Origin of the sequence: Aeromonas sp. QDB17, assembly GCF_027705305.1 — a bacterium.
Lineage (GTDB): Bacteria > Pseudomonadota > Gammaproteobacteria > Enterobacterales > Aeromonadaceae > Aeromonas > Aeromonas caviae.
In genome coordinates this window covers 115343-160228 of the sequence record NZ_JAPDBP010000010.1, presented here as the reverse complement: position 1 = coordinate 160228, position 44886 = coordinate 115343, and the positions used below count along the sequence as shown (strand labels likewise).

The 44886-nt window shown below is 61.0% G+C and carries 39 protein-coding genes and 2 other RNA genes (1 of these 41 running past the window's edge); 14 read left to right on the top strand and 27 right to left on the bottom strand.

The genetic code is table 11. The features are described 5' to 3' along the window. Positions 1 to 435, top strand: a 435-nt coding sequence (locus OKC41_RS10755; protein WP_270672015.1) for an IS3 family transposase, incomplete at its 5' end; no start/stop codon positions are given. A gap of 193 nt (positions 436 to 628) precedes the next feature. Here OKC41_RS10755 and ffs (OKC41_RS10750) read toward each other — a convergent pair. Next, an RNA gene (ffs, locus tag OKC41_RS10750) (signal recognition particle sRNA small type) lies at positions 629 to 722 on the bottom strand. A 262-nt stretch (positions 723 to 984) separates the two neighbouring features. Here ffs (OKC41_RS10750) and OKC41_RS10745 point away from each other — a divergent pair. Further along, positions 985 to 1185: a hypothetical protein gene (locus OKC41_RS10745; RefSeq protein ID WP_144406139.1), complete on the top strand. Its 201-nt coding sequence runs from the start codon at positions 985 to 987 to the stop codon at positions 1183 to 1185. Positions 1186 to 1237: 52 nt separating this feature from the next. Here OKC41_RS10745 and OKC41_RS10740 read toward each other — a convergent pair whose 3' ends face one another. The 6 genes from OKC41_RS10740 to radC all read right to left on the bottom strand — a co-directional run bounded on the left by OKC41_RS10740 (position 1238) and on the right by radC (position 4731). After that, the gene (locus OKC41_RS10740) at positions 1238 to 2683 is read right to left on the bottom strand and encodes a hypothetical protein (RefSeq protein WP_005345170.1); all 1446 of its coding nucleotides are present in this window, start codon (positions 2681 to 2683) and stop codon (positions 1238 to 1240) included. A 143-nt stretch (positions 2684 to 2826) separates the two neighbouring features. Next, positions 2827 to 3372 carry a recombinase family protein gene (locus tag OKC41_RS10735; protein ID WP_236766823.1) on the bottom strand — a complete coding sequence of 182 codons (546 nt, stop codon included), beginning with the start codon at positions 3370 to 3372 and terminating at the stop codon, positions 2827 to 2829. 240 nt (positions 3373 to 3612) lie between these two features. Next, entirely contained in the window at positions 3613 to 3756 is a 144-nt protein-coding gene (locus OKC41_RS10730) for a hypothetical protein (protein ID WP_167332170.1), read from the bottom strand. Beyond that, positions 3753 to 3893, bottom strand: coding sequence for a hypothetical protein (locus OKC41_RS10725; RefSeq protein ID WP_005324906.1), 141 nt, complete (start codon positions 3891 to 3893; stop codon positions 3753 to 3755). The genes OKC41_RS10730 and OKC41_RS10725 overlap by 4 nt, the downstream gene beginning before the upstream one ends. A gap of 5 nt (positions 3894 to 3898) precedes the next feature. Then, positions 3899 to 4267: a DUF2787 family protein gene (locus OKC41_RS10720; protein ID WP_024943928.1), complete on the bottom strand. Its 369-nt coding sequence runs from the start codon at positions 4265 to 4267 to the stop codon at positions 3899 to 3901. Next, positions 4264 to 4731: a DNA repair protein RadC gene (gene radC, locus OKC41_RS10715; RefSeq protein WP_005324908.1), complete on the bottom strand. Its 468-nt coding sequence runs from the start codon at positions 4729 to 4731 to the stop codon at positions 4264 to 4266. Before radC ends, OKC41_RS10720 begins: the two co-directional genes overlap by 4 nt. A gap of 261 nt (positions 4732 to 4992) precedes the next feature. Between radC and OKC41_RS10710 the strand changes: the two genes are divergently transcribed. Next, positions 4993 to 5370, top strand: a complete 378-nt coding sequence (locus OKC41_RS10710) for a hypothetical protein (protein ID WP_024943929.1) — start codon at positions 4993 to 4995, stop codon at positions 5368 to 5370. Between the two features lie 268 nt (positions 5371 to 5638). Here the strand turns inward: OKC41_RS10710 and OKC41_RS10705 are convergent, their stop codons facing one another. The 7 genes from OKC41_RS10705 to OKC41_RS10675 form a co-directional block, all read right to left on the bottom strand. After that, positions 5639 to 8821, bottom strand: a complete 3183-nt coding sequence (locus tag OKC41_RS10705; protein WP_270672010.1) for a type I restriction endonuclease subunit R — start codon at positions 8819 to 8821, stop codon at positions 5639 to 5641. Further along, positions 8818 to 9207 carry an HI0074 family nucleotidyltransferase substrate-binding subunit gene (locus OKC41_RS10700; RefSeq protein ID WP_201957520.1) on the bottom strand — a complete coding sequence of 130 codons (390 nt, stop codon included), beginning with the start codon at positions 9205 to 9207 and terminating at the stop codon, positions 8818 to 8820. The genes OKC41_RS10705 and OKC41_RS10700 overlap by 4 nt, the downstream gene beginning before the upstream one ends. Positions 9208 to 9216: 9 nt before the next feature. Continuing rightward, on the bottom strand, positions 9217 to 9516 hold the full coding sequence (locus tag OKC41_RS10695; RefSeq protein ID WP_201957523.1) for a nucleotidyltransferase family protein: 300 nt from the start codon (positions 9514 to 9516) through the stop codon (positions 9217 to 9219). An 8-nt stretch (positions 9517 to 9524) separates the two neighbouring features. After that, positions 9525 to 9932, bottom strand: coding sequence for a nucleotidyltransferase domain-containing protein (locus OKC41_RS10690; RefSeq protein ID WP_024943932.1), 408 nt, complete (start codon positions 9930 to 9932; stop codon positions 9525 to 9527). Between the two features lie 73 nt (positions 9933 to 10005). After that, a complete protein-coding gene (locus OKC41_RS10685) occupies positions 10006 to 10395 on the bottom strand; it encodes a PD-(D/E)XK nuclease family protein (RefSeq protein WP_270672007.1) in 390 nt (129 codons plus the stop codon). Further along, the gene (locus OKC41_RS10680) at positions 10392 to 11696 is read right to left on the bottom strand and encodes a restriction endonuclease subunit S (protein ID WP_270672006.1); all 1305 of its coding nucleotides are present in this window, start codon (positions 11694 to 11696) and stop codon (positions 10392 to 10394) included. The genes OKC41_RS10685 and OKC41_RS10680 overlap by 4 nt, the downstream gene beginning before the upstream one ends. Then, on the bottom strand, positions 11693 to 13654 hold the full coding sequence (locus OKC41_RS10675) for a class I SAM-dependent DNA methyltransferase (RefSeq protein WP_270672005.1): 1962 nt from the start codon (positions 13652 to 13654) through the stop codon (positions 11693 to 11695). The genes OKC41_RS10680 and OKC41_RS10675 overlap by 4 nt, the downstream gene beginning before the upstream one ends. Positions 13655 to 14247: 593 nt before the next feature. Between OKC41_RS10675 and OKC41_RS10670 the strand changes: the two genes are divergently transcribed. Then, on the top strand, positions 14248 to 16929 hold the full coding sequence (locus OKC41_RS10670) for a phage/plasmid primase, P4 family (protein ID WP_270672004.1): 2682 nt from the start codon (positions 14248 to 14250) through the stop codon (positions 16927 to 16929). 196 nt (positions 16930 to 17125) lie between these two features. On the opposite strand, the gene OKC41_RS10665 is transcribed toward OKC41_RS10670, so the two are convergent. From OKC41_RS10665 to OKC41_RS10620, 10 genes are all read right to left on the bottom strand, one after another. Continuing rightward, complete coding sequence (locus OKC41_RS10665; RefSeq protein WP_270672003.1) at positions 17126 to 18265, bottom strand: site-specific integrase; 1140 nt, start codon at positions 18263 to 18265, stop codon at positions 17126 to 17128. Positions 18266 to 18349: 84 nt separating this feature from the next. Beyond that, positions 18350 to 18446, bottom strand: an RNA gene (ffs, locus tag OKC41_RS10660) — signal recognition particle sRNA small type. Positions 18447 to 18548: 102 nt separating this feature from the next. Further along, positions 18549 to 19337 (bottom strand): sulfite exporter TauE/SafE family protein, encoded by a 789-nt coding sequence (locus OKC41_RS10655; RefSeq protein WP_042878545.1) that lies wholly within the window; start codon positions 19335 to 19337, stop codon positions 18549 to 18551. A 91-nt stretch (positions 19338 to 19428) separates the two neighbouring features. Continuing rightward, a complete protein-coding gene (gene arcD, locus OKC41_RS10650) occupies positions 19429 to 20865 on the bottom strand; it encodes an arginine-ornithine antiporter (RefSeq protein WP_010674600.1) in 1437 nt (478 codons plus the stop codon). A 365-nt stretch (positions 20866 to 21230) separates the two neighbouring features. After that, positions 21231 to 21992, bottom strand: coding sequence for an SDR family oxidoreductase (locus OKC41_RS10645; RefSeq protein ID WP_201894100.1), 762 nt, complete (start codon positions 21990 to 21992; stop codon positions 21231 to 21233). A 71-nt stretch (positions 21993 to 22063) separates the two neighbouring features. Continuing rightward, a complete protein-coding gene (gene mmsB, locus OKC41_RS10640; protein ID WP_270672000.1) occupies positions 22064 to 22984 on the bottom strand; it encodes a 3-hydroxyisobutyrate dehydrogenase in 921 nt (306 codons plus the stop codon). Between the two features lie 27 nt (positions 22985 to 23011). Next, the gene (locus tag OKC41_RS10635) at positions 23012 to 24112 is read right to left on the bottom strand and encodes an enoyl-CoA hydratase/isomerase family protein (protein ID WP_160837751.1); all 1101 of its coding nucleotides are present in this window, start codon (positions 24110 to 24112) and stop codon (positions 23012 to 23014) included. A 78-nt stretch (positions 24113 to 24190) separates the two neighbouring features. Beyond that, positions 24191 to 24982 carry an enoyl-CoA hydratase gene (locus tag OKC41_RS10630; protein WP_201894108.1) on the bottom strand — a complete coding sequence of 264 codons (792 nt, stop codon included), beginning with the start codon at positions 24980 to 24982 and terminating at the stop codon, positions 24191 to 24193. Positions 24983 to 25100: 118 nt separating this feature from the next. Next, positions 25101 to 26258: an acyl-CoA dehydrogenase family protein gene (locus OKC41_RS10625; RefSeq protein WP_201894110.1), complete on the bottom strand. Its 1158-nt coding sequence runs from the start codon at positions 26256 to 26258 to the stop codon at positions 25101 to 25103. A 79-nt stretch (positions 26259 to 26337) separates the two neighbouring features. Beyond that, the gene (locus OKC41_RS10620) at positions 26338 to 27849 is read right to left on the bottom strand and encodes a CoA-acylating methylmalonate-semialdehyde dehydrogenase (RefSeq protein ID WP_201894112.1); all 1512 of its coding nucleotides are present in this window, start codon (positions 27847 to 27849) and stop codon (positions 26338 to 26340) included. A 257-nt stretch (positions 27850 to 28106) separates the two neighbouring features. On the opposite strand from OKC41_RS10620, the gene OKC41_RS10615 reads away from it, so the two are divergent. The 8 genes from OKC41_RS10615 (at position 28107) to OKC41_RS10580 (ending at position 40109) form a co-directional block, all read left to right on the top strand. Beyond that, a complete protein-coding gene (locus OKC41_RS10615) occupies positions 28107 to 29255 on the top strand; it encodes an isovaleryl-CoA dehydrogenase (RefSeq protein ID WP_201894118.1) in 1149 nt (382 codons plus the stop codon). After that, positions 29252 to 30868 carry a carboxyl transferase domain-containing protein gene (locus OKC41_RS10610; RefSeq protein ID WP_201894119.1) on the top strand — a complete coding sequence of 539 codons (1617 nt, stop codon included), beginning with the start codon at positions 29252 to 29254 and terminating at the stop codon, positions 30866 to 30868. The genes OKC41_RS10615 and OKC41_RS10610 overlap by 4 nt, the downstream gene beginning before the upstream one ends. A 9-nt stretch (positions 30869 to 30877) precedes the next feature. Continuing rightward, entirely contained in the window at positions 30878 to 31726 is an 849-nt protein-coding gene (locus OKC41_RS10605; RefSeq protein WP_201894120.1) for an enoyl-CoA hydratase-related protein, read from the top strand. A 109-nt stretch (positions 31727 to 31835) separates the two neighbouring features. After that, positions 31836 to 33800, top strand: a complete 1965-nt coding sequence (locus OKC41_RS10600) for a biotin carboxylase N-terminal domain-containing protein (RefSeq protein WP_201894121.1) — start codon at positions 31836 to 31838, stop codon at positions 33798 to 33800. Next, positions 33797 to 34762, top strand: a complete 966-nt coding sequence (locus OKC41_RS10595) for a hydroxymethylglutaryl-CoA lyase (RefSeq protein ID WP_201894122.1) — start codon at positions 33797 to 33799, stop codon at positions 34760 to 34762. Before OKC41_RS10600 ends, OKC41_RS10595 begins: the two co-directional genes overlap by 4 nt. 54 nt (positions 34763 to 34816) lie before the next feature. Further along, complete coding sequence (locus OKC41_RS10590; protein ID WP_010674587.1) at positions 34817 to 35230, top strand: MerR family DNA-binding transcriptional regulator; 414 nt, start codon at positions 34817 to 34819, stop codon at positions 35228 to 35230. Positions 35231 to 35514: 284 nt separating this feature from the next. Beyond that, complete coding sequence (locus OKC41_RS10585) at positions 35515 to 38409, top strand: DUF748 domain-containing protein (protein ID WP_234922224.1); 2895 nt, start codon at positions 35515 to 35517, stop codon at positions 38407 to 38409. Positions 38410 to 39512: 1103 nt separating this feature from the next. Beyond that, positions 39513 to 40109, top strand: coding sequence for a GPR1/FUN34/YaaH family transporter (locus tag OKC41_RS10580; protein WP_029314465.1), 597 nt, complete (start codon positions 39513 to 39515; stop codon positions 40107 to 40109). 78 nt (positions 40110 to 40187) lie between these two features. On the opposite strand, the gene OKC41_RS10575 is transcribed toward OKC41_RS10580, so the two are convergent. Together OKC41_RS10575 and OKC41_RS10570 are read right to left on the bottom strand one after the other, a co-directional pair. Further along, positions 40188 to 40997 carry a zinc-dependent peptidase gene (locus OKC41_RS10575; RefSeq protein ID WP_201894126.1) on the bottom strand — a complete coding sequence of 270 codons (810 nt, stop codon included), beginning with the start codon at positions 40995 to 40997 and terminating at the stop codon, positions 40188 to 40190. A gap of 18 nt (positions 40998 to 41015) precedes the next feature. Continuing rightward, positions 41016 to 41384, bottom strand: a complete 369-nt coding sequence (locus OKC41_RS10570; RefSeq protein ID WP_010674583.1) for a GNAT family N-acetyltransferase — start codon at positions 41382 to 41384, stop codon at positions 41016 to 41018. A gap of 375 nt (positions 41385 to 41759) precedes the next feature. Here OKC41_RS10570 and OKC41_RS10565 point away from each other — a divergent pair, with 375 nt between their 5' ends. After that, positions 41760 to 43253, top strand: a complete 1494-nt coding sequence (locus tag OKC41_RS10565; RefSeq protein WP_201894128.1) for a sodium:alanine symporter family protein — start codon at positions 41760 to 41762, stop codon at positions 43251 to 43253. 81 nt (positions 43254 to 43334) lie between these two features. On the opposite strand, the gene OKC41_RS10560 is transcribed toward OKC41_RS10565, so the two are convergent. Beyond that, positions 43335 to 44141, bottom strand: a complete 807-nt coding sequence (locus OKC41_RS10560; RefSeq protein ID WP_042016074.1) for a crotonase/enoyl-CoA hydratase family protein — start codon at positions 44139 to 44141, stop codon at positions 43335 to 43337. Between the two features lie 157 nt (positions 44142 to 44298). Between OKC41_RS10560 and OKC41_RS10555 the strand changes: the two genes are divergently transcribed. Continuing rightward, positions 44299 to 44886 carry the start of a putative nucleotidyltransferase substrate binding domain-containing protein gene (locus OKC41_RS10555; protein WP_201894129.1) on the top strand. 1200 nt of this gene lie beyond the right edge of the window, so 588 of the gene's 1788 nt are visible here — the first part of the coding sequence; its start codon is at positions 44299 to 44301; its stop codon lies off the right edge, out of view.

The following is a 44886-nucleotide window of genomic DNA, read 5'->3' as shown; positions in this document are numbered from 1 at the left end:
GCGGTGCTCGACCTCCACACCCGACGGGTCGTGGGCTGGGCGATGTCCGGCAGGCCTGATGCTGAGTTGGCCGTGAACGCGCTCGACATGGCGTATCAGCAACGGGGCTGCCCGTCTGGCGTGCTGTTTCACTCCGACCAGGGCAGCCAATACGGCAGCCGGGTATTTCGGCAACGGCTGTGGCGCTATCGCATGACCCAGAGCATGAGTCGGCGTGGCAACTGCTGGGATAACGCGCCGATGGAGCGGCTGTTCAGGAGCCTCAAGACGGAATGGCTTCCGACCACGGGGTACATGAGCCTGCGGGAAGCCAAGCGGGATATCAGCTATTACCTAATGGATTACTACAACTGGCGGCGCCCGCATCAACACAATGATGGGATACCGCCAGCAGAGGCCGAAAATCGGCTTAACTGTGTGTCCGGATTTAGTTGACCACTACAGCTGAAGATCAAGAGAACATTTGCGCTGGACTCCAGAGCTACCTTGCGGTCGCACCTGATAGCTTGCGACAGAGAATCGGAAATATGGGATGAAGACGCCAGACTCATCCACATCAAGTGGATGACCAAGAGGTCTGAAGGGGGTTGTTAGCTGTAACTTGTTGAATGGCAGAAACAAGTGGTGGCCCTACCAGCCACATCCCGGCACTCGAGTCCCCCGCCTTGGCTGCTACCTTCCGGTCCTGACCAGGTCGACGGGTTATCAATGCGAGCCCAAATAAATCAGGCACTTAGGGATGGAACTGATTTCCATCACAGTGTTCTGAAACCTCAACAAGCGAGAACCCGCCGGAAGTACGGTCATCCACATCAAGTGGACATGCTTAAATTGGTAACAAACGGGGGTAATCCTACCCGCCCGCCCCTAGATAAATCAATTCGGAAAGAGCATTTAATCATCTTCTCATACCCCAAATTGGACTTAGCCAAAACCCTGCTAGACTAACCATCGGTCAAACATCAAGCATTTAGGGAGTGCAATATGGCCAAAAGATCATCTGACCATGCTAATGTTGGGAAGTTTGCCGGGGCTGGAGCAGGTTTGTTTGCTGTACTAGGTAGCGTACTTGCGGGACTTCCGGGCGCTGTAATTGGAGGAAGTATTGGCGGTGGTGTCGGTGGTGCCTTGGGCCATCACCTAGATGAGGATAAAGATAAAGGTAGCGATGAAAGTAAAAAATAATCGTGTCAGATGTCAGTAAAAAGGAGCCCGGTCGCAGGCTCCTTTTGGATCATTAGTTGCCACATGATCCCCACGCAATACCATCAGTGCCGCACTCTTCTTTGTGCGTCCCATCAGCAAAGACGGTGAACTTGCGGTAACGCCCTTGGTTGTCATAGCTGATAGTGGTGGTGACCTTGTTGCTGTCAGTCACGGTCTGCTTCTTGAACCAAGCACCAGCATCCGGCTCCGGCGTCTTGTCATCATAGCGGTACGGTAGTTTCTCAAAGGCAGCGACCAGTTCGCTCATGTTGCGGGTTGCATGATCATCCGCCATCCCTACCCAATCGTTCAGGAAGGGGAAGCTGTTAGAGCCACCGAGGAAATAGACAAACTGGCTGCCATAGTCAGCTTCGGCATCCTTGTAACCGACCGTCGCATAGCGGCCAGTAATCGCTCCAGCCAAACTCTCAGGGATGCAGTCGGCAAAGATGCCTGCCTCACCTCCGGCCAAGTTCACCAGCTCATACTCCTTCCCATCTGCCGTCGTGGAAATGGTTTCCTTAATGTCACAGGAGTAGGGGGCATCATCACCACCACGAGATTCAAACTCGTAGCTATTGCTGTAGCTGTATCCCTTGCCTGCAACATTGGTCTTTTCGCCATAGATGATGGTTCTGACGTCTTCACTGAAATCATCGCTGACCTTGACCAGCTCAGTCCGGCTCTTGTTGGCCCAATAGATCCCCTGATCACGATACCAAGCCTGCGGATAGGCATTATTGTGGTCTCTATAGTCCCCTTGGTGGTAATCCACATAGGCATAGAACGCATCAGGATGAGCACGTTTTAACTCTTCGCTGGCACTGAACGATTTCTGCAAACCACGGACGATCTCTTGAGCCTTGGTGGCTGTCGCACTATCACCGGTAGCGATGAAGTCATCAAACAGCTTCTGCTCAGGAATGTTGTAGTGGGACACAACCCGATCAACCGATTGTTTCAACGAGTTCATCAGCTGCTCACGCTTTAGCTGATCGGCCATCACACTCTGGCAAGTCAGAGATCCCCCCGCAGCCAGCTCTTTCTCGACAGCACTCCACAAAACCGTGGTCAGTGGAGTTACATGATAGAAATCGTCTTGCGTGATAGGCGTGAACTTCGGCGGCAATACCATCTGGTAAGCCTGCTCGACCGGCCCCAGATCCAAATCAACCGCTCCCACCGGAACATCGACCACTAAGGGTACGTATTGGGCACACTCCTCCTGAGCTTCGGTGAGTTCTAGCCGATAATCGCCGGTGTTAGAAGTCACCGCGTTGGGTTCCCCCTCATCCAACTGGCGGTTGAAGTTCAAATCCAGATAGGCGGTTGCCCCTTGCACATAGCCGTCGATGGCCTTGCCCTGAATAGCCGTCTTGGTGACGGGTTGGGTATCAGACCCACCATCACCTCCACCGCCGCCACAAGCTACCAGAGCCAGACTTACCCCTACACTAATTAACGAACGAACTGTCATCAGTTTCTCCTTGTTCTCTATTGACTCAACGCGACTCAATAGCCTATACAAAAGCGGGATACTAAAGAGTCTGGGAATTGATTTTTGTGATTGATACCGATTTCATGATATTTTTTCTTTCTATAATCATGATTTCATTGAATTTATCCCCCACCACGTAAGATACGCTGCACGCTGGAGAGACTGATCCCCGTCCTGCGTGCGATTTCTGCCTTGGCGAGCCCCCTTGCTGCCAATGCTTGCACCTCGTCTCCCTTCGCCATGGCTGTCGGTTTGCGGCCCTTATAGACCCCACGCTGCCTAGCCAGCTCAATCCCTTCTGCCTGTCGCTCCAGCATCAGCTCCCGCTCAAACGTGGCGATGGCACCGATCATGGTTAGCATCAGTTTTCCGGTCGGTGTCGAGGTATCGATACCCAGATTCAAAATCCTCAGAGCAACCCGTTTAGCGTGCAGGTACTCCGAGATCTCCAACAGGTGGCGAGTGTTGCGAGCCAAGCGATCCAGCTTGGTCACCATCACCACGTCTCCCTCACGAACAAAATCCAGCATCAACGAGAGCTGCGGGCGATCATCCTTGGCCCCGCTCACCTTCTCCTGAAATATCTTGCTGCACTCGGCCAGTGCCTGAAGCTGGGCATCCAGGCTCTGCCCCACAGTGCTGACACGTGCATATCCCACCAGTGCCATGGTCTCCTCCTGGTCAATAGGGCAAGGTACACTGACGCGACCGGTCAGAAGGTCGAAAGGAACCCATATGACCGGCAAAAAGTGGCACTTTCGCTCGCGTCACACGGGCTTGGTCTATTGACCTGAGCCAGTGATACAAATGAAAACGGGCCGCTCCGTGATGGAGGGCCCGCAGGGGTAGTCAACCAGATGCTCTGGCTGCTCTATCTATTGGTCATGCAGGGTGCCGACCAGGGGATCTCAATGACGCGTCGACCCGCCAGGCATCCGCAATACCTTGGCCAGCTCCTCAGCGTGAGCCTTGTCACGGGCGATTAGGCGGATCATCAGGGTTCCCCCTGCAATGGCAACCAGAGTCACCGAGGTCAGGATCATTTTGTTCATGGGTAGTCCTCTTCGTTCATGTTGTAGAAGTGTGGCGGCATGTAGCGGGCCATCATCGCGTTGACGATGACAGACGCAAACGCCGTCAGGGCTGCCTTCAAGGCATCCAGCAGCAGGGCTTTCGTGAAGTCGTTCATGGCGATTACTCAGGGGTTATCTTTAGGCGGTAGACCTCCATCCGGTGATAGTCGAGAAAGTTCCTCTCCCAGAGCCGGTAGAGGTCCATGGTGGTGGCCAACGGCCGATCTCCACACCAGAGCTGTGAGGCCAGCCCGGCGTTGAAGTCAAAATCGAGATCCTTGACCAGCTCGCCACCGAGGTAAGTGAACTCGGTGACGTAGGCCATCCCCCAGCTCTCAGCCCGTTTTTCCAGACGGATTTCGACCGGACGGTAACCGCCAGTGTCGGCGGAATAATCGGGACTACGGAAGTTGAGGGTCAGGGCGGTGGCATCGGGGTAGCTACCGATGATCTTGGCGAACAGAGTCTGTAGCGGTTTGGATGGAGTCATAGCAGCCCCCGCTCGGCAAACGAGAAGATGTCGTGCTGTCCCACCACAAAGTGGTCGAGCACTCGCACGTCTACCATCTCAAGCAGATCCTTGAGACGAGCGGTAACAGCCTTGTCGGCATCCGAGGGGTCGACCATACCGGAGGGGTGGTTGTGGGCCAGAATGACCGCAGCGGCGTTTCTGTTAAGGGCCGCCTTGACCACCTCACGGGGGTGAACGGTGCCTGCATTGATGGTGCCGAAGAACAGCTCCTGGTAATCGAGCAGTCGGTGTTGATTGTCGAGCAGCATGACGGCGAACACTTCCCGCTCGTACTCCCCCATCTTGAGCCGAAGGAAGTCTGCTGCCGCTTTGGGTTGAGTGAAGGCATTGCCAAGATGCCGCTGTCGGCTCTCCAGAATGGCCAATGCCTGATTGATGATGTGATCGCCCTGTCCGGGGTGATCATCATAGTGTTGTGACATAACAGTAACCTCGCGTCGTTTGGGTACACGAGTTACTTATGCCAGGGGATTTGGTTGTTATTGAATCCGAACGGAACTGGTATAAGGGGTGCAGGGGCCCACATTCACCTATGAGCCCTCTTAGAAATTTTTAGACGGATTTCACGGTTTTCCCCTTCATGACGCGATATGTTTCCACTTGTGGTCAAAAAAGAGGGATTAAAACCCACTTGAGACCAATTGTTAGCAATATCGTCTCGTTTTGTGTGAAGGAGAACACCAGTGGCAACTACTCATTTTATCCCCGCTCAGCCCAGTGAGTACGGTTACATCATTGTCGAACCAAATGACAACGGAGAAACGACCCTAGAGCGTTACCCATTGCTCGGGTACGCCGTCAAGATTACAGAAGGTGGGCCAGAAGATCTCAAGATACAGACGCTGCCGGTCTGCACAACAGGTGAGAGCTTCACCCCGAACTTCATCCAGCGCTATGACGGCACCTTCAGTCAAGCGGAAGGCGATCAACTCTGCTACTCCCTGTCAGAGATGATGAACCATTTCGGTTTCGAAGCAGATGATCTGCATACTCTGCCCCCGGCAAATGCCAAAGAGCTATCAGGATACGTCTGGCGTCCACTGCGGAACCCGCAAGGCTAATATCTGCTGATTTTGGATCGGGCCCTTTTGCCCGCCATCAAAGGCAAAGGGGTCATTTTGGATGTTCAATCTGCTGAAATTTCAGCATTTTATAGAACTTTTTCTGTATGAAATCTCGTAGAAAAAGTTCTTAAATCTGCCAAAATTTCAGCAGATCGGCAGACCTCCTCGACCTACCTAGCCTAGGATGGTGTTCCCACTTCCTTTGCTCGGTCTCGTTGCCCGCTGAAGGAGCACGTCAGCCCTGACATGCTTCTCCAGCAAACGCCTACTGACTCTGTGCCCGTAATGACTGATGGCCAGCCAACCCCTCGAGCAGCAAGTCCAGCAGCATATTCTGCAATGCCCTGGCCTTATCGGGGTGAGAGAGGTACGTCAGCGACATGCCCTGCTGGGTTTCCATTCGCCCGATGACGGCTTCATCCACCGCATTCGGGAAATCGCCATGCAGAATCGATTCCCGTGGGTTATTGCGGACCTGCTCCATCAGGGGGCCGTTCTCGCTTAGCTTGCTGACCATCCCCTGCACCCAGTCGAGCTTGTCCCCATCAGTCACTTCCAGGCCAAACAGATCGTTCATCCGAGCCAGCAGTTCGGAGAGGAAATCCTTCTTCTCCTCTTTCGGCTTGGCGCTGCCGAGGGAGGCGATCCCCTCCAGCCCATAACCGGCCGCATTCTCTTTGAGTTGCAGATCCTGTGTCCGCTTGGCCTTAAGGTGGTAGTGGCTCAGCATCACCGATGAAAGGTCTACTTGCTCTTCATCCAACACCTCTTCCCGCAGCAGGGGCAGCAGGTGGCGTGCAAAGACACACAGCCGCTCCATGTCGTAATCGTCGAAGGGGGTGATCTGGGAGACAAACTCGTAGAACCGCACATAGCCGTTGAGGTTCTTCTTGAACAGCTCCAGCACCGAACGGGCTTCCCCGGCCTCTTTCAACCGCCGCTCGGCGTTGGCCTGATCACTCCCTGAGCCGCCCTGTTCGATCAGCCACTTGAGCTGGGTCCGGCACTCCCGAATAGCATCGATGGCCAGCCGGTAACGCTTGGCGAAGCGATCTCTGGCCGGAACGGCGTGCCGCAAGAAGGCATCGGCCCCCCGTTTGGGGTCGAAGTAGGCATCGGTAAACGCTACCACCTCGGGCCAGGTGAAGATCCCTTCGCCCTTGAGCTTGTGGAACAGGTCATAGATAAGGTTCGGGTCCGACACTGAATCCAGCGTGGCGGTTTCGTAATACTTTTGGAACTCTTCCAGCACATCCTGCGGGTCGTTCACGAAGTCGAGCACATAGGTACTCTCCTTGCCCGGATAGGTGCGGTTGAGCCGCGAGAGGGTCTGGATGCAGTCCACCCCGGTCAGCTTCTTGTCTACATACATGGCACACAGCTTGGGCTGATCGAACCCGGTCTGGAACTTGTTGGCAACCAGCATCACCTGATAGTCAGCCGTATCGAACGCCTTACGCATGTCCCGGCCCTTCAGCTCCGGGTTCATGTTCCGCTCGTTCCACGTCTGCCCCTCGTCCTCGATGTCGCCCGAGAAGGCCACCATGGCCCGAATGGCTTGATAGCCTTGGTCCTTAACGTATTTGTCGAACGCCAGCTTGTAGCGGACCGCCTCCATCCGGCTGCTGGTCACCACCATCGCCTTGGCTTGACCGGCCAGCAGCGGTGCAACGTGCTGGCGGAAGTGCTCGACTATCACCTGCACTTTCTGGCCAATGTTGTGCGGGTGCAGCCGGACCCACTGGGATAGCTTGCGCTTGGCCTTCTTGCTGTCCACTTCTGCATCAGCCGCTTCGCTCTCCATCGCCAGCTTATAGGCCAGTTGGTAGCTGGTGTAGTTCCGCAACACGTCAAGGATGAACCCCTCCTCGATCGCTTGGCGCATGGTGTAAACGTGAAACGGCTGGGGTTTGTTCTCATCAGAAATGGGCAGATGGGGCTTGGGCGGGCGACCGAACAGCTCCAGCGTCTTGGCCTTCGGGGTAGCAGTGAAGGCGAAGTAGCTGATGTTCTGGCTGCCGCCACGGGCAGCCAAGGTCAGGTTCATCACATCCTCGGCCGAGAGCTCTTCTTCATCATTCAACTGCTCGGCCATCAACACCTCACGCAGCTGACGGGCAGTCTTGCCGGTCTGGCTGGAGTGAGCCTCGTCGGCCACCACCGCAAAGCGGCTGGCCTTCAGGCTGGAGCTCTCCTGAATCGCCTTGAGCACATGGGGGAAGGTCTGAATGGTGACGATAATGATGGGAGTGCCGCTGGTCAGTGCCTCGGCCAACTGAGCAGATTTGCTGCCATCCCCCTCTTCCCGATTAATGCGGGAGATCACCCCGGATGCGTGATCGAACTGAGCGATGGTCTCCTGCAACTGGCTATCGAGCACGGTCCGGTCGGTGACGACGATGACCGAATTGAATAGCTTATCCCCGTCACGCGGCAGCGATGCGAGCTGATGGGTCAACCAGGCAATAGAGTTCGACTTGCCCGAGCCCGCCGAGTGCTGGATCAGGTACTTCTGGCCGCTGCCTTCCTGCCGGAGGGTCGCCAACAGCGTCTCCACCACCTTCCACTGGTGATAGCGGGGGAAGATCATCGTCTCTTTCTTCTTGAGACGGCCCAGTGCGTCCTCATCCAATTTCACCTGCAGATGCAGATAGCGGCCCAGAATATTGAGGAAGGTCTCAGGCGCGAAAATCTCCTGCCATAGGTACTCGCTGGCATAGCCTGTCTCAGGCTGATCGTTCCCTGCCCCACCCTTGGCGGTGCCCCGGTTGAACGGCAGGAAGAAGGTATCTGCTCCGGCCAGCTTGGTGGTCATCGCCACCTCAAACTGATTGACGGCAAAGTGCACCAGTGCTCCGCGACGAAAAGCCAGCAAGGGCTCACGCTTGCCCGCCGTCACCAGTGGGCGGTCGAAGCGGTACTGCTGCTTGGCGTTCTCCAGGCTCTGTTTGAAGCACGATTTGAGTTCCAGCGTTGCCACCGGAATGCCGTTGAGAAACAGAGTGAGATCGAGCCGCCCCTCATAGCCATGGGGGCTGTAGACCAGCTCCGGCACCACCCGCAGTCGGTTCTTGGCATACCGCTCGACCAGTTCTGGGTTAAGGTCATGGTCGGGCTTGAAGGTGGCCACCGCCAGCCGGTGCCCTCGATCCTCTACCTGATGACGGAGTAACCACAAGGTGCCCCGCTCATCGCTGTCAAGGGATCGAGCCACGGCGTTGAGCAGATGACGCTCTGGCTCCTCACCGTAGGTCTTGCAGTATTTCTGCCACCCCTCTGGCTGGCTCTCCTGCACATAGGCGATCACATCTTCCGGGTAGAGTGCTCGCTCTTTGTCGTAGCGAGACGACTCACCGACCAGCCAACCTGATGCAGCCAGTTGCTCGATGATATGATCCTGAAAGGCCTTCTCCCGAGCCCTATTTTCCAAACTGAGGTCCTGACTCATGACTGACCCCCTCGGGCCAGCAGTACCTGATACAGCGCCTGCATCGCCGCCAGATGTCCCGGCAGCCGGCGATAGATCTCGACCGCAAGATCTTCCTTGTAGGTATGCGAGGTCAGGTTGCGATCTTTGAGCATCGACAACCAGACCGTCTCATCGGCCAGCCAGTGGGCCGCATAGGCTTGGCTCATGCACTCACGGGGGGTATTGGCTTCGATACCTTCCGCCGCCAGCGCCTTTTTCAGGGTCTTCCAGGTCAGTTCGATACAGAACTCGAAGCGTTGGATGCTGGCATCGACCACCAGCGGTTGGCTCGCGTCATAGCTCAGGGATTCGGCGAGACGTTGCAGGGCGTTGCCAAGGGCAACCAGATTCAGATCCAGACTCATTGCACTTCCTTAAGGCGTCATTCGTCGGTAGAGAGGCACCCTGTCACGCAGGATGGCCTGATACAGCGGGCTCTGGGGCGACTCCTCATCGAGTCGCACACAATCGATAGGGAGCAGGGTATCGGCCTCATCGATGATCGCCAACACCTGCTGCCATTGCGCCTCGCAGGCACCGGGGCACTCGATGGCGAGATCGATATCGGAGCGTTCACGCTGCTCACCCCGGGCTCGCGAGCCAAATAGCCAGATCGCCTCGACAAACGGTAATCTCGCCAGTGCCTGTAGAAATTGGTAATCGGCAAGCTGCATACCAGACCTCAGTATTTCTTATGCTCATTGGCTTGGCTGTAGAGAAGGAATTCCATCTGCGACATGATACGGGCTTCTTCACGCAGACGGCGACCCTGATCGCGGCAAAACAGTACCCGGTTGGCATCGACAATCGCAAAGGCAAGCGGAATGGGCGCCTGATTGATATCGACCACCGATAACTGCCCCTCGGCCAGCCCCAAGGCTCGCTGCCAGTCGAGGGCCAGCAACTCGGGCCGCAACCGGTTATCCAGAGAGTCAACCAATTTGACGGGGTCGAAGGCTACCGCCAGATCCCAGTCGCTGTGGGGCCCAGCGTTCCCCTTGGCGTGGGAACCATAGAGCCACAGCACCATCACCTCGGGGTGAGCGGCGGCGAGTGCGGCTAACTGTGCGGTGAGGGTAGGCAGAGTCATACCATTCACTCCTGTGCGAGAAAACGAGAAGGTCTGATAACGCGATCGTCCGATTACGCTTCGCTAATCGAACCTACGGGCTCACCAGCAGCAGATCGATACGATCTTGCTCGCGAAACACCTGCAGGTCGTCGTAATCACAGAGATCGATATCGAGCAAAGAGACGTCGCCACTACGCCGATCTGGCAAGTCATAGAGCAACCTTGAAAGCAGCGACTCAAAGAAGCGGGAGCCCAAGCCATGGGGCTCACGGGGATTGAAGAGGGTGCCGAAAAAATGGGAGTGGCGGATCTCCTGACGCACCATCCCCATCTCTTCAAACAGGTTGAACTCGGAGACCATGCCCCCCAGCTTATCGAGCTCCTTGCTATCGAAAATCAGCTCGGTCAGCCAGCGGTACTGTTCGTCATTGCTGGTTGAAGCAATCGCATCAGTCGCCTCGGTTTTCGGCATTGCACTCATGCAGCAACCTCGTCGGCGGGTGGCGTCCAGCCCCGTAGGTCGATCTTGCCGGTGACTGCGGCGGAGATCAGGGCGGTACGGCGTTCTTTAAGTAGCAACACACCAGCCTCAGCCTTCACTACTAACCTTTCAATCTGCAGGTCAACCTGCGATATTCTTTGCCCAATAAGAGACTGCTCTTCTATTGGTGGAACTGCTATCGAGAGCATACTTATTCGTTCAACAGATATACCTGGCTGGGCGGCAGAAACAGAATACTGACCTAAGTCCATAAATCTCAAAAACTCAGACAAGAACCTAACATCAAATTGAATTCGAGGATAAACAACCACAGCGTGCTCGGAAGCAAAGAATTTTCCATCGGCTACATTAACATTGCCACATAGTGCCCCCTGACGTCCAATAAGAGCATAGGTCCCATTACAGTTGAACTGTTCACAGTAGCCCCGAAGTCCATTCCCGCCATAAACCGGATAAGTGCCCTCTGGCTCAATTTCATTCGACGTAATTCCGTCCCCACTTTTAAGTGACAAAACATAACTCAATTTGACTACAGCCCAATGCTCCGGCACTTGGCCGAGCCACTCGATGCCGGCATCTTTCATGGGGGCGTTGGGGTAGAGGCCCTTGGTGACGGCGTGGGAGATCACTGCCTGCCGCTTCTCTTTGAGCAGTTCGATCAGCCGCTGCTGCTGGGCAATCAGCCGATCGATACGAGCGGTTTCGTAGTCGAGGAAAGCTGCGATAGTATGTTGTTCTGGCAGTGAAGGGAATGGAATATATTGCCCCTTGATATCGTCCCAGCCTATAGCTGCTCGATGCTCAAGTATTCCATTTCCAAGAATGGCTAAATGTTTCTGAAAAGGCTTATTTTCGAACAACCGAAGAGCATACCGCTGTTCAACAACATCTGTATTTGCATCAAGAATAATGTAAACAGGGCTACAAATTCCATCGTAAGGCGACATGCCATAAGAACCAATGGCATAGTTCATACTGTTAATAACAAGGTTTCCCTTGCGGACTATTTTACACTTTGTTAAATCGTCCGGTTTTTTATTTCCTACATCACCTTTATCTTCATACAGCACGATTCCGATGTTAGCCATCAATGAAAGGTAATTGTCTTCCTTTCCATCGGTATTTTTTGCAACCAAATGGGTAACTCCCGCACGACACGGAAGAACACCCCAATGACTTGGTACTTCGCCCAACCACTCCACTCCCGAATCCTTATATTCCGGATAGGGGTGATATTTACCTGTCAGCCCTTGCTGAGCAGTAGCAACGACTTCGCTCATGAATGCACCTCCGCCAGCAGCTGCATAATCTCCTTGGCGACCGCATCGAGATCAGCATCAATCGCTGCCAGCTCCCGGGGCGGCTGGTACTGGTAGAAGTGGCGGTTAAAGGGGATCTCGTAGCCCACGATGCCCACTTGACCATCGAGCGGGTCGGTTTTACTGGTGTCGATCCAGGCATCCGGCACAAGGGGCAACACCTCACGCTTCAGATATTCATGAATGTCTTCCCCCAACGGCACATTTTCGTTATCCCGCAGATCCGCATTAGCCTCCTGCTCGCCCTTGGTTTTACACACTTCGGCGGCGTCGTCCTGCTCAGCCAGATGGTTCACCAGCAGCTTGAAGGCCGGGGCGGGTAGCTTGACCTCACCTAGCAGCTTGATCAGTTGCTTTTTGAATTTGTCGCGAGAGAGCAACTTGGCCTCAGCGAACTGGCCCAAGGCAGTGAGAATGGCAGACTGCAGGGTGCCATCGAGCTTGGCCCAGCCCTTGTCGGCGGTGAGGCTGGCAAGGCGATCGGCATCCTGCGGATAGAACGCCAGTTTCAGCGGCCGCTCCACCGTGATACGGCGATAACCGAAGGCGGTGGTGGGGAAGATCTTGGCGATGGACCCTTCTTCATAACGGCTGGCGAGGCGGACGATTTGCTCAATGGCCTCGTCGCTCAATTGCTTACGCTTGGAGCCCAAGGATTTTCGCATTGGGCTGTGCATGTCGCTGGCGTTGATCAGCAGCACCTTGCCCTTACGCTCGGCCGGTTTGTGGTTCGACAGCACCCAGATATAGGTGGCGATGCCGGTGTTGTAGAACATGTCGGTGGGCAAGGCCACCAGGGTATCGAGCAGGTCGTGCTCCAGGATGTAGCGGCGGATCTCGCTCTCGCCGCTGCCTGCCCCACCGGTAAAAAGCGGGGAGCCGTTGAGGATGATGCCGATGCGGGAACCTTCCGGCTTCATCTTGGCGATAAGATGTTGCAGGAACAACAGCGATCCATCGGAGACACGGGGCAGACCCGCCCCGAAGCGGCCGCTGTGGCCCTTTAGCAGGTGTTCGTCCCTTACTTGCTTCTCGACCTTCTTCCAGTCCACCCCGAATGGTGGGTTGGAGAGGCAGTAGTCGAACTTCTCCTGCGGTAACTGATCATCGGAGAGGGTGTTGCCGAGCTTGATGTTGCTGATGTCCTGCCCCTTGATCAGCATGTCGGCCTTACAGATGGCGAATGACTCGGGGTTGAGCTCCTGCCCGAAGGTGGCCAGACGGGCAGCGGGGTTCAGCTCGTGCAGATACTCCATGCCGCAGGAGAGGAAGCCGCCGGTGCCAGCGGTGGGATCATAGATGGTTCGCACCACGCCCGCAGTGGTCAGAGCCTCGTCATCAGCCGCAAACACCAGCGAGGTGGTGAGCCTCACGATATCGCGGGGGGTGAAGTGCTCCCCGGCAGTCTCGTTGGAGCTCTCGGCAAACTTGCGGATCAGCTCCTCGAACACCAGACCCATGTGGTAGTTGTCTACGGTCTCGGGGGAGAGATCGACGTTGGCGAAGTTGCGAACCACCTTGTAAAGCAGGTCGGCATCTTCCAGCAGATCGATGCTGGCGGCAAAGTTGAAGTGCTCGAACACCTCGAATGCCTCACGGGAAAAGCCCCGCACATAGGCATCCAGGTTATCGCCAATCTGCTTCTCGCCAAGGTTATCCAAGGTGAGCTTGGCGGTGTTGTAGAAGCTCTGCCCGGCGGCATTGAGCAGCAGCTTATGGCGGGCCAGCTCGGGCATGGCCTTGGTGCTCTCGGCGGTGGCCAGCACCTTGTCACGGGTCGGGGCCAGTACGCACTCAAGACGACGTAACACGGTGAAGGGCAGGATGATGCGGCCATACTGGGACTGTTTGAAATCACCTCGCAGGAGGTCAGCCACCGACCAGATGAGATTGGCAAGGGATGAGATATTGGTTGTCATGGAAACCCCGTGGGACGCTCGAAATAGCGTGATCCTATCACAGCATCTGGCCTCCAGTCGTGGCCTCGGAGCAGGCTGCGTAAATCTGCCGTTTTTGATTTTCCCGTTTGGCCCACCAACAAGGGCAAAGGGGCCAATTAGGGTGCTCAATCTGCGGAAATTTCAGCATTTTATAGAACTTTTTCTGTGTGAGACTTCGTAGAAAAAGTTCTTAAATCTGCCAAAATTTCAGCAGATCGGCAGACCTCATATCCCACCTATTTGGCGGGGGCGGAGGCCAGCTATCAACTTAGCAAGGAATGTCACTACATCACCTGTTGTCAATCATTAGAATATTTCATGAATAGCCGTTTTTGCGTTGTTCACAACGAAAACTCGAAATGGGACCTTGGGGAGGAAAAAAGAGGGGTTGTATTGCTTCTGCCGATCCGTATAGTCGGGGTTGTCGGCGGGCAGACGCCCCCGCACATCGCACCTTGGCTCACGCCATAGGCCCACGGGGGGCGCTGTTACCCGATCTGATTACCGCCGCTTGGAACACACACAACCTAATTTTAGTTCCACAGCAGCGGTCATCTAAGAGGAGAGACATCATGTCTCAATCCACCAAGTTTGACCTTGAATTTGCCCTGGCCGATGCAGGCCACTCCCTGACTATCGACTTTGCTGCCATCAAAGAGCAGTTCCCCATCATGGATGTCGCCTCAGCCCTGACCGGGCAAGACGTCAAAAAAGTCGGCTCCAACACCTACCGACTGGATGATGCCAGTTGCCCACTGTGCGGCCATAATGATTGCTTCACCCTCTACCCTGACGGCGATAGCTTCCACTGCTTCAGTTGCGAGGAAAGAGGCGACGTGTTCGATCTGATCGTCAAGTGCGGTCAAGCCGACAAGGCATCTGATGCTGCTCGTCTGCTCCTGCTGGGAGAACTGGCAGTCACCCCAACCGTTCGCAAAGTGGTGAAGCTGGAGCAGCCGATCTACACGGCCCCACCTGCTCGCCTGCAAGAACTCTTCAATCTCGCAGCTAGTCACTATCAGTCCCGTCTGGATGTAGACGAACTGATGGAGCGGCGTGGCCACTCTGAGGAGGTGTTGGTGGGGTTGGATATCGGCTTCTCCGGTGGCCTGAACAAGGCACTGAAGGATGCAGGGTTCAGCCAAGAGGAGCGGCTGGCCTCCGGTCTGGTCAAGCCTCGCAAGGATGCACCTGACCAGCTTCGCGACTTCTTCCCGAGTGGCGTCTATGTGTTCCCGCACTTCGACCGCAACGGACAAGTCAGCCGCTTCACCTTCAAGGACCCGAACAAGCAGCACCAGTACCAACTGCCGAGCGCCTGTTGGCTTAACGGGGTGCAGTTCTACGGGGAAGAGTGTCTGAATGCCCCTGGCCCTGTCGCCCTGGTAGAAGGGGAGAATGACCGCCTGTCGCTGGTGGATGCAGGTTGGTCAGGCCCCGTGCTGGCTACCATTGGGACTCTGTCACAGACCCAGTTGGAGTGGCTGGGGCGTGAGCTGGCTGACTGTGATGTCGTCACCTTCTTCGATACCGATGAGGCGGGCGACAAGTACCGCTCCAAGGTGGCTCGGCTCGGCCTCAAGCTGACTCAGGTCAAGCTGCCAGATTGCGTGAAGGACATCGACGAATACCTGCATGGCGACAACCCCTTGCCTCTGACCGAACTGGTGGCGGCATTCACCCTAGCTGAGCCTGTGGCCGAAGCCGAAGCCGAAGCCGAAGCCGAAGCCGAAGCCGAAGCCGAAGCCGAAGCCGAAGCCGAAGCCGAAGCCGTTCAGGACGATGATCAGCATCTGGAAGTCGTCAAGGTCCTGCCACGTACAGCCATCTTTGAAAACGAGCTCAACGATTCGGCCAACGCCGAACGGTTCGTGCAGATGCACGGGCATAACCTGAAGTTCGTCCCTGAGTTAGGTGGCTTCATCCACTTCGATGGTACGCACTGGACCCAGAATGACTTGACGCCCATGATCCTTGCTCAAACCGTGGGCAAAGAGATCCAGGAAATCGGGCAGATGTTGATCAAGCAGGCGTGCAAGAAAGAGGAGCTGTCTTGGGCTTATGCAGTGCTCAGACACGGTTCTAGCAGCCTTAACCGGGCTGGCATTCAGAACATGTTGGAACTGGCCAAGCCGATGATGACGGCAAGACTGCACGAGCTGAACGCCAATCCGATGCTGTTGGGCACGGCGAACGGTGTCATCGACCTGAAGTCGGGTCGCCTGTTGGCACCGAGACGGGCATTCATGATGACCCACCATAGCCCGGTGGTCTACGACCCAGCTGCTGTCTGCCCGCGATGGGAGCAGTTCATCGACGAGATCTGCTGTGGTAATGCCGAGTACGCTGCCTTCCTGCAACGTTGTGTGGGCTACTGGATCACCGGCCGCACCGACGAACAGCTCCTGTTCTTCCTCCACGGGGGCGGCTGCAACGGCAAGAGTACCTTCATGTCGGTCATTCAGCAGTTGCTGGGAGAGTTCAGTCGGCAGATCAACAGTAACGTCTTGCTGTTCAACCGCAACGGCAATACTGGGCCGAACCCGTCCCTGACCAAGCTGGTGGATGCACGTCTCGTGGTCGCCAACGAGCTGCCTGAGGGGGCCCGTATGGATGAGAACTTGGTGAAGGCCATGACGGGGGATGACGTGATTGTCGCTCGTGCTCCCTACGCCAAGAAGGAGATGGAGTTCCGCCCATCCTTCTCTCTGGTGATGGTGGGCAACCACAAGCCCGAGATCCGCGATACCAGCAATGGCATGTGGCGTCGGATGCTGATGCTGCCCTTCAATGCCTCCTTCACGAAGGAACAGCTGGACCCAATGCTGATGGAGAAGCTGCGGGCCGAGATGCCCGGCATTCTGAACTGGGCCATCCAGGGCTGCCAGATGTGGCAAGACCAGAGGCTCAAGGCATCGATTCCTGCTCGCCTCAAGCAGGATGTCGAGACCTACCGTGCCGAGTCGGATATGGTTGGCTGCTTCCTTGAAGAGTGCACCCAGGCCAGAGCAGGGGCCAAAGTGCCCATGAGCGAGGTCTACGCAGTCTACAGCCGCTGGGCACAGCAGAACGGTGAATGGGCCATGAAGAAGCTGGCCCTCAAGAAGAAGCTGCTAGAAAAGGGCTATCTGATCCCCCGCTATAACAGCAAGGACACCATCATCGGGTTGACCCTGCTCGATAGCGAGATGGCGGACATGACGGTCTCAACCCACCGAGAGCAGCCGGAAACAGGAGCGAACTACACAGTATGACGAATGGGGGGCCTGCGGGCCCCTCTGCCGTTTTTGACTTTCCCATTTTGCCCGCCAACAAAGGAAAATGGACCAAACCAAGCAGTCAATCTGCCGAAATTTCAGCATTTTATAGAACTTTTTCTGTATGAGACTTCGTAGAAAAAGTTCTTAAATCTGCCAAAATTTCAGCAGATCGGCAGACCCATCCTTCCTGTTATCCGGCATCAGCAAAGGATGAGAGGGCTGCGTCCATCACCTCTTTGAGCTTCTCCAGCGAGACATCCCCACCGTATCGGTCATAGCTGATCGCCCCGTTGGTGTGACCCAAGATCGCCGCCGCATACTGCAATGGCACACCGTGATCTTTGAGGGCTGTCCCCACGGTATGGCGCAGGCTGTGGAAGTCCTTATCTACAGGGCGATGGCGGCTAAACCACTGCCCCCACAAGTGGCTGTATCCATCCTGGCGATGGGGCAGTTCAGGGAAGAGGCGTCCCCCTGCCCTCCCCTTCACAAACTCGATGAAACCGTTCTGGAGGAGGTGTCGATGGAGAGGAACGAGACGAGCACTGTTGGCCGTCTTGAGTTTCTGGTCTGGCCGTCCACTGCGAATATTCAGGCACCATATACCGTCAACCTGTTGCACATCATCGGCATAGAGCTGACAGATTTCGTTGGCACGAGCTCCGGTGAACAGACCCAGCAGAGCAATCCACCTACGGTGGGGCTCTTGCTGCTTAGCCCACCCGATAAACTTGCGACGTTCTTCCGCTGTGTACCCACTTCGTGAGTTCACCTCCTTGGCTCGCTGTAGCTTCAATCCGGCGAAGTGGTTGATGACCCCATCCTGATGGTTAGCCAGCCAGTTAAACAGCAGGGAGAGCTTCTGGAGATACTTGTTGATCGTCGTTGGGCTCTTACCGGAGTTCAGCAGGTCCTCCTTGAACTTGACCACATCCGCTTTCGCATAGTCAGCAGCCGGTCTATCCCCCAGCGCCTTGATGAAGCAGCCGATGTAGTTCTTCTGGTTGCTGAGCTCTTTCGGTGCCCAGGAGAGGGCCTTCTCTTTCAGATAGCGGTCACTCAAGACCGACAGGAGCGGAGCAAGCGGTTTGGCCGCCGGAACAGCAGGCTTGATGTGCGGCTGAGGTTGAGGGTTCTCTGGCTCACTTGTGGGTTGCACAACTGGTTTAGCTTTGGAACGCACACAGGCAAGCAGCTTCGCAACAGCTGCACGGGCCGTCAGCTTGTCTCGGGTATGCAGGGATTTTTTGATCTCTTTACGACGACCACAGGGGAGCGTGGTGACTTTCCGGTAATACCAGATGCCGTGGGGACTGAGCCAGAGATTCATCGATGAGCTCCTCGTCGTCCACACAAAGTGGATGACCAAGGGCTTTAGGAAGCTAACTTATTGAATTGCAGAAACAAGTGGTGGCCCTACCAGCCACATCCCGGCACTCGAGTCCCCCGCCTTGGCTGCTACCTTCCGGTCCTGACCAGGTCGACGGGTTATCAATGCGAGAGGACCAATAGGACCACCGGCGAGGAGAATAGGCAAACTGGCCCCTCAATGCAACGGCTTTCTACCGCTGCGCGAGCCGTTCGCCTTATTTTTCAACAATCTGGCCAAGGGTTCAGCTAAAGAGCATGAATTTGGCCCCCACCAGCAACATGAGCAGGGCAAAGGCCTGCTTGAGCCGCCGGGGTGGCATTCTGTGTGCCAGTCTGGCGCCCAGACGGGCAAACTGGGTGCTGGTGAGCACGATGCCAAGCAGAGCCGGCAGATAGATGAATCCGACGCTCCACTCGGGCAGATCGGCGTCTCCCCAACCCGCATAGAGGTAGCTGAGGCTGCCTGCCAGGGCGATGGGCATGCTGCAGGCAGCGGAGGCGGCCACGGCGTTGCGCATGGGCACCGAATTCCAGGTGAGGTAAGGCACGGTCAGCGAGCCGCCACCGATGCCAAACAAGGCCGACATCCAGCCGATGACGGTGCCCGCGATCCCGGTACCAAGGGGGCCCGGCATGTGTCGCTCCGCTTTTGGCCTCAAATTGAGCCCCATCTGCAGGGCCATGGTCCAGGCGAAGCAGCCGATGATGATGTTGAGGGTGCTGGCGCTGAGCAGGTTGGCGGTCATGCCGCCGAGCCAGGCACCGACCAGCATGCCGGCGCCCAGGCGCCGTATCATTCCCCAGTCCACCGCCCCGGCCTCCTGGTGCGCACGCAGGGAGCTGAAACCGGTGAAGATCATGGTAGGCAGCGAGGTGCCGAGGGCCAGATGGGTGATGATCTCCGGCGCCACGCCCTGTGCGTGAAAACTCAGGACCAGCACGGGGACGATGATGAGGCCGCCGCCGATACCGAACAGCCCGGCCAGCATGCCCGCGAAGGCGCCCAACACCAGATAGCCCACAAACAGCATAAACATTCCTTCAATAACGAAACAGCGGTCAACTTGACCGCCATTATCCATAAAAAAGAGATGGCATCTTGCCATCTCTTTATTGTGCCGATTAATGCAGGGGAATGGTACCGTCCATCACCTTGTAGAACGCCAGCACGGCGCAACCGAGCAGGGCTGCCGTCATCCCCTGCTCCAGCCGGTTGAGGCTGCGCAGGCCGTGGTGCTGGCGCGCCTTCCAGTAGATGAAGATCCCCGGGCTGTAGAGCAGCGCCACCAGCAAGAGGTACTCCACTCCGGCGGCATAGACCAGCCAGCAGCCATAGACGGTGGCCACCAGGGCCAGCAGCAGGTCGCGCTTGCGCTGATGGGGCTGGCCCGCGTAGGTCTCCCCTTTCAACGCCAGCTTGAGGCCGTAAGCACCGGAGAAGACATAGGGCACCAGGGCAGCCGAGGTGGCGATGTTCACCAACGCCAGATAGGTGCTGTTCTGGAAGTAGATGATGATGAGGAAGATCTGCACCAGGCAGGTGGAGCACCAGAGCGACACCTTGGGGGAGCCGTTCTTGTTCTCCTTGGCGAACCAAGCCGGGAAGACACCGGTCTTGCCCGCGATGTAGGGCACTTCCGCCGCCAGCACGGTCCAGCTCAGCAGGGCCCCCATCACCGAGATCACCAGGCCGATGTTGATGAGCCAGGCGCCCCAGGGGCCGACCACGGCTTCCAGGATCATGGCGGTGGAGGGGTTCTTGAGGGCCGCCAGTTGCGGCTGGTTCATGACCCCCAGGGAGAACAGGGTCACCATGACGTAGAGCGCCAGGGCGCCGAGCAGCGCCAGCACGGTGGCGCGGCCCACGTCCTTGCGATGGCGGGCACGGGCGGAGACCACCACGGCCCCCTCGATGCCGATGAAGACCCACAGGGTCACCTTCATGGTGGACTTCACTTGATCCATCACGGAGCCGAGCTCGGGACTCCCCTGCCCCCAGAGATCCAGGGTGAAGGTCTCCATGTTGAAAGCGAGCAGGATGGCCACGCAGAAGACGATGAGGGGCACCATCTTGGCGATGGTGGTGACGATGTTCACCAGCGCCGCCACCTGGATGCCGCGCAGCACCAGGGCATGCACCGACCAGATGAGCAGGGAAGCGAGCGTGATGGCGACCGGGGTATTGCCGTCACCGAAGATGACATTGTCCGGCGTGTCGAAGAAGTAGCTCAGCGCACTGAACACCACAATGGCGTAGGAGACGTTGGCCAGCAGCTGGCACAGCCAGTAACCCCAGGCGGCGTTGAAGCCAACGAAATCCCCGAACCCGGCCTTGGCGTAGCTGAAGATGCCGCCATCGAGATCCGGTCGACGCATGGAGAGATTCTGGTAGACCAGGGCGAGGCAGATCATGCCGATCCCCGTGATGGCCCATCCCAGGGCGACGGCCCCGGCACTGGCGTGCGCTGCGATGTTTTGCGGCAGACTGAAAACCCCGGCACCGACCATGGAGCCGATCACCAGCGAAATGAGGGCACCCAGCCCCAGTTTCTTGTCCATCTCAAACCTGTTTTATTAGGCGGCGGCTGAGCATCCGTATTCATACAGCGCGCGACATGGGAGGGGCTAAAAATCCGTACCCCGTGAAAAAGGCGGCAACTATATTGCATGACTATTCCGGCCGCAATCCCTCTTGCCGTCAATCATGAGCCGCCTTGACCGCGCGCAATTTTACAGCACTGACCCGGGGTGCCTGTGAGCTGGTTCAAATTAAGAAAGACCCGTTGATATTTCACGACTTTTCATGATGCCGCCCCGCTTTTCAAAAGCCGGACCTGCATGGCTATGCACCCTTGCACTGGTGCCTTTCCCCTGCAAAAACGCCCCTGCAGGAGGGGCGTCAGAGAGGGTATATGCAGGGGGGACTAGAGCCTCAAGCCGCCGTCCAGCTCGATCATCCGCCCCGACAGATAGTCGTTGGCAAGGATGAACTGCACCGTCTGGGCCAGCTGCGCCGCCTGCCCCAGGGTGCCCACCGGGATGGCCTGTTGCATGCGGGCCATGGCTTCGGGCTTCATCGCCGCCGTCATGTCGGTGGCAAAGACGCCGGGGGCGATGCCCATCACCCGGATGCCGTGACGGGCCAGCTCCTTCCCCCAGGTGACCACCAGAGAGGCCACCCCCGCCTTGCTGGCGGCATAGTTGCTCTGGCCCATGTTGCCGGCCCGGGCGATGGAGGAGATGTTGATGATGACGCCCCCCTCCCCGCCGGTGGCCATCAGCGCCGCCCCCTCGCGCCCGCACAGGAAGGTGCCGGTGAGGTTGACGTCGATGACGCTCTGCCACTGGGCAAGGCTCATCTTCTCCGTCAGAGCCCCCTCCTTCACCTTGATCAGCATGCCGTCGCGCAGGATGCCGGCGCAGTTGATGAGGCCGTGCAGGGCACCGAACTGATCCTTGATGGCGGCGAAGGTCGCCTCGACCTCCGGCTCGCTTGCCACGTTGCAGACGAACAGGGCGCAGCGGCCGTCACGGCTGCGCACTTCCGCCTCGGTCACCTCCAGATCGGTGCGGTTGACGTCGATGAGGGCAAGCACGGCCCCCTGCTCCGCCAGACTCAGAGCGATGGCGCGGCCCAGCCCCCTGCCCGCCCCCGTGATGGCGATGACTTTCCGTGTGATATCCATAAATGCTCCTGGTGAGATGGCCGGTGACTGTCGAGTCAAATACTATCGGGTAAATAGGTAGATAGCGGCCCTTAACCCGGCGCTGTCTTGTCCCGATAGAGCTCGAGGATGCTGGAAAAATCCTTGTTCTCCTGGCCCTGGCTCCCGTGCAGGTTGAAGAGGTTGCGGGCCAGGGCCCCCATGGGCACGGCGCTGTGGGCATGTTCCGCCAACGCCATGGCGAGCCCCAAATCCTTGACCATCAGCCGGGTCATAAAGCCCCCTGTATACCCACGGGATGCCGGCACGTTCTCCATCACACCGGGCCAGGGGTTGTAGCGCTCCAGGCTCCAGTTGTTGCCTGAACTCTTGCCCATGATGGTGGAGAGCACGGCGGGATCCAGCCCCTCCTTGACCCCGAGCGCCAGCGCCTCGGCGGTGCCCGCCATGTGGATGGCGAGCAGCATGTTGTTGCACATCTTGGCGATCTGGCCAGCGCCAAGCGCCCCGGCGTGAAACAGGTTCTGCCCCATGCAGGCGGGCACGGGTCTGGCCGCTTCAAAATCCGCTTGTTCGCCGCCGACGATGAAAGTGAGCGTGCCCGCCGCCGCGCCGGCCACGCCCCCCGAGACGGGGGCATCGAGAAAACGGATGCCGCTCGCCTTCGCCGCCGCCCCCACCTGACGGGCCGAGGCCACGTCTATGGTAGAGCAGTCGATGACCAAGGTGCCGGGCGACAGGGCCGCCAGCAGATCCTGGCCACCCCGCTCACCGACACTCTCCCCCAGCCAGAGGCTGCGCACGTGCTCGCCCGCTGGCAGCATGCTGATGACCAGCTCGCAGCCGCTCACCGCTTCCCGGGCATTCCCGGCGGCAATACAGCCAGCCTCGATGGCCCGGCTCAGGCTCTCGGGCACCAGATCAAACACCTGCATCCTGTGCCCCGCCCTGGCCAGGTTGGCGGCCATGGGGCCCCCCATGTTGCCAAGCCCGATAAACCCAATCCTTGTCATGGTGTGCTCCTTGTGTGTGATCCCGCGTCAGCGGAGGCGCAAGGGGTTGTCCCCCTCGGGCCAGCGATAGAAGGCATCCAGCCAGGCCTCACCCGTCTGCGGGGCCTGCCAGCGGGGGGATTTGTCCTTGTCGATGAGCAGAGCCCGCACCCCTTCCACGAAGTCCCCTCTGAGCACGCAATTGACCGAGAGGGTCAGCTCGTCGGCAAACACCTCGGCCAGGGACTGGCGCCGTGCCTGCCAGAACTGGCGCCAGAGAATGGCGCGGCTGATGGGGCTGCCGCGAAGGCAGGTCTCCCGCCCCTGAGCCAGCGCCGGTTCATCCAGCTCGGCGTCCTCGAGACGTGCCAGCACCCCTTGCAGGGAACGGCCAGCCAACAGCGCATCGATGCGGGCCTGGTGGGGCAGCAGTACGGGAGGGGGCAATGCCTGACCAGGGGCCTCCTGCAAATCGGTGAGCAGCGCCTCGATCTGCTCGCAGGGGTCGCCTGCGGACCAGTCGAGGGCGGCGAGGCGCGCCGGCAGCTCCGCCCGCTCGCGGCTCTCCATGGCATGATCCGCGAGCCCCAGGCCGATGGCGTCCGCCCCGTTGAAGCGGGCACCGGTGAGGCCGAGCCAGAGTCCGAGCCGCCCCGGCATCCGGCTCAAAAACCAGCTGGCCCCCACGTCCGGATAGAGGCCTATGGTTACCTCCGGCATGGCGAACAGACTCTTCTCTGTCACCACCCGGAATTCGGCCCCGGCAAAGAGGCCGATGCCGCCCCCCATGCAGATGCCGTCCGCCACGCAGACAAGGGGCTTGCCGTAGCAGTGGATGTGGTGATCGAGCCGGTACTCCTGCAGGAAGAAGTCGCGGGCATAGCCGAACAATTCAGAGTGGCTCGCCTCCTGCTTGCGGTAATAAAAGGAGCGGATGTCACCACCGGCGCAGAATGCCTTCTCGCCGGCCCCTTGCAACAACACGCAGACGATGGCCGGATCCTGCTCCCAGCGGGTCAACGCCCCCTGCAACAACTGGATCATCTCAAGGCTCAGGGCATTGAGGGAGGCGGGGCTGTCCAGAGTCAGCATGCCGATGTGGCGGCCATCCGCCGTGGGGTGGGTCTCGATGCGCACGGGCTCACTCATGGTCGGCCCCCGCAGACCGGGTGTCAGCCCCTGCGACATGGCGGGTCGCCATCAATACCTCATTCATCCTTCACTCCCTCACTCTTTCGGCCTGGATTGGTCATAGCGCCAGCGCGGGGCCCGCTTCTCGAGGAAGGCCGCCACCCCTTCGCGCTGGTTGGCATCGTCAAACAGGGCGAGAAAGAGGCTGCGCTCGAGCGGCAGCGCCGCGTCCCTGTGGGTGCTTCGCCCCTGATTGATGAGCTGTTTGCAGGCACGCAGGGCGCTCGGGCTCTGGCGCTCCACCAGCTGGGCCATCTGCTGCGCCGCCTCCCAGGCGTGCCCCTCGGTCACCACCTCCTCCACCAGCCCCATCTCGTAGGCCAGGGTGGCGCTCACCTTCTCGCCGCAGAGGATCATCCGCTTGGCCCAGCCCGGCCCCACCAGCTCGGTGAGGCGCTGGGTGCCGCCAGCGCAGGGCAACAAGCCCACCGAGGCCTCCGGCAACCCCAGCTTGGCCTGCTGCTCGGCGATGCGGATGTCGCAGGCCAGCGCGACCTCGAGGCCGCCTCCCATGGCATAGCCGTTGATGGCGGCGATGCTGACCCCGTGAAAGCGGGCCAGCGCCTCGAAGGCGTGGCCAAAGGCCTCGGCCACCTCGCGGGCGTGCGCCAGGCTGCCGTCGGCGAACATCTTGAGATCGGCGCCGGCGCAGAAGAATTTCTCTCCGGCACCGCGGATCACCAGGGCTACCACGTCGGGGCGACCATCCAGCTCCACCATCATCTGCAAGAAGGCTTGCAGGCTGGCGAGCGTCCAGGTGTTGGCGGGTGGGTGATCGAGGGTGATGTAGGCCACGTGGCCGTGATATTCGAGCCTGATCCTTGTCATTGCGTTGTCCTTGTCAAAAAAACTGCCCCATGATGACAGGGTTGAATGGAGCCAACCTGCTCCTGGCTCACAAAGCCTGAGGACGTGCCGACTGCGTCCTCAGGGCAGGCTACTCCCGCTACTCCAGCGACAGGCCGGGGTCGGCCAGCAGGCGGCGGGCGATGATGAGCCGCATCACTTCATTCGTCCCTTCCAGAATGCGGTGCACCCGGGTATCGCGCAGATAGCGCTCAAGCGGATACTCGCGGATATAACCATAGCCGCCAAAGAGTTGCAGGGCGTCGTCGCAGATGCGGTGCCCCACGTCGGTGGCAAAACGCTTGGCCATGGCGCACCAAGCACTTTTGTCCGGGCTGCCCTCATCGAGTTTGGCGGCCGCCTGGCGCACCAGCAGGCGGGCGGCGGCGAGCTCGGTGGCCATGTCGGCCAGGCGAAACTGCACGCTCTGGAATTCGCTGATCGGGTGTCCAAATTGCTGGCGCTGCTGCACATGGGCCAGGGCATCGTTGAGAGCCTGCTGGGCGGTGCCCAGCGAACAGCTGGCGATGTTGATGCGCCCCCCATCGAGCGCCTGCATGGCGAACTTGAACCCTTCCCCCTCCTGCCCCAGCCGGAAGCGAGCGGGAATGCGCACGGCATTGAAGTTCACCTCCCGGGTCGGCTGGCTGTTCCAGCCCATCTTCTCCTCCGCCTTGCCGTAGCTCACGCCGGGGGTCTGGGCCGGTACCATGAAGGCAGAGATCCCCTTGGCCCCCTCACCACCGGTGCGGGCCATCACCACCAGCACGTCGGTGCTGCCGGCGCCCGAGATGAACACCTTGCTGCCGTCGATGAGGTATTCTTCGCCATCGCGCACGGCGCGGGTCTTGAGGGCCGCAGCGTCGGAGCCCGCCCCTGGCTCGGTGAGGCAGTAGGATCCCAGCAACTCGCCGCTGGCGAGCCTGGGTACCCACTCCTCGGCCACCTCGGCAGGCAGCCAGCTGCCCAGCATCCAGCTCACCATGTTGTGGATGGTGAGATAGGCGGTGGTGGAGGTGCAGCCCATGGCGAGGCGCTCGAAGATGAGGCTGGCATCGAGCCGGCTCAGACCCAGACCGTCATACTGCTCCGGGGTATAGAGGCCGCACAGGCCCAGCGCCGCCGCCTGCTTGATGGTGGGGATGGGGAACTCGTGCTCCCTGTCCCAGCGCGCGGCGTGGGGTTTGAGCGCCAGATCGGCGAAGGCGCCGGCCGACTCGACACAGGCCCGTTGGGATTCGGTCAGGGTAAAATCCATCTTGTTCGCTTCCTTTGTACTTGTTCCGTCGATCCGTTGCTGTCAATGGGGGCGCCCGGGCAAAGTGGGCAACCTGCCATCAGCGCAGCTGAATGGTCATATTGGGGCCGCTGGGAATGACTTCGTCGAACCAGCGCTCCGTCACCGTCTTGGTCTCGGTGTAAAAACGCACCGCCTGTTTGCCGTAGGCGTGCAGATCCCCGTAGAAGGAGCCGCGCCAGCCGGTAAAAGAGAAGAACGGCAGCGGCACCGGGATGGGCACGTTGATCCCCACCTGGCCCACCGCCACCTCGTGGCGGAACTTGCGGGCGGCGGCGCCACAGCCGGTGAAGAGGGAGGTGCCGTTGCCATAGGGGTTGGCGTTGATGAGGGCAAGCGCCTCATCCAGGCTCCCCACCTCGAGGCAGGCCAGCACGGGCCCGAAGATCTCCTCCTTATAGATGCGCATCTCGGGGGTCACACCGCGAAACAGGGTCGGCCCCACCCAGTTGCCCACCGGGTAGCCGGGGACGTCGCAAAAACGGCCGTCAAGCAGGCACTCGGCTCCCTCGGCAATCCCCGCCTCGATAAGCCCCTCCACCCTGACTTTCGCCTCCGGGCTGATGAGGGGGCCATAAGCCGCTTCGGGATCGTGCCAGACGCCGGGTTTCACCTTGGCGAACTCGGCGGCAAGCTCGGGGATCCACTCCCTGGCGTTCCCCACGAACACCGCCACGCTGATGGCCATGCAGCGCTGACCGGCGGCGCCGACTCCCGCTCCCACCAGGTTGCCGAGTACCTGCGCCTTGTTGGCATCCGGCATGATCACCATGTGATTCTTGGCGCCGACAAAGCACTGGGCCCGCTTGAGTTGCGACGTGGCGCTGCGATAGACGTGGCCGCCGACCCGGGCCGAACCCACGAAACTGACTGCCTTGATATCGGGATGGGCCAGCAGCGCATCCACCTGCTCGGCGCCGCCATGCACCACCGACAGAATGCCCTTGGGGGCCCCCGCCTCGGTAAACAGCTCGGCCAGGCGCATGGGGGTGAGGGGATCCTGCTCGGAGGGCTTGAGCACGAAGCCGTTGCCGCAGGCCACCGCCAGCGGGAACATCCAGAGCGGGATCATGGCCGGAAAGTTGAACGGCGTGATGCCGACGCAGACCCCGAGGGGCTGCACCCAGGAGTGGCCATCCACCCGGCGCGCCACGTTGCCCATGGTCTCCCCCAGAGTCTGGCTGGCAATACCGCAGGCCTGCTCCACCACCTCAATGCCGCGCCACACATCCCCCTTGGCATCCGCCAGGTTCTTGCCGGTTTCCTGGGCCAGCAGGGTCGCCAGCTCGTCGTGATGCACTTTCAACAGATGCTGGTAGTTGAACATCACCCGAGCCCGCTCGGGGGCCGGCACTTCTCGCCACAGCAGATAGGCGTCGTGGGCGGTACGTACCGCGTGCTCGATCTCGGCCGGGGTAGCCTTAGGCACCCGCGCCAGCAGACTCTGATCCGCCGGGTTGGTCACCTCTATCCACTCGTCGCTTGCGGACGGACACGCCTCGCCACCGATGTAGAGCGGCAGATCCCCGTACTGGGTGTGATGCTGGCTCATGCCCCCCTCCTAGCCCGTTGGCAGGCGATGGCAGGCCACTGCAGGCCGGCCACATCCATGTTGCTGTTGCACATCCTGTTCACTCCTTGCGCTCCTCTGCCCGGGTAGCCCCTTGCGGCGGGCTGCCATCGAATTTACCTTAGACTAACAATCAATTTACGTTTACGCTAACGTAAACTTGAATCACGAATGGACTGACCAGTCATCACCCTGATGGCAGGGGAAATCGGCAGTCCACTGCACCAAGGAGAGCACGGATGCATGCCCTGATGGATGAAACCCTCCAGGCCCTGACCGAACAGGTCGAGGCTTTCTGCCAGAAAGTGATCGCACCGCGCGCCAGCGAGATCGATCAGAGCAACGCTTTTCCCCGGGATCTCTGGCCCCGCATGGGGGAGCTGGGGCTGCACGGCATCACGGTGGCGGAGGAATATGACGGGGTGAACCTCGGCTATCTGGCCCATGTGCTGGTGATGGAGCAGGTGAGCCGCGCCAGCGCCTCGGTCGGCCTCTCCTACGGCGCCCACTCCAACCTCTGCATCAACCAGATCCACCGCCACGGCACCCCTGATCAGAAGGCGAGATATCTGCCTGATCTGGTCAGCGGCAAACACGTGGGGGCGCTGGCCATGAGCGAGCCGGGTGCCGGCTCCGACGTGGTGAGCATGCGCCTCACCGCGGTGCGCGAGGGGGATCACTTCGTGCTGAACGGCAACAAGATGTGGATCACAAACGGACCCGATGCCGACACCTTCGTCATCTATGCCAAGACGGATGCCGCCGCCGGGCCCAAAGGGATTTCCGCCTTTATCGTCGAGGCGGGTACTCCCGGTTTTTCCACCGCCCAGAAGCTCGACAAGCTCGGCATGCGCGGCTCCAGTACCTGCGAACTGGTGTTCGACAACTGCCGGGTGCCGCAGGAGAACCTGCTGGGCACCCTGCACGGCGGGGTCAAGGTGTTGATGAGCGGTCTGGACTACGAGCGGGTGGTGCTGGCGGCTGGCCCCCTTGGCATCATGCAGGCCTGCATGGACGTGGTGCTCCCCTATGTGCGCGAGCGCAAGCAGTTCGGTCAGGCCATCGGCGAGTTTCAGCTGGTGCAGGGCAAGCTCGCCGACATGTATACCCGCCTCGCCAGCAGCCGGGCGCTGGTCTACTCGGTGGCGAGCGCCTGCGATCAGGGTCGCACCAGCCGCAAGGATTGCGCCGCCGCCATCCTGTTTGCCGCCGAGAACGCCACCCAGATGGCCCTCGATGCCATCCAGCTGCTCGGCGGCAACGGCTACATCAACGAATACCCCACCGGCCGCCTGCTGCGGGACGCCAAGCTCTACGAAATAGGCGCCGGCACCTCGGAGATCCGCCGCTGGCTCATCGGCCGCGAGCTGATGGGAGAGCGCGCATGAGCAGGATCCACTCCCGCCTAGACACCGCGAGCCCCGACTATGAGGCAAATCGGGCCGCCATGCAGGCCTTGGTCGACGATCTCAATGCCCGCCTGGAGGAGATAGCCTTGGGCGGCGGTGCTGCCAACAACGCCCGCCATCAGGCCCGTGGCAAGCTGCTGCCCCGGGAGCGCATCGACCAGCTGCTGGACCCGGGCTCTCCCTTTCTCGAACTGTCGGCACTGGCCGGCTGGCAGGTCTATGACGAGCCAGTGCCCGCCGCCGGCCTCATCACCGGCATCGGCCGGGTCTCTGGGCGCCTGTGCATGCTGGTGGTGAATGACGCCACCGTGAAGGGCGGCACCTACTACCCCCTCACGGTGAAAAAGCACCTGCGCGCCCAGGCCATCGCCGAGCGGCTGCGCCTCCCCTGCCTCTATCTGGTGGATTCCGGCGGCGCCTTCCTGCCCATGCAGGACGAGGTGTTCCCCGACCGGGATCATTTTGGCCGCATCTTCTACAATCAGGCTCGCATGTCGGCCCAGAGCATCCCCCAGCTGGCGGTGGTGATGGGGCTCTGTACCGCCGGGGGTGCCTATGTGCCCGCCATGGCGGACGAGTCCATCATGGTCAGGGAGCAGGCCACTCTCTTTCTGGCGGGCCCGCCCCTGGTCAAGGCCGCCACCGGTGAGGAGATCAGCGCAGAAGCCTTGGGCGGCGCCGAGGTGCACTGCGTCCACTCCGGGGTGGCGGATCACATGGCCCGGGACGATGCCCATGCCCTTGCCATCGCCCGCACCCTGGTAAGCAACCTGGGTGACAGCCAGACGGCGGCGTCACCCGCCCCATCCGCTCCCTCCTATGATGAGCCGCACTACCCCATCGAGGAGCTCTACGGCCTGGTGGGCACCAGTCTCAAGCGCCCCTATGACGCACGAGAATTGATCGCCCGGCTGGTGGATGGCTCTGTGTTTGACGAATTCAAGGCGTTGTTCGGCACTACCTTGGTGACGGGTTTTTCCCGCATTGAGGGCATGCAGGTGGGGATCCTCGCCAACAACGGCGTGCTGCACAGCGACAGCGCCCAGAAGGGAGCCCACTTCATCCAGCTCTGCAACCAGCGGGGGATCCCGCTGCTGTTTCTGCAAAACATCACCGGCTTTATGGTGGGGAGTACGGCGGAGAAAGAGGGGATCGCCAAGCACGGCGCCAAGCTGGTGACCGCCGTGGCCTGCAGCCGGGTGCCCAAGATCACCCTGATCGTCGGCGGCAGCTTCGGTGCCGGCAACTACGGCATGTGCGGGCGCGCCTATGAACCGGATTTTCTGTTCAGTTGGCCCAACAGCCGCATCTCCGTCATGGGGGGTGAGCAGGCGGCCGGGGTGCTGGTGCAGGTGCGCCGGGACAAGCTGGCCGCCGAGGGCAAGACTCTGGGCGAGTCGGAGGCGGCCGCCATTCGCGCCCCGGTGATCGCGCAGTACGAGCGCCAGGGTCACCCCTATTACGCCAGTGCTCGCCTGTGGGATGACGGCGTCATCGACCCGGCCCAGAGCCGCACCGTGCTGGCCCTGGCGCTGGCGGCCTGCCAGGGGGCCGAGCCGGGCCCCCGGCAGTACGGCATCTTCCGGATGTAAGGAGTTCATATGTCAGACCCGCTCTTCAACGATCCCCTTGCCCATTTTCGCCTGGAGCGCCACGGCCCGGTGATCGAGCTGGTGCTCGCCCGCCCGGCCCGCCACAACGCCCTCGATGCCGACCTGATGCAGGGGCTGCTCGACAGCCTCGACGAGCTGACCCATGGCCAGCCGCTGGCCGACCGCCCCCACGTGCTGCTGCTGCGCGCCGAGGGTCCGCATTTTTGCGCGGGCGCCGATCTCGAGTGGATGCGCAAGATGGCAGGGGAGGCGTTCGACCCCCGTGCCTTTGACAAGAATCGCGAGGACGCCCGGGTGCTGGCCCACCTGATGCAGGCACTGGACGAGCTGCCCTTCCCCACGGTGGCCCTGGTGCAGGGGGCCGCCTACGGCGGAGCCTTGGGACTTGTCTGCGCCTGCGACATCGTGCTGGCCAGCGAAAATGCCCGCTTCTGCCTCTCCGAGGTGACCCTGGGACTGGTGCCTGCGGTGATCAGCCCCTACGTGGTGCGCGCCATGGGGATGCGTCAGGCCCGCCGCTACATGCTGAGCGCGGAGCCTTTCGATGCCATCACCGCCTGCCGACTCAACGTGGTGCACAGGCTCAGCCAGCCTGATCAGTTGCTGGCGGAGGGACGCGCTATGGCCCTGCGGTTGTGTCGCAACGCCCCCCAGGCGATGAAGGAGACCAAGCGGCTGCTGGCCGCCCTCGAAGGGCGCCCAGGCCACCAGCACGAAGAGCAGACCGTCGAGACCATCGCCCGGGTACGGGTCGGTCTCGAGGCCCAGGAAGGGATCCAGGCCTTCTTCGACAAACGCCCCCCAACATGGCGCCCCCGTTTCAAGGACGAAGCATGACTCAATACCACCCCATCAAGCCCCTGCTGATCGCCAACTGTGGTCAATATCACTGGAGTGTGGATCAACACGCTTCGCACTTGTGCACCTTCAACAGCAGGGAGTCAGCATGACCCATCACACTCCCATCAAGCGCCTGCTGATCGCCAACCGCGGTGAAATCGCCGTGCGCATCATCAAGACCGCACGGCGCCTCGGCATTCACACCATCGCCCTCTACTCGGACGCCGACGCCCGCGCCATGCATGTGCGCGAAGCCGACGAGGCCTGGCATCTGGGGCCGGCCCCCGCCCGGGAGAGCTACCTCGACACCGGCAAGGTGCTCAAGATTGCCAAAGAGGCGAATGCCGACGCCATCCACCCGGGCTACGGTTTCCTCTCCGAGAACAGCGACTTTGCCACCGCCTGCGAGCAGCGGGGCCTGCGCTTTATCGGCCCAAGCGGCGCCGCCATCCTCGCCATGGGGGACAAGTCGGGGGCCAAGGGGCTGATGCAGGCAGCCGGCGTCCCCGTGCTGCCCGGTTATCACGGCGCGGATCAGCACCTCGACTTTTTGCGCGATCAGGCGAGCCAGGTGGGCTTCCCGCTCCTTATCAAGGCGGCCAGTGGCGGCGGTGGCAAGGGGATGCGCCGGGTCGATCAGCTGGCCGACTTTGACGCAGCCCTGGCGGCAGTCAAGCGGGAGGCGAGTGCCGCCTTTGGCGACGACCATGTGCTGCTGGAGCGCTATCTCCCCTGCGCCCGTCACGTGGAGGTGCAGGTCTTTGCCGATGCCCTCGGCAACGCCATCTATCTGGGGGACCGGGACTGCTCCTTGCAGCGCCGCCACCAGAAGGTGATCGAGGAGGCCCCCGCCCCCGACATCTCCCCTGCCCTGCGCCGCGCCATGGGCGAGGCGGCCGTGGCGGCGGCCAAGGCCATCGCCTATCGGGGGGCGGGCACCATCGAGTTTCTGCTCTGCAAGGAGGAGTTCTTCTTTATGGAGATGAACACCCGGTTGCAGGTGGAGCATCCGGTTACCGAAGCCATCACAGGCCAGGATCTGGTGGCCTGGCAGCTGGCGGTGGCCGAGGGCAAACCGCTGCCCCTCACCCAGGAGCAGGTGGTGCTGCGCGGCCACGCGGTGGAGGCGCGCCTCTACGCCGAAGACGTGGCCGCCGGTTTCCTGCCAGCGAGCGGCCCCATCCACTGGCTCACCTGGCCCAAGGGGGTACGCATCGACACCGGCGTCACCGCCGGCGATGAGGTGAGCCCCTATTACGACCCCATGATCGCCAAGCTCGTCGCCCACGCACCGAGCCGCAGCGAAGCCTTTGCCACCCTGGCCGATGCCCTGGCAGCCCTGGATCTCGGCCCTCTGGTGCACAACGGCCCGCTCCTGCAACGCCTGTGCGAAGTGCCAGAGGTGCTGGCGATGCGCCACCACACCCAGTGGCCCATTCCCACCGACACCCTGCCTGTTCCGGCGATCGCCTGGCCCCTCGCCACCCTCTGGCTCGCCACTTGCGAGCGCGATGCCTCCCCCTGGCTGCAGGCAGCAGGCTTTCGGCTGGGCCCCACCCGCCGCTTTTGCGCCACGGTGCGCATCGGCGAGGAGGCCCGCACTCTCACCCTCGCCGAGCGAGGAGGCGCCCTGCTCTGGCAGAGCGAGCAGATCCCGTTCGAACTCGGGTCAGATCAGATCCGCCAGTGCCAAGGTGGACATTGGCAACGCTATCCGGTGCAGCCCCTCGGCGAGGGCGCCTATTTGCTGCACCTGGCGGGCAGACGCATCCGCTTCTCGCTCGATGATCAGCATCATCAGCTCCACCATGATCACGACACGAGCCATGTCCCGGGCATCCTGGCCCCCATGCACGGCATCGTGGTGGCGCTGCAGGTCGAGGCCGGCCAGCCGGTCAGCAAGGGGCAACCCCTGCTGGTGCTGGAGGCGATGAAGATGGAGCACGTCCTCAAGGCTGACCGGGACGGGGTGATTGAGGCCCTGCAGTGCCGCCAGGGGGAACAGGTGAGCCAGGGCGCCGTGCTGGTGCGCTTTGCCGAGGACCATACCGCGCAGGAGGAGCGCTCATGAGCCACACGCACGAGAACCGGGACGACAAGGTCAGCCTGGTGGAGATGGGGCCGCGGGACGGCCTGCAAAATGAGACCGCCACCCTCTCCCTGGCGCAGCGGCTGGCGCTCATCGCCCGCCTGGCCGAGAGCGGGTTGCAGCGCATCGAGGTGGGGGCCTTCGTGTCGCCCAAGAAGGTGCCGCAGATGGCGGATTCCGCCGCACTCTTTAATGCCCTGCCGCGCAGGGGGCCGACCCGCTATGGCGCCCTGGTGCCCAATCTGCAGGGTCTGCAGGCCGCCATCGCCGCACGCGCCGACGAGATAGGCCTCTTCACCGCCTGCTCGGACGGCTTCACCCGGGCCAACATCGGCATCAGTGTGGAGGAGTCCCTGGTGCGCTTTGCCCCCCTGGTGCAGGAGGCGCGCAGCCTCGGCATCAAGGTGCGCGGCTACCTCTCCACCGTCATCGCCTGCCCGTTCGACGGCCCGACCCGCCCGAAACGGGTCGCCGCCCTGGCCGAGCGGCTGCTGGATCTGGGCTGCCACGAGATATCCCTCGGCGACACCATCGGCGTCGGCACCCCGGGCACCGTGGCTCCCATGCTGGATGCGGTGCTGCACGAGATCCCGGCGGGCCGGCTTGCGGTTCATTTTCACGACACCTATGGCCAGGGGCTGGCCAACCTGCTGCCGGCGCTCGAGCGCGGGATCCGCACCATCGACTGCTCGGTGGCCGGGCTCGGCGGCTGCCCCTATGCCCCCGGCGCCTCCGGCAATGTGGCGTCGGAAGAGGTGGTCTATCTGCTGCACGGCCTTGGCATGAGCACCGGCGTCGACCTCGACCAGCTGGCCGCCACCGGCCAGTGGGTGAGCGAGCTGCTGGGGCGTCCCAACGGCTCCCGGGTCGGCCAGGCCCTGCACGGGAGGGGACGGCGCCAAGAGCGCGAGCAGCGCACCCCGGGAGGCCATCATGCATCATGAACCCGGCCCTTGCCGCTGTGCCAGGACCCCGCCAGCTCATCAGGAGGGCGCACCATGAGAGCCAGACACGCCAGTGGCAAGGAGAGGACCTACAGCATCTCGGAGCTGGCCCAGGAGTTCGACATCACCCCCCGCACCATCCGCTATTACGAGGACGAGGGGCTCATCACCCCGACCCGGGAGGGGCAGACCCGCATCTACAGCCACAAGGACAGGATCCGCCTGAAACTGACCCTGCGCGGCAAGCGCCTCGGGTTCAGCCTGGCGGAGATCCGCGAGCTGTTCGACATGTACGACACCGACCGCTCCAGCCGGATGCAGCTTCACTCCATGATCCAGCTCATCGAAGCCAGACGCCACTCCCTGCGCCAGCAGCTGGAGGACATCCAGATGGTGATGGCCGAGCTCGATGCCGCCGAGCAGCGCTGCATCCACTCCCTCGGCGGCTTGAAAACCGACGGGGATTGACAGACTCTGGGGGTATCTCGCCCCCGGTATCCCGGTTTTCCAGTGGATATCCGCAGTGGCAGGCCCTGACCCGGCAACCCCCTTGTTCCCCCCCATCGCCCGTCACGGCATGCCGGACAGACTGGGCGGTTTGGGCAAGCGGCGAGGTGGGGCAAACGGGGAAAATCCGGCCTTGGTCGCACAATAATTCCCCAGCCCGGTCAGAGTGCGGCGCACCTCATGAGTCCTTCCCATGAACCGGGCACGATTAATTGCTACCATATGCGCATCAAATGGAGACCATCATGCTCAAGCCTCTGCCCGCTCGTCTGCTGCGCTATGCCCTCTATCTTCTCGCGCTCCTGCTCATCGGCATCACCATCCTGCTCTGGCAGGCGCCGACCCTCATCCAGCGCCATCTCCCCGGCTGGCTTGCCACCCATTACGGTCTGCACCTCTCCCTTGGCAAGATAGAGGTGGAGATCCGCTCCCCCTCCCTCGTGCTGGGGCCCAGCGCCCTGCTCGATGAGCAGCAGCAAGCGCTGGTGTCGTTTGAAGAGCTGAAGCTCATTCCCGCCTTGAAAGCGAGCTGGCAGCAGCGCGCCCTGGTACTGGAAGAGGCCACCCTGACCGCCCCCAGGGCAGATCTGGTGCGCCTCGAGGATCTCAAAGGGGAGGCGCGCTTCAACCTGACCGATGCACTGGCCTCCCTGCTCTCCCCTGCGCCGGAGCAAACACCGCCAGCCGCCACCGAGCCCGTGCTGGTGACCATCGGCAAGCTGTCCGTCGAGCAGGGCCGGCTCAGCTACCGGGACAGCCGCAAGCAGAGCAGCCCGGGGTGGGTGCCGCCCCTCACCCTGGACAAGCTCACCCTGCACCTGCCCGGATTTTCCAGCGCAGAGGGGGTGCTCAACCCCTATCGCCTGAGCGCCACCGTCAACGAGAAGAGCCCCCTCAAGGCCGAAGGGGAGTTCGACATGATGAGCGGCGCCGGCAAGGGCCACCTCAGCCTTGGCAAGGTGGCCATCCCCCCCTTCGCCCCCCTCTGGTCCCCCTACCTCAAGGCGACCCTCGCCAAAGGGGAGGCCAGCGCCGAGCTCGCCTATCGCCTCACCCAGGGCAAACAGGGACTGGACTGGCAGTTGTCAAAGGGCAAGCTGACCCTGGCCAACTGGCAGCTCACACGCAACAAGGGGGAGGAATTTGCCCGCTTCAAGCAGTTGGCGCTGACCGGGATCCGCATCGATGGCAACAAGCAGCGCCTTGAGCTCGATGCCGCCACCCTCAAGAGCCCGGCCATCACCGCCGTCCTCGACCACCAGCAACAACTGGATCTCGCGGACCTGCTGATCCCCCAGAAGACCCCCAAGGGGGGCAAACAACCGGCCACCCCCGCCAAGCCCTGGCAATGGGCCCTCAAGCAGACCCGCATCGACCAGGGCAGCCTCACCCTGACCGAAGCCACCAGCGGCAAGCCCCTGAAACGGGCCATCTCCGCCCTCGCCCTCACCCTGGGGCCCCTTGGCAGCCAGACCGCCCAACCCAGCCCCCTCACCCTCAACGCAGCCCTCGACACCAGGACGACGGTGGCGTTTGACGGCACCCTGGGGCTGACCCCCTTCACCCTGAACGGCGCCATCCGCCAGCAGGGGCTGCCGCTCATCCTGGCCCAACCCTACCTGCAGGATCTGCTGCGCATCAGCGTGCGGGACGGCGAGCTTGCCAGCCGCACCAGGCTGGACCTGGTCACCGACCGCCAGGGGACCATCAGCAAGCTGGAGATAAGCGGTGGACTCGAGGTCGCCGGGCTCAACGTGCTGGATCGGGCCGACAACCAGCGCCTGCTCCAGATAGAGAATCTGCAATTGAGCGGCCTGCACTATGATGGCCTGAGCCAACAACTGCGCATCGCCGACATCCTGCTCAGCAAACCCTATGCCCGCATCGAGATCAACGAAGAGGGGATCACCAACGTGCAGCAACTGCTGCTGCCGCAACCCGCCGCGAACGCCAGGGAGAGCGCCCCCGCCCCGCACATCGTCATCGATCAGATCCGTACCGCCCAGGGCAACCTGCGCTTCGCCGATCGCAGCCTGAGCCCGGAGTTCGTGGTGGACATCGCCTCCCTCGACGGCCAGAGCCGCCACATCAGCAACACCCCGGGGCAGCGCTCCGAGCTCGCCTTCAACGGCAAGGTGGACCGCTATGCCCCCGTCACCATCCGGGGGGGCGCCAACCTGCTCATCGAGGATCCCGTGCTGGACGTGGCCGTGGCCTTCAACAACCTGGAGCTCACCACCTTCACCCCCTACTCCAGCACCTATGCAGGCTATGCCATCGACAAGGGGCAGCTCTCCATGAAGCTCAACTACAAGCTGCAGGGCAACCGGCTGGAGGGGGACAACGACATCACCATCAAGAAGCTGCAACTCGGGGAGAAGGTCAAGAGCGAGCAGGCCAAGGATCTGCCCCTCGGCCTCGCCATCGCCCTGCTGAGCGATTCGAACGGCGTCATCAAGATGAACCTCAAGGTGAAGGGCAATCTGGATCAGCCTGATTTCAGCCTGGGCAACATCTTCTGGGACGTGCTCGGCAATACCCTCGGCAAGGCCATCACCTCCCCCTTCTCCCTGCTTGCGTCCCTGACGGGGGGCACCAAGGATCTCGACGAGCTCCCCTTCCTGCCCGGCGATCCCGCCCTGACCCCGACCCAGCAGACCAAGCTGACCACCCTCGCCCAGGCCCTCAAGGAGAGGCCCAAGCTCAGCATGAACATTCGCGGCAAGGTCAACTTCAACGAAGAGCGCCCCATCCTCCAGCGCCAGAAGCTTGAGCGGCTGCTGGCCAAGATCACCGGCAGCCCGGTGGATTTGACGTTGCTGGAGCAGGATCCCGCCATGCAGTCCGCACTGGCAGAGGCTTATGAAGCCAAGTTCAACGAAGATCTCGGGGATCTGGCCGACCGGTTGCGACTCGATGAAGGGAGCGAGGCCCTGCGCGCCCAGGCGGTGCTCCTGCTGCGGGATCAGCAACTCATCACTGCCAAGTCCCTGCGAAACCTCGCCATGCGCCGCGCCCAGAACACCAAGGAGTATCTGGTGGATACCCAGGGCATCGCGCCGGAGCGCCTCTTCGTGCTCGACAGCCAGGTGAAGGAGGCGGACAAGGAAGCCAAGGTGGTGCTGACCCTGGACAACTGATCCGGCGACCGCCGTATACCCCTCTTGTTTGCCCCGACGGCATATGGCCCGAGGGGCTCCCTCCCCCGACCCCTGCCATCAGGATTTGTCTCTCGCTAGCCGTCCCGAACAATCCAGTGATCCAGTTATCCCGTTATCCCGTTATCCCGGATGTCAGCATGTCGGCATGTCGGCATGTCGGCATGTCGGCATGTCAAAATAGATGGCCCGATTAGATATACAGTGTCTAATCGGGCCAATTCTGAACACCCTCTCGCGCACGCCACAGGGCCAACCCCGCGCCCCCTTCCATTTCGAAGCGTCTTCACTGGCCCCCGTTCTGCCGCACTTTCCATCTTGAGGCTCTCTGCCACAGAACGCCGCGCCCTTGGCCCAACCTCTTGCGTCTCAGTTTTTTCACCTGGCTAGCCCATGACGCCATTCCTCCCGTCTTGACGCTTTTTCACCAGTACAACCGGTGCTGCCGTCTCTGCCATGTTGAAGCCTCCGGCCACAGGGCGATCCCTTGGCTCACCCTCTTGCGTCTTGGTTTTTGTCATCTGGGCCCATGGCCCATCCCGCCTCTGGCTTTTTGACAAGGGCAGCCTCTGAGCCCACCCGTTGATCTTGCGCCCCTTTCGCCCGTGGCAGTCAACACGGCGCGCTTGCGGGTTTCTCAGGCGCCCCGCCCTTGTGTAGGGAACACGGTGGCGAGCGCGGGGTTGACGAGAAAATGGGGAGCGCAACGGACACTGCGATGGCAAGCGATACGGGAGGTCCATGGGTCACAAACAGGAGGGAAACACTCTGGTCTGATGGCATATGAACTCATTTTTCAATCAAGCCGCCATGACGCGACCATCCGGGGCGCGTTTCCCTCACCAGTCCCAGTCACCATCGTCGTTGCCGACTTTCATGCCAAGGTGCCTTTTATACAAAATCGCAACGTTGAAAACGTTTTTCATTCACCACTCGTCTACCTGAATGGCACGAATGATTGGTCACTTAAACTTTCGTGTTCTTTTTTTACCATTTCTGTGTGTCCCCCCCTTGCCCGGGACCCTGAGCCTGCCTAAAATCGCGCGTCTTTTATCAACCCCACCTCTATTGTTGGAGAACACCACGTGAGCGAAAAATTGGCCAACCCTGCCCCTCTGGGTCTGATGGGTTTCGGTATGACCACCATTCTGCTGAACATCCATAACGCAGGTTTCTTCCCCATCAGCGCCATGATCCTGGCCATGGGTCTGTGCTATGGCGGTCTGGCCCAGATCATCGCCGGCATCATGGAGTACAAGCGTGGCAACACCTTCGGTGTTACCGCCTTCATCTCCTACGGCACCTTCTGGTGGAGCCTGGTGTTCCTGCTGGTGATGCCGACCATGGGTCTGGCCGAGGCCACTCCCCACGCCTACATGGGCTGGTACCTGCTGATGTGGGGCATGTTCACCCTGTTCATGCTGATCGGGACCGTCAACTTCCCCCGCGTGAAGCAGTTCGTGTTCGCCTCCCTGACCGTGCTGTTCTTCCTGCTGGCCGCCCGTGACTTCACCGGCAGCACCCTGATCGGCACCATCGCCGGTTTCGAAGGCATCATCTGCGGCGCCAGCGCCATCTACCTGGCCATGGCCACCGTGATCAACGAGCAGTTCGGTCGCACCGTGCTGCCCATCGGCGAGCAGAAGAAAGCCGCTCCCGCCCAGCTCAAAGCCGCTGCCTAAGCACCCGGCGACATCGCTGTCACGAAAAAGGCACCCTCGGGTGCCTTTTGTGTTTCTGCCGCCCGGACACCGTGCCGGTCAGCCCTGCGCTCCGGGATCTCCCGCCAGCAACCGGGTAGCCGGGTAGCGGGCGGCGGGATCCTGGCCGTAGAAGCGGGCGAACTGGTCATAGACCGCGGGGTAGACGGCGCGCAGACGCAACGGATCGGTGAAGAAGCTTTCGCTGCACACCGCGAAGAACTCGGCGGGGTGCGAGGCGGCGTAGGGGTCTATCTCGGTCACCTCCTCTCTGGTCAACTGATCGTTCATCTCGTCAAACGCACCTTGCAGCGCCCGGGTCCATTGCTGGGGATCCATGCCCCGCGGCAAGGGCGGTGCACCGTCCGCATCCCCTCCCAGCATGTCGAGCTTGTGGGCAAGCTCATGGATCACCAGGTTGAATCCGTCCCAGTCACCGTCCTGCTGCAATTCACTCCAGGCCAGCACCAGCGGCCCCTGGGGCCAGGATTCACCGGCGTTCTCCTCTTCAAATTCGCTCACCAGCCCGAACTCGTCCTGCACCTCCTGACGACGGGTCACGGGCTCGGGGATGATGATCACCTCGTGGAAACCTCGATACCAATCGAACCCCAGGTGCAGGATGGGCAGCACTGCCTGCAGGGCCAGCACCCCCTGCTGGCGGGGCGTCAGTTCCACCCCGATCTGGGTGAGGGTCTTGCGCGAGAGAAAATGGCGCGCCAGCTCCATCAGCCTCTGCACCTCTTCATCTTCAAGCCCCTGCAAGATGGGCACCGCCGCCAGCGCCTCGCGCCACTCCTGCTCTTCGGGGAGACGGGGCTCCCGGGGAGATGCACCACCCAATACCTCTTTCAACCTGGACCAGAACACACGGACTCCTCTTGCCAATCAGACAGCTTTCACAAAACGTTTCGGACGCTCGCAATACCCTTGCGCCAGATAAAATCGGTGCGCCCCTTCGCGCTTGAGGCTGCTGGAGAGCTCCAGCTGGCCACACCCCAGGGCTGCCGCCCGCTGCTCTGCCGCCGCCAGCAGCAGGGCCCCGATGCCCCCGCCCCTTGCACCCTCATCGACAACCAGCGCCGAGATCAGGCCCCAGGCTGGTGCAAGGTGCATGGGTTGCAAGTGGTGCCACACCAGCACCCCCACCGGGATCCCCTCGCACAGGGCCACCAGGACCTCCCGCGCCGGATCGGGCTGGGCCAGCCTGGCGCTGACCGCCCCGTCAGGGTTGGGGTAGCCCAGCTGGGCAAACAACCCCGTCAATCCAGCCCCATCTTCCTCCCCGGCGAGGCGAATGATGTATCTGTTTTCCCTTGTTGCCACTCCTGGCCTCCTATTTGCATTACCCCAATCAGCCCTCTGGGCATGGCAAAGCGGCAGATGATGGGTATGTACCGAATCTTGTCCAGTTCCATTCACCATTTGTTAATGTCAATTCACAAATTAACAAAGCCACAACACTTTTCACTAGGAAGGCCCTGAACAAACCGATATGTTAAATCCCGCGGACTAACCAGTCGAAAGTCCCGCACAATCCTGAGTGACCCCCTTGGTCACCGCATATTTCAATGTTAAGGGAGCGAGGCATATAGACCTCGCCAAGACAGCGCAACAAAGGAGTTGTTGTACATGAATGAGATCGTCAATGCCATCAATGGCGTGATTTGGAGCCCAGCGCTCATCTATCTGTGTCTGGGGGTAGGCCTCTACTTCTCCCTGCGCAGCCGTTTCCTGCAACTGCGTCATATCAAGGAAATGGTGCGCCTGATGTTCGATGGCAAGAGTACGGATGCGGGCGTCTCCTCCTTCCAGGCCCTGGCCATGACCCTGGCCGGTCGCGTCGGTACCGGCAACATCGCCGGTGTGGCCACCGCCATCACCTTCGGCGGCCCGGGCGCCCTGTTCTGGATGTGGATGGTTGCCTTCCTCGGCGCCAGCTCCGCCTTCGTGGAGTCCACCCTGGGCCAGGTCTACAAGGAGAAGATCAACGGTGAATACCGCGGCGGTCCGGCCTTCTACATCGAGAAGGGGCTCGGCATGAAGTGGTACGCCTGGACCTTCGCCATCGCCACCATCTTCGCCTGCGGCGTGCTGCTGCCGGGCGTACAGGCGAACTCCATCGGCTCCAGCCTGCAGACCGCCTTTGCCATCGACCCCAACGTGACCGCCGCCGGTCTGGCGCTGCTGCTCGGTTTCATCATCTTCGGCGGCGTCAAGCGCATCGCCAACTTCGCCAGTACCGTGGTGCCCTTCATGGCGCTGGGTTACATCATCGTCGCCTGCGTCATCATCGCCCTGAACATCGGCCAACTGCCGGGCGTGATCCTGCTCATCTGGAAGAGTGCCTTCGGGATGGAAGCCGGCTTCGGCGCCATTCTGGGTCTGGCCATCATGTGGGGTGTCAAGCGCGGCGTCTACTCCAACGAAGCCGCTCAGGGGACTGGCCCCCACGCCTCCTCCGCCGCGGCGGTGAGCCACCCGGCCAAGCAGGGCCTGGTGCAGGCGTTCTCCGTCTACATCGACACCCTGTTCGTCTGCTCCGCCACCGGCTTCATGCTGCTCATCACCGGCCTGTACAACGTGCAGGGTCCGGACGGTGCCGCCCTCTACACCGGCATCGCCGGCGTGGCCGCCGGCCCAGGCTATGTGCAGACCGCCATGGAGAGCATGATGCCAGGCTTTGGCAACTACTTCGTCGCCATCGCCCTGTTCTTCTTCGCCTTCACCACCATCGTGGCCTACTACTACATCGCCGAAACCAACATCGCTTTTGTCAATCGCAAGATTAACCGCCCCTGGCTCACCTTCCTGCTGAAGATTGCACTGATGGCATCCACCGTCTACGGCACCGTCAAGACCGCTGATCTGGCCTGGGGTCTGGGTGACATCGGCGTCGGCCTGATGGCCTGGCTCAACATCGGCGCCATTTTGATGCTGCAAAAGCCCGCCTTCGCCTGTCTGAAAGACTATGAGGCCCAGAAGGCAATGGGACTGGATCCCGTGTTCCACCCGGAAAAGCTCGGCATCAAGAACGCCGACTACTGGACCGGCCGCCGTTCCGAGCAAAACCTGGAGCAGGAGCAATCCGGTCACCCCTTCGAACCGGACCGTCAGTCCACCTGAAGCGTTGACCCCTAAACAGAAAACAAAATGGCAGCCTAGGCTGCCATTTTTATTTGTGCTCTCTTGAGAGTGAGCGCCGGTTCAGAGCGCGTTGCGGCGGGGTCCGAACGGCAGGCGCCAGCGAAACAGGCTGTTGAGGGTCGCCCGCCACTGGTTGGGGCGCCCCAGGATCTGCCTCTGCAACCGGGTCTCTTCCTTGAGCATGGTCTCGTCACTGCAAGCCCAGGCCTGGGTGTAGAGCTGCTTGATCCCCGCCAGCGCATCCGGCGACTTGGTGATCAGGGTCCGGGCAAAGGCCCGCGCCTCTTCCAGGGGATCCGCGCACACCCGGCTCACCAGGCCGAGGGACTTGGCTTCGCTGGCTTCCAGCTCGCGCCCGCTCATGGCAAGCTCCATGGCGGTATCCATCCCCATCAGGTTGCGCAGGGTGACGCTGCCGCTCATGTCGGGGATGATGCCCCACTTGATCTCCATCACCGAGAAGCGGCAATCCGGGGTGCTGAAGCGAAAATCGGCGCCGAGCGCTATTTGCAGGCCGCCGCCAAAACAGACCCCCTGGGTCACCGCAATCACGGGCACCGGCAACTGATGCCAGCCATAGGCCACCCGCTGGGCCAGGTTGGTCGCCTCGTCCGCCTCGCGCTTGAGGATCTCCAGCGCCGCCACCGGCTGCCTCAGCATGGATTTCACATCCAGCCCGGCGCAGAACGCCCGCCCCTCCCCGTGCAGGATCACGGCCCGCAGCCCTTTTTGCCGGGATACCGCGTTCAGCGTCTCGTCGATGGCGTCGAACATGGCCCGATCCAGCGCGTTGAGCTTGTCCCCCCGGCAGAGCATCACCTCGGCAATCCCCTCCTGAAACACCCATTTGACCCTTGGCTTTTCCATCTCCGTCTTCGTCCTTTGATTCAACTGGTCATACCACAACGTTACCAGAGTGTTATGGGCAGGTACAGGGAGGCAGCCCCGGGCCTGCGACTAAAGTCGGCTGGCCCGGTGGTGGAGCCTTTGTCAGACTGGCCCCATGGTCACGGTGGAGCCTCTCATGTCACTTCTGTTCAATTTTGCCCGTCCACCGTTCGACGGCCTGGACGAGGAGGCACGCCAGCGGCTCGGTCAGCACCTCAGCATCTGCTACTTTCGCGCGGGCCAGACGGTGCAGCACGCCGGGGAGGAGCCCGCCGGGCTCTACCTCATCATCAAGGGGGCCGTGGAAGAGTCTGCCCCCCATCAATCCTTTGGCGACTATGGCGAGGGGGACATGTTCGACGTCCGTGCCCAGTTTGACGGGCACTGCCGCCACCGTTTCGCCGCCCTGGAAGATACTCTCTGCCAGCTCATTCCCCGCCCCGTCTTTCTGGCCCTGTGCGACGCGCACCCCCATCTCGCCCGCTACTTCACCGCCACCCTGGCGGAGCGCCAGCGGGAGCAGGAGCGGCGCAGTCAGCTCGGACAGCAGAACCTGGCGGAGTTCATCCTGACCCGTATCGCTCCCGACCATCTGCAGGCGCCGCTCATTGTGGAAAGCAGCCTCTCGCTCCTGGCCGCCACCGAGGCCATGGTGGCCAGGGGCACCGACTGTCTGCTCTATCCCGGAGCAGACGGCAGCCTGAGCCTGGCCACCCGCAAGACC

What these genes read in the sequence shown, in the direction of transcription:
- OKC41_RS10605 (WP_201894120.1), top strand. Translation starts at nt 30,878, where the DNA reads ATGTCAGACCCGCTCTTCAACGATCCCCTTGCCCATTTTCGCCTGGAG.
- OKC41_RS10730 (WP_167332170.1), bottom strand. Translation starts at nt 3,756, where the DNA reads ATGAACAAAATGATCCTGACCTCGGTGACTCTGGTTGCCATTGCAGGG.
- OKC41_RS10680 (WP_270672006.1), bottom strand. Translation starts at nt 11,696, where the DNA reads ATGAGCGAAGTCGTTGCTACTGCTCAGCAAGGGCTGACAGGTAAATAT.
- OKC41_RS10655 (WP_042878545.1), bottom strand. Translation starts at nt 19,337, where the DNA reads ATGCTGTTTGTGGGCTATCTGGTGTTGGGCGCCTTCGCGGGCATGCTG.
- OKC41_RS10740 (WP_005345170.1), bottom strand. Translation starts at nt 2,683, where the DNA reads ATGACAGTTCGTTCGTTAATTAGTGTAGGGGTAAGTCTGGCTCTGGTA.
- OKC41_RS10735 (WP_236766823.1), bottom strand. Translation starts at nt 3,372, where the DNA reads ATGGCACTGGTGGGATATGCACGTGTCAGCACTGTGGGGCAGAGCCTG.
- OKC41_RS10690 (WP_024943932.1), bottom strand. Translation starts at nt 9,932, where the DNA reads ATGACTCTGCCTACCCTCACCGCACAGTTAGCCGCACTCGCCGCCGCT.
- OKC41_RS10585 (WP_234922224.1), top strand. Translation starts at nt 35,515, where the DNA reads ATGCTCAAGCCTCTGCCCGCTCGTCTGCTGCGCTATGCCCTCTATCTT.
- OKC41_RS10595 (WP_201894122.1), top strand. Translation starts at nt 33,797, where the DNA reads ATGAGCCACACGCACGAGAACCGGGACGACAAGGTCAGCCTGGTGGAG.
- OKC41_RS10625 (WP_201894110.1), bottom strand. Translation starts at nt 26,258, where the DNA reads ATGGATTTTACCCTGACCGAATCCCAACGGGCCTGTGTCGAGTCGGCC.
- OKC41_RS10745 (WP_144406139.1), top strand. Translation starts at nt 985, where the DNA reads ATGGCCAAAAGATCATCTGACCATGCTAATGTTGGGAAGTTTGCCGGG.
- mmsB (WP_270672000.1), bottom strand. Translation starts at nt 22,984, where the DNA reads ATGACAAGGATTGGGTTTATCGGGCTTGGCAACATGGGGGGCCCCATG.
- OKC41_RS10685 (WP_270672007.1), bottom strand. Translation starts at nt 10,395, where the DNA reads ATGAGTGCAATGCCGAAAACCGAGGCGACTGATGCGATTGCTTCAACC.
- OKC41_RS10620 (WP_201894112.1), bottom strand. Translation starts at nt 27,849, where the DNA reads ATGAGCCAGCATCACACCCAGTACGGGGATCTGCCGCTCTACATCGGT.
- OKC41_RS10700 (WP_201957520.1), bottom strand. Translation starts at nt 9,207, where the DNA reads ATGAGTCTGGATCTGAATCTGGTTGCCCTTGGCAACGCCCTGCAACGT.
- OKC41_RS10600 (WP_201894121.1), top strand. Translation starts at nt 31,836, where the DNA reads ATGACCCATCACACTCCCATCAAGCGCCTGCTGATCGCCAACCGCGGT.
- OKC41_RS10705 (WP_270672010.1), bottom strand. Translation starts at nt 8,821, where the DNA reads ATGAGTCAGGACCTCAGTTTGGAAAATAGGGCTCGGGAGAAGGCCTTT.
- OKC41_RS10610 (WP_201894119.1), top strand. Translation starts at nt 29,252, where the DNA reads ATGAGCAGGATCCACTCCCGCCTAGACACCGCGAGCCCCGACTATGAG.
- OKC41_RS10630 (WP_201894108.1), bottom strand. Translation starts at nt 24,982, where the DNA reads ATGACAAGGATCAGGCTCGAATATCACGGCCACGTGGCCTACATCACC.
- OKC41_RS10720 (WP_024943928.1), bottom strand. Translation starts at nt 4,267, where the DNA reads ATGACTCCATCCAAACCGCTACAGACTCTGTTCGCCAAGATCATCGGT.
- arcD (WP_010674600.1), bottom strand. Translation starts at nt 20,865, where the DNA reads ATGGACAAGAAACTGGGGCTGGGTGCCCTCATTTCGCTGGTGATCGGC.
- OKC41_RS10670 (WP_270672004.1), top strand. Translation starts at nt 14,248, where the DNA reads ATGTCTCAATCCACCAAGTTTGACCTTGAATTTGCCCTGGCCGATGCA.
- OKC41_RS10590 (WP_010674587.1), top strand. Translation starts at nt 34,817, where the DNA reads ATGAGAGCCAGACACGCCAGTGGCAAGGAGAGGACCTACAGCATCTCG.
- OKC41_RS10695 (WP_201957523.1), bottom strand. Translation starts at nt 9,516, where the DNA reads ATGCAGCTTGCCGATTACCAATTTCTACAGGCACTGGCGAGATTACCG.
- OKC41_RS10645 (WP_201894100.1), bottom strand. Translation starts at nt 21,992, where the DNA reads ATGGATATCACACGGAAAGTCATCGCCATCACGGGGGCGGGCAGGGGG.
- OKC41_RS10560 (WP_042016074.1), bottom strand. Translation starts at nt 44,141, where the DNA reads ATGGAAAAGCCAAGGGTCAAATGGGTGTTTCAGGAGGGGATTGCCGAG.
- radC (WP_005324908.1), bottom strand. Translation starts at nt 4,731, where the DNA reads ATGTCACAACACTATGATGATCACCCCGGACAGGGCGATCACATCATC.
- OKC41_RS10615 (WP_201894118.1), top strand. Translation starts at nt 28,107, where the DNA reads ATGCATGCCCTGATGGATGAAACCCTCCAGGCCCTGACCGAACAGGTC.
- OKC41_RS10635 (WP_160837751.1), bottom strand. Translation starts at nt 24,112, where the DNA reads ATGAGTGAGCCCGTGCGCATCGAGACCCACCCCACGGCGGATGGCCGC.
- OKC41_RS10665 (WP_270672003.1), bottom strand. Translation starts at nt 18,265, where the DNA reads ATGAATCTCTGGCTCAGTCCCCACGGCATCTGGTATTACCGGAAAGTC.
- OKC41_RS10675 (WP_270672005.1), bottom strand. Translation starts at nt 13,654, where the DNA reads ATGACAACCAATATCTCATCCCTTGCCAATCTCATCTGGTCGGTGGCT.
- OKC41_RS10565 (WP_201894128.1), top strand. Translation starts at nt 41,760, where the DNA reads ATGAATGAGATCGTCAATGCCATCAATGGCGTGATTTGGAGCCCAGCG.
- OKC41_RS10725 (WP_005324906.1), bottom strand. Translation starts at nt 3,893, where the DNA reads ATGAACGACTTCACGAAAGCCCTGCTGCTGGATGCCTTGAAGGCAGCC.